Below are 57,671 nucleotides of genomic sequence, written 5' to 3' on the forward strand. Positions count from 1 at the left end.
TTTCATCCAGCATCTCCTTTAGCTCTTCAAAATGCTCTTTACGAGCTTCCTCTGTAAACCCCGATTCAAATAATTCCTGAAGAATACAGGCACAGCACACTTCAATCCCCATATCATCAACTGACTGCTGCGCTATTGTATACCCGGCCAGTTCTTCAACAGAGACAAAATCTATTCCATAATGCTCAAGTCTGGTCTCACCCACATCGTTCCAGATGGTTAAGTCTTTTTTTAACGCCTGCTTAGCCTCTTCATCATCGATTACATGACAGCCAAATATCGTTTTATAAGATTCTCTATATGATGATTCTTTCATTGCTAGGACAAAAATGGTATGCTCTTCACACGAATAATCGATATCAGAATCGCTTATTTTCTTGCAATACTCTTTAATATGACTTTTTATGCTGCGCAATATTTTGGCTTGCTCAGCTATGTTCTGCTCTCCATATTCTGAAAAAACCGGCCTGACAAGAGTGTATGCATAGAACACTATCTCTGGATCAGCCTTTGCAAACAATTCCCAGACATGCATAATTCAATGTTCTCCCTCTTTCTAATTAGAAATATACTTTTCAAGCACTTTCAAAAGTTCCTCAGACTTCCATTCGTTCCTACTAAATAGCCCATAGCCCTCCACCGGATCAGAAATGGCAAGCCACCTTTCAAGAGAATCCTCCCTATCCTTGATGGCCTCAAAATTGATTTCCTTCATCTCAGGAATAATTTTTTCAACTCTCTCCGCCAACGTAACTATTGAATCATTCTCGAGCGCAAATTCAGGTTCCTTGCCAATTGCTACCCAAACCTTAGCTTCATCATCCCAGCCAAATTCAACCTTGTTCTGAAGCTCATCTTTAGGCTCAGTTTTTACTCCCAGCCCATGCGAAAAACCCAGCGCAAGCACTTTGAAAGCTGCGTAAGCCTGCTCTACCGTGTCATATTTTCCATCAATCGCTATGCCTTGATTGAACACATCCCAGTATGATAACCTATACGTCAGATCATGATTGTTTTCCAGCATCCATAAAGCAAATTCCTTAAGTATATTCCTGACATAGTTCTTAGGACCATCATCTGCATCGCTGAATTCAATCAAAGTTTCAATGCTAAACGAATACTTTTTCTCAACATTGTCATACCAAAGTTCAAAATCGTACGGACCATCAACAGGATATCCATAAACCAGCTGCATTTTTTCAAAATCATTAGCCATAACTAATCCTCCAGCTCCATTACTCAATCATTTTCCCTAGTGTTCTCTCAAACACTATGTAGTTCCTATCATCATTTGGTCTGCAATACACCGCAAACTCAATATTCTTGAAAGAATGCAAATAATCCTTGATAACATTCTTAGCTGCCAGCGCCACAACCTCAGGTTTATTCTTAAATGCTCCACAGCCAAATGCTCCCAAAACTATTGATTCAACCCCATTAAGTACCGCAACATCCAATATCCTGTGCAACCTTTTTTCATGAATTGCAAGGAGCTCATTATCAGTGATCTTAACCTGTTTATCTCCGTCTCCTGGATTAAACTGATTAGTAGGATTAGATTTAAGATTAGGTGCCGCACAGGTAATTACATCAACCTGATACCAATCTTTCTCCTGCATCTTCAACGGATAGGCTGTATCTGTCTTAAACACAATAACGTCCGGCGTATAGATAATATCTGAATTGTGTATTGGATCCTTTGCAGCCCTGTGTGGAGTATAGAATTTAGACCATGCTTCTTTTGTATTCAGGTCAAAATACAACGTTGAACACCTACACAAACACTCTTCCTGCGCTCCAGAGCCTTTCTTAACCCCTCCACCAGGATTAGTCGCCGAAGCAAAATTATGCACGGCTGTCCTGGTTCCCTTATATGCTTTTGCAGACTCATAAGATCTCTTCATTGACACTACAAGCTTTGCCTTATCAGAGTAACAATCTCGTACAATTTCTCCCAATGTATCCTTTTCCAGAATAATCTGCTGATTCAGTAAAGACGTACTAACAGCTTCTGATAGTCTTCCGTTTTCCTTACAAAGCTTCTCGGTATCTTCAAATACTGCAACATTATCTTCTCTTGCCATCTTCTTTAACCTTCTTTCCTTTTGGCGTGGATATAACTCATCCAACAATCGCTGATTCTTACAATCGTATTTTTTTATTTCCTTGCGTACGTTCTTTTCAAAATGCTCATAAAAGAGTTTTAAATTCTCTAAGTCATCCCCATGGTAGTTCTGAATAATACTGTTATTTTTACCAACTGAAGCCTTATATATACCTTTGATTACCTCTTAATATTTTTATAAAGATTCTCAATCACATCGCTCGAACTTGCTTCAGGATGCTCAGCAATATACTTTATTATCGCCTCTCTCTTCTCCTTAGAGTTATGAGCTTCACTCAGCATTCCTACCACGAAATCAACATATGCCCCCTTAATGCCCATAAGCATATCCTTCAATTCCGGATCAGCAATTTCTCTCATTTTTTCCTGAAGCGAACCATCAAAATACTTCATTACCAAAGCAAACTCTTCCCAAGGAAGGTCCGAGATATATCCAATTGCATATGCCTTAAATACAGCAAATGCAGTTTCTATCGATTCAAAGCCTCGTCTTATCCATATATTCCCATCACGATAGTCCTTTAGATTTATATGCGTATCAATCTTGTACTCCATGAACGCCATCCATTTCACATATTCCTGAAGAACTATCTTGATAGTTGTCATTGATTCGTAATCGCTTTTATTTACCAAATGATCACCTAACTCCATATAGAACAACCCATCGCTATCATTGAAGTACAGACGAAAATGAAAATCTCCCCTTCCTTCGGACACAGCAAACAGATTATTTGTCCCATAGAAATTCGGTGTGTTAGGAAGTTTAGCCTTCACTTTCTCCACAGCATCTCTACGTCCTCTAATCCCCTTATCAAATTCATGAAATGCCTCAAGCATTGAATCCTCTTCAATATTCCATAGTCTGTTGCAATTTGGCATAACATCCATCACTAACTGGCCAAAGCGAAGGTCTGGATACTTCTCCCATATATTTGTAACTTCTGCTAAAAAAGGCTTGATTCTACTCTTGTCCCGCATAGTTTTAAATCCTCTTTTACATGAATTCATGCTCTCTGGCTTTAAAAAAATCATAGAAATATCGCACATTTTCCAGTTCGTTCCATCTTGCTATCCTGCAATCCGGTGTATCAAGATTGTAAATCTTAGCATCAGACAGAGTGCCCAACATAAAAGGAGAGTGCGTTGCAATAATAAACTGGCAGCCTAAAAGATGTGACATCCTATTTAATTCTTCCGCAAGCCTGACCTGGTTCGCTGGAGACAACGAAACCTCTGGCTCATCTAAAAGGTAAAGGCTATCCGGTACAAGATTATCCTCAAAATATTGGATTGCTGTCTCACCATTTGAATACTTTTCCTGTCCGAACATGATGTAGCCTATTTGTCTGCTTCCTTCTTTTGTTTGCAAGTACCTTTCAGCTTCATCCTTAGTCAATCCTTTTTGAACATAGTCATAAACCATTCCATCAGACAAAACACGTTTTTGCTCGATCTTTTTGATCTCGTAGAGAATATCCTCACTCTTGATATACCTGCTTGTGTCTGGTATTTTCTTATACGCTCTGCCGGTTCGCTCATCATCTGCAAGACTATATCTACACTCATACGAGAACTGCCCACAGTAATCTACAGTTCCATAGGAATTAGAATTTGCATATTCTTTACCCTTCAGCATCAACTTATTTGCAATAATATTCAGAATTGTGGACTTTCCGGAGCCGTTGTTACCATACAAAATTGTTATTGAAGAAAAGACAAATGGCTCCATGTCCTTATCCTTGAATACGTTGTAAGGATATATATTGGGATTCTTTAACTTCTTAGTACTCAACATAAAGCTTGAAAGATAAATCATAACTACTTATATCTCCCCAAAATCACATCTGACATCATACTTCTCACAGAGCCTTTCATAGAGCCATTCGATCCCAAGACTTCTCCTCATTGCTTTTCTGGCACATGTCAAACAAGTAACACATCCACATTTTCCATCAAGCGGTGAAAGCTCCTTAAATTCATATCTATACTCTGGTGCATTAGGAATATACTTAGTCATCTCTTGAGTGTCCGGCATAGGGTGCCAAGTTGACGCATGGATTGCTTCCCACGAACGTATGTGTTTCCACTTTACTTCCGATGGAAAAAAGCCTTCATTAACTCTATTCATAACCTCATTAGCCCAATCCTCAGCTTCTTCCTGCGCCCTTCTTGCCTCAAAAACCGCATCGTCTTCATTCCACTCTTCTACCTGCCTAAGTGCATCATCACGTTCTTTTTCAAGCTGGCGAATATACGCCATAATATCCATTACATTTCCCTCAAGGTCGCTATATAAAAGCTTTCTTCTTTTTTCCATACCTCAAAACTCCAATCATGTGAATGCTTACTAAAGTCCCTAATTCTATTATATTTTTTACTTGTCCTATAAAAAGGACATCATCATAAGTGTGAAAAAGGGCTGATACCACGCCATTTTTTATGTCAATAGTATCTGCCCTTAACCTAATTCTTTATTGTTTCATAATGGTATCTCTGTTTAACCCATTCCATGCGCAGCGGGCCAGTGCGCCTTAAACGCCTGCTCAGGTGTCATTATCACTGCCTTACCACACACTTCGCATATATGAATAAGTTTTTGCACCATAAGCAAGCCTCCTGTTCATCCTTGAATAATATTGTAACCTTAGTAATATACAAATACTATTCGTCGCATCGTTTAATGGCACGATAAAAGCTCCTGTTTATTTACACAAACAGGAGCTTTGTCATTAACTGATACGCATGCACAAGTGTTAGCTCATTACAGATATATAATCGGCATCTGGACAAAGTTTCAACATCTTCTTAAGTAGTTCCATCACTTTGATTACATTTCTAGCATCAAGCAACTCTATTTCGCTGTAATACCACCTATCAAAGTCTGCTAATAGCTTTTCATAATAGTCAATAACGCCTTTTATTTCTTCATAAGTAAAAAAGTTGGGTTCAAGAACCTCTATTTCAAAGCCTGTTAAATACCTTCCCCCATCACTAAAAGCCTTAGTATATCTTTTGGCATTAACTTCTAGCTTTGGATCAAAAAATTTCATAAAGCCTTCCTGAAGAATATTCATAAAGAAGAAAAAATCTATGGATAGCTTCATCCCCACTTCGTGAACGCATTTATTAGTGATTCTGTCCTTAATGTCGATATTAACTGGTTGTATCCACACTGCTGCTCCATAGTCATGTCCAATCATTACTTTATTCCGATCTGAAAGGCTATTACAATAGTTCCTGTCATCTCGAGTCAAATATATTGGCATTATAGCTTTTAAATCCCGGTACTGTAATTCAGGTCCCCATTCCAATACACAAATCCGCGCATCCTTGTAAACATTTTCTGATTTCTCACTGTCCGCTTCATCAATTAAAGCTTGCCATTCTGTCTGTGTTGATACTACAGCTCCCGCTACTTCATCATCCACCGCTGGTAATCCGATTATCCTAACATTCTCCCATTGCTTAAACGGATTGGGAAAGTCCACAAAAGAATATTCAAATCGCGAGTTCCTTTCATCATTAACAGCACATGCTCTCTCTCTAGACAACTCAGAAGAGTCAAAACTCAGCAAATCACCCTTCTCATCGAAAACCATCTCTCCAGCTTTCCATTCTGTAAGGTTCATTTCTACAACACGCCCTTTGTAACTACTGCCATTTTTGTCTATAGCAGGGAAGACTATCTTGCCTTGTAGTCTCTCCGAATCATCATTAAGAATCTGATGTTTCTTAATACAAAAGCCTTCCATATCATAGCCTGCATCGATACCATCTTTCCACGCAAGGTCAAAAGATCCATAATAACCATACAAATAACCTTCAGGTCCCATCTCGTATGAATAGAGCACATACACAAACCCTTTATTATTTTCCTTAAATAGCTTCATAGCATCCTGCTCATATATAATTCTCTCATCTATTTGCCTCATCAGAGCTTCATCTAAGGTATTATTTCTAAGGAGCTCCAACTCTCTGAGCTTTGCGCTATAATCAAGACTACTATTCCATATAATCGTCGCCTTCTCCCAATCAGAGAACACACGATTAGATTCATAAAGCGCTTCTTTAACTTCAGGTGATGGTATGTATTTTTCTATAAAAGCATTATCTTTATATTCAGTCATAATCTATTACCAAAATATGTAACTCGACAAATCACTATTTTCTCATTTGCGAGACAGCGTCCCGCATATTGAAAGATAGAAGAGACTGGGTGACAATCCAGTATCTCATTTTAAGACCTCTAGGGCGCGACGGCTGCCTGTTCCGTCCTCAGCTTCTATCTTATAGAACCCTTTGAATGCTAAAATATGTTAATTATTTGAAGAAAAGAGAGCTGAGATACCGCAGTACCACTAACTCTCTTCTCATAATGTCTAGTTTTTTTGTTGTCCGCCAACCCTCCGGCCCTATGTCCGGCATTGCTTCCTGTTTTTCCGTTGCAGGTCAACCCTCCGGCACTTACGTCCGTCATACCTTTCGGATTGAACTTATCTCCCAGTGTCTCCACCTGATAAGTTAGGTGCTAGACCACCCGACGTTGCACGCAACGCCCTTAATAAAACCGGCTAACGCTGACAAATGCATTTATGCCCCCAGCAAACGCCCGAAACGTATTAGCCTTGTAAAGCCATATTAACACAATCGCCTCTCTAATTCATTAAACGCGTCGTTTAATCAGCAATCTCTTTGCTCGCAGACTTTCTCAAGATAAATAGGGTTAATGTGATCATGAGTGTATTGATATCTTACTGTGATACTTGCATCAGAATAGTCTTCTATTGCACCTGGTTTAAGTGCCTTCTCAACATGTCTCCTCCACTCCTCTTGAGACACATCAACAATTCCAACCTTGCCATTATCGCCAGCAAACCTAACCCTATCTCCTTTTTCATACGGGTTAGGGATAGCTACAAATGGATACTCAAATCTCTCTGTGCTACAGCCTTCAATTCTTATATCCTCTTCATCAGACCTTTCACTTGAGTAATAATCAGTGATTACCCCCTTTTCATCGAAGCGAATTCCTGCCATTGGCGTACCTGGCATTATATGTCTATGTACTCTATTTGCAAGCTCAGGTTCAATCCATGCAGTTGCTATAGCTTTCATTGGCTTTATATTTTCGAGATTACTGATAATCTGGTGCTTTTCAATACTAAATTCCTTTTGCGAATCCTTTCCCTTTTCAATCGCAGTCTTCACATTATTAAAAAAGCCATCCCCGTAACTGTCCTTTCCGATAAATAGCTGATATATATAGCCACCTCTATCATCAGTAAACAGTTTCAATCCCTCAAGATCATACGCTATTCGTTCTTCAATCTGCTCTCTAAGGCTGCCATCAGCCGTATTATCTGCAATCTTTTTCAATTCCCTATGAAGTTCAAAAAGATTAAGACCGCTATTAAAGATAATTGTAGCCTTATCGGCATCAGAAAATTCTACGTTTTCTTTCTTGATCAGCTCCTTAACTTCCGGAGATGGAATATACCGCTCAACAAAATCCCTATCATCTTCCAACACGCAATCGGCTTCCATTAATGTCTGTAATCCTTGCTGCTGTCCGGCTTTTCGGTCAGTCGCCCTGTCTATCGTCATACGATGAATATTAGTGATATCCGCCAATATTCCACTCTTAATAAGCTTGCCAAGATTAACCGGAGTATAGTTGCATACGTTAGCCGCCAAGTTAATATGCTTGCACCCCTCAACATAAGGAGCTCGATTATTATGATCATGTCCATGAATATTCAGACACCAATTAAGTCCATGCACCGGTTCGTGCGATAGTAAAATCTGATCAGCTATAAATATTGGTCCCGAATAAATCTCATCAAAAAGCCCCACATAATCAGATCTTCTATCGTGATTACCAAGCAGTAGCACTTTATATCTGGCCCTTATCCTTTTTACATATTCAGCTTTCCCAACATCTCCCAAACAAATAAAGGTATCATTCTTTCCTACGATACTATTGATCTTGTCTACGAGCTCGTCTGCTTCAAGCCAGTCATCCACCATATCCTTGCCAATTGCATCATCAAAATGCATATCAGACAGTATATATACTGATCTACCATCTGACCAGTGACGGTAATTCTCATATAATGTCGGTATCATCTTTATCCCTCAAAATCTTTAGTCTATCAATCTGATTTATCCCTTGTCTTATCAAATCTGCGTTAGTATCTTCAAGATTTATCAAAACTACAAGTTCTTCTGCAGATGCAAAATCACGAATATTCGGGCTCATTCCCTTTGTCCCTGTCTCATTTCTCCATTGAGCAGCAGTTTTACCAAACAAAGCCATATTTAAAACATCTGCTTCAGATGCATACGTAAATGACATTTCCTGTGGTGTGAGTTCAGGTGTAATTAAAAACTCTTTAACAGCATCCGTGTGTATTCTATAGTTTATTTTAGATAACTCTCTTTTACGTCCCATCCGATGGACAAACGCTCAGATTCATCTTTTTTAAGCCGCTGATAGTCGGTAATAATGTAGAGCTTGAACTCTGGTGATATCCACGATGCAAACTCAAAGGCAATATCAGAATGTGCATAGGTTCCACCATTATTGCCTGCCTTTGATATTATTCCTATAGCATTTGTTGCTTCTACCCACTGTTTGGTGGTAAGCGTAAATGCAGCTTCTCCCGACTCGTATTTAAACCTACCGAATTCGGTAGGTTTAAAATTTGGATTATGCAACTGCTCCCATAATCCAAAAAAATCTATGTGCATCATAATTTATGCATCACTTCATATATTTTCTTCGCCTCTTTCAAGTACTTAAGGCGACCTATATTCACGCCAAACATTTTATTAATGACGTCAGCGATTATTCCTGATATTTCCTCAATGCTGGTGCCTGCCTTTATCTGCTCAGTAATCATTTCTGCCTCTGTGTCAAATTCATCATCAGGTGCACCATGCTCTATTAGACCGTACATGTCAATCTCCCTAAGTATACTCTTCACAGTGTCAAGAACATCTTTAGACACAATTCGTCGTATAATAATCTCTTCATCCATTTTCTCTTCCCAATTTGATGGTGATGCCCAGCTCATCCAAATCTTTTGCCTGTGTTCCTCGTCTCTAGCCAATCTTGCAATAGCCACGCACTCTGTGGGATCTAAATGCATTTTTCAAATAGTAGAAATACACCTTTACCGATACCATCACTGTTTTCTCTTTTTTTCACTTAATAAAAACTAGATTTCATAGGCAGAGATACAATGTCCCTACCAATGAAATATTTGTTTTATTGACATTCTTTTATTTTTGATATATACTCCAAACAAAGAAATGGGTTTTCACCACACTTATTGATGTGGCTTGCTCGTTTCTTTTTTTACTGCCAAAATATCATAAAGATATTTCTTACCATTTTCGGCATGATTGATAAGTAATCTGGCACCGAAGATGTTATAGCGTACCAAAATGTCTTCTTCGTAAACTGGAATGCCAAAACGTATATTGTATCTATACCATCCGTTTAATGCATCTTTACTATGTTTTTCTTTAGTATTCTCTTGAAACTCGCAATTAGTAGCAATTTGAATAAGTTCTGGAATTGCTGTTGCTGCATTAGCTTTTGCTTTTGCGTTAGCTCCAAGTAGACGTTTTCTACTTTCTGAACCCGTATATTCTTCAGGAAGTTCATTTCCAATGTATATTTTTTCAGCAGATTCACTGATTTCATAGCAATCTCCAACATATCCTTTGAGATATTCTTTGACTTCTTCCCAATTCACTTTGCGTTTACCTTTGAACCTTATATCATTGATAAAAACAATCTTCTTGTTATCTGCATCAGTAATGACACTAATGTTTCTATTTGTTATCATCATACTCCTATAATTATTTTTTCTCATGTACTATTTGATCTATAGAAGAGAGCAAAAAACCTTGCATTGCTGCAAGGCTTTTCGCAACTCGGCCGCTTAACTCGAGTAATAGAGGCGTTTCATATGATAAAATCCTTTTACTATTATGTGCCTACAACACAGCCATGCGGATAACTTCAGACCAACCGGTTTAGCGCCTTAACCTTGTTCATGGATTTCAACATATTTCTATGTCTAAAACACGTTCGCAGTTACCAATTGATGATTCAAGTAAATACAATTGACCAGTAATAATTCATAGTTAACCCAAAATGCAAAACGGTTGATATGTTGTTAGTCGTTTTTCAGGCGACTCTCTTTACCCCTTTCAATCGGGGATTCAGAAGCAGGATTCGAACCTGCGAATTCCGGGTTATCAGCCCAGCGCGATTTCCACTTCGCCATTCTGAACACTCATCCAATATTTGCGGTATTGGTAATTGTAACTTAACCCCGTTACAGGGAAACCGGGTTTGAAGTTTTCGTGTTGCAGGCAATTCTAATGATTTAATCAAACCTCGATAAAGGTCGTTGCATTTGATACCTTGATCTGTGTATCAAGCTCAGAGAGCAGCGTATTCCTCTTTTCCTGAAGTGCTGCCACTTTCTTTTGAACATCTAATGGATCCACAAGCTCTGTTGTGTTCTCCTTGACATAGGCCTCCACTACCTCTAAAGGCTTCTCATCCTTAACCTTGGTATCCTTTCCAAGAATAGAAAGCCTCATGCTTTCTGCAGTACTCTGAAGCTGTTTGTTTTTCATTTCAGCCACCGTCACTCTTGTCTGGAAATCTTTTTCCATCTTGAGCTGAAGTGCTGTCTCAAAATCAGCATCACCATCATATGATCCAGCCCCACGAAGTCTACTTCTCAGTGAAATTGCTCCGGCCACCGTGAATGAGCCGTATGATGTATTTATTGTAGTATTTGCATTTGATGCAACAATGGCTGCATCAATTTTCTGGAATCTCTCAATCAGATCCTGAATCTGTTGATAAGCACTCTCAGCATCCTTAGCAAATTCCTCCCTTGATACTCTTGCATCAAGAACTTTCTCCTCATTAGGCTTAATTGTATCTACAAAGTTCGCCTTCTTGATCTTGTCCTGAATCTTTTTAACAAGTAAATCTCTCTCATCGAGAGCCTGAGTTACAAGCATTTTGTCAGCCATTATCTAACCCTCCCTAAAAGCTTTTTGTTGTAACTCAAGTATAAAGCTGCATTTTACAGCTTGTCATTCCTCGCGTAGTTTAAAAAAGTAGTTACAGCCTCTTTTTGTGACTGGTTAAGTCCTTGTAATAATTCCACCCGTTTACAATCTCCTCTGGCGAATGTGCATCATAACCGAATATGACTAAGTCCTTTGGTACCTCTTCCCAAAATTCTTCCTTGAAATAGCCCGGTTCAATACGTGAAGCATAATTGTATTCAAGTCTTATGGGATAGTTACTTTTCTTTACAGCGGTAATCAGCTTATCTGCATACTCTCTTTCAATTGCTCCAAACTCAGGTCTCTTTCTATATGAACGATCCGGATGTGCAACCACATCAAATAGTCCACTCTCCACGCCCTCATCCATTGCATCAAGCTGTCCAATAAACTCATTTGATCTATCCTGATCATATATACTCAGACTCCCATCAGAATGTTCAAAAAGATGCTGACCAAGGAGCATCACATCCAAGCCTTTCATGTCTCTAAGCTCTTTATAGTATTCAATATAGCTCGGGAAGTATTCAACCTCTAATCCACACTGAATATCGATTCGGTCCTTATACTCTTCTCTTAGCTGATTTATTGCTCCAATATATTCCGTCAACTGCTCATATGGCATTCTATTGCCAAGAGGATTTCCCGGAAAAGGAGCATGATCAGTAAAAACAATTCTGGTAGCCCCTAAAGCTATCGCTATCTCAACATATTCCCTATCCTCATAATTCCCTGCATGCCCACATCTTTTTGTATGAACATGGAACACTTCATTTTCTATTGGTACATACATTATAATATCCTCTGTTTCTCAGCCTTTTGCAGATCATCAAACGAACATGTATAGACCTGATTATCATCTAATCTATAGATTATTCCGCCCCTAATCTTCTTATTTTTGCCATCATGACGAGCACATCCTCCATCAATATCTATAATATTTTCTGTAATGAATGGAGAAAGCTCTTTGAATTCTTTATTTGCATACCAAACCGGAACATAACAAGCCTTCCGCTTTCATTTCTAACCGTATGGAATTCCATACGGTTAAAAATTCATTATGCCAAGCTTTTCATTCTGTCACCCATCCAGACTCCGTCAGGCCCAGGTTCCGCGGACGCCAATAACTGATGCAATCGTTTGACAACATTGGCCGCTGTCGCATCCCGTTTCTTACTCCGCATCATATACTAACTTGACTTCATCCAGCTTTTCCCATTCAGTTGCCTGTATAAGCTTATCAATAACCTCTTTTTCTTTGATCCCGAAAATTGATATCTCATCACGAGCAAAATGACCTGCTATGGTATCTCCAAGATATAAAGGATTTATATCATCCACTACTGATAGATAATCTTTTTCCAGCAATCTATCAGTCAAAACCTGATAACCTTGCAGCTCTACCGCATAACCTTCCATTCTTAGTGCAAGAAAAGCTCTTATAATATCTGCGCTTCTTTCAGCAGAATCACCGCCAATAACAAACTTGCATTTATCAGAATGCAAATCAGGTTCAACGCATAATCTAAGAGAATAAGAACAGTTGTTAATGATATCCCAAGGATGTCCTCCAAGATATTTGCTCGAGAAATACGGTTCTTGGTGTCTTATCCATCCGGCAAAATATGTCGCATCATCAAGCGGGACAGCATACAGCCCATTATCACGACAATCCGCAGTGGCATAATACCATTCCTTCGGAGTTAATCCGCCATATCTGGCCTTTTCTTCTTCAGAATCTTCCCAACCACGAAATCCTGATCCATCACTCTGCTTCGGCTGCTTCACCCCTAATGCTTTATATATAACCGCACATGCTTCATAAAACCTTCTGGCAGTCATCTCTTCTTCATAAGCATCTACCGCCCCTTTACTATCAAGCAGTTCTTTAATCTCATTTTTGCTCAAACCACTTGCACACTTCTCACGTGCTCCCGGAACAATTGCATAGTAATCAGATCTGCTGATGACGCCTCTTCTTTTATAGTATGGAACTCCAGAGATATATGCCTCATATTCCCCTTTTTCAGCCATGGATAATACCATCTTTACGCTAACAATAAGCCAATCCAGTATTTCTGTTGCATCCTGAACATCTCCTTCGCTACGCTTAATGTCGTAAGATAGCACTTGGACACCATCTATCTGAATGTCATACCAGATATCATTTTCCGCATAACATCCTCCACGGAACACAATATTCAGCCAATCTCCGCCTTCAAATTCACTATCAACATGCACCCAAATGGACTTCATAGAGCTTCTTCCATTTTTCGCAATCCTGTTTGTCAAACTGATAAGTTCCAGCATTCTCTTATAGCTTGACTCATCCAGCCTATATTTAGTTTCACCAAAGTTATCCATCCAGCTGTAAATCACACCTAAATCCATTCTCACTTTTCTCCTCGTATTTGGTCATAATTCACTATTAGCCTCATCCAATTTTCGGAGCCATTCTGCCTCTTCATTCAATTCCTTCCACGCTTCGGATATTATTTCCGGCCTCGGTTCTTCCATTTTCAGAATAGGTTTTCCATCAACAACCTCATAAATAGCATCAAAACCTTCGCTAGGATTAGGAAATTCTATGAAATCCAACTGTTCTACCAGTCCTTCAATCTCAATCTCATCCTCATATCCACGCTTTTTACAATTTGAATAGAAAAGTTCTTTACTTGGGGATATCATGTAGACATCAATAGTCACGTCCGCGACTTTCCTAATCTCATCAATATACGCAATCCTGCGCTTGGCTTTGTAAAATGTCTGTTCTACAACAACATCCTTTCCAGCCTTTATTTCCTTGATAATATCATCAAGCAGCATCTGGTTGGCTTTCATGAGGCTTATGATAGTCCTATCAAAGCCCCTATACATATTCAGATTATTATCCTTATCCGCTGTCTTCTGATATTCATAGGCATCCAAAATGACTACATCTTTATCTGCATAATTCTCATCTATAAAATAACTCTTTCCTGATGCTGTAACCCCTATCACAAAAGTAACTCTACTCATAATCCACCTATATACACCGTTCATCTGTATCGATAATTGATGTCTCTCTATGCTTTTTAAAAGCATCGAAATCTACTATCTTTGAATAAATTGGCATTTGGCCCCTTCTAAATATCCAGCATGTTCCAACAGGCATATTAAGTACCTTCTTTACAGGAACATCGCATCTTTCAGCGACAGCCTTGGCTGTTTCAACGTCATTGCCACCCAAGTATACGTATGTATCACAATTTCCTATAATAGTTTTTCCGTCGAATTCATAGGCTTCTTGTAGCTGTGCTTCAGCTTGAATCATCAGCATGGTGGATATTCCACGAGATCGTATAGAAGAGATCATCCTTGGGAACTCATTGATACGAACATTTGTAGCAAAATCATCCAGTATAAATCTTGTAGGTACCGGAAGGCGATTGTCCTTGCACTCTTTGTCTGCATATCTGCATAGTTCATTCATTGCTTGTGTAAAGAAGATGTTGGCAAGCCCGTCCAAGGATCTATCTGTATCACTCACCACAACAAAAAGAGCTGTTTTTTTATCACCAATCGATTTTATATTTATAGTGTCAGTTTCGAGCATGGCATCTATCTCAGGTACATCGAAAAGCCCCAATCTTGCATTCACCGAAATAAGTATGGATTTCAAAGTTTTTCCTGCTGCCACCCTGAACTTTTTGTAGGTCTTTACCGCATAGCTCGAATTATTTGTCGAGTATAGATCGTCCATAAGCAGGTCCAACGGAGTTTTCCACCCCGGATCATTTTCATCAATCTCGCATGCATCGATAAGCCTCATCAAATTCTCAAAGTTCTTATCTTTTTCAGTTCCCACCTCAACAAGATACGCAATACATGCCTGAACAAGAAGCTGAGCTGCCTGATCCCAAAAGGGATCCACAGTTTTCACACCCTTTTCCTGATAAATCATCATATGCGCCATTTTTACAATATCCTGTGTAGTGTGAATATATCTGAAAAAATTGTAATGTGCAGAGTGTTCAGGGTCTGTAAAATCAAGCTTCCTCACCTTGTAACCTTTAGCATGCAGATAGTCTTTATATTTCTTGTATAAGTTCCCCTTTGGATCAGAAATAACATAGCTACCTGTCGCCATCATGAGATTTGGTTCAACAATGCTTCTTGTTTTTCCGGCTCCGCTTGTACCAACCACGAGAACGTTATTATTCAATTTTGTTTTGTAGCAATCCATGCTATAGTATTGATCCTGAGCAAGGATCAACATATTATCTTTCATGCTCCTCCTAACTATCTCACTATGATTGATGTTGTTATGCTGTCACATAATCCGAATTTAATCGCTTCCTCTGCATTCATCGTGTTATCAAAACTTGTAGCTTTTGCTATCTCCTCCGATGTCCTCCCGGTATGCTTAGAAAGAATTCCATTCAACGTCTCCCTTGTCTCCAAAATGGAATCTGAAATGTTCTTAATACTAGTAGCTGAACCGCCCACACCATTTGAAATAAGCGGTTCATGAATCATCACCTGACTATGAGGGAGAATAAATCTTCTGCCTTTCTGACCCCCTGCAAAGATCACAGCTGCCATGCTTGCAGCAATGCCTGTGCAGACCATATTTATAGTGAGACCACTCCCTTGAATAGCATCGTAAATCATAAGTCCGGCATTTACTTCTCCACCATGGCTATCAATATAGACAGTTATTGGTTCCTTGCTTTCTTCCAGATAAAGAAGCTCCGACAAAAAATCATTTGCCATATCTGAATCAATATCTCCATTAAGAAATACTGTTCTGTTCATAAGATGTCTCGTTGAAAGACTCACCTCTCGTGTTCCATGAGAAGACTCAACTTCTATTGATGGTATCCATTTTCTTGTTGCCATAATTCCTCTTTTACTCTGCATTTTCTTCTGTGACTTCTTTTCTATCCCCGGGATCCAAACGAATAATTCCAGCCGATGTCGATGCATAAAGAACTGCATTGCCAATGTTTTCTATATACAGCGGGCAATCATCTAGTTGCATATGATAGAATTCTATATTCTGAGAGCGCACAAAATACCTCAGTTCAATCCCACATCCATCTGCAACAATCCGATAGATATCCTTATTCATGCCCATGTCAAACACACCTATGCTAGCCCAATCACTGTAATCTACAGGTTCTCCACTTTCAGAATCTTCGGGCACATAATAAAGTGAATGGAAATAGAATTTGCAAAAATTCGCCAGCACAAGGAGTACTTTCCCCGGTTCAATGGTAGGATATTCTATAGCTCTGTTATATTTCTCTTTAAGCTGTTCATAATCAGGAATAGCATTCGGATATTCATCCTGTTCTTTAAAATCCCAGTATGACAAAGGACAATGGTATACACTATTCCCGGTAGTAATAACCATTTCCTCTTCTTCCTCATCAACATGGATTGCCTTCACCTCTGATGAATGAACATAAATAGAATCCTCAAGTTTCTTATGTCCTGTTACTATTCCATGTGCAATCTTACGCATCTTGCCAAAAAATTCATGCTCACTAATATACCAATTATGAAGTTGAGCCTTATGGCTATTACTCTTGTCTGCCATATTTACTCCTATTGCACAATTTACTTATTACGGTTATAATAACTTCCTATGTACGTGCTGTCATTCAACGCGTAGTTGAAGGACTCAGGCTGTCAATGACTGCTTCGGGGCAAAGAATACTTTTCCTAAAGCAATTGCACAATTGCCACAAATGTCTCTGTTTTTAGTTACATGCATAATGAACTTTGACTTCTTAGTGTTGCATCCGCATAATTCACATTTCTTACTCATACGTATTACCTACCTTTTTCTTTTTTGTAATATCAACAAATTATCAGCTGATATATATTATGGGCGAAAAATTTTATAGCTAAGTTTTCTGTATACGTCCTCTCGAACAATGAATATCACCATTACACTATCAGATTGATAGACCAATAAAATGGACAGCAAACAAAAAGGAGCTGCAAACAGCCCCTTTCGTATTCGTATTGCGTATTTCTTGAATATCATCTTCCATTAGCATCGCCTTCCATCTTTTCAAATAAATTAAAAAAGACGCCCTGAAGAAAGCCACCTACACCGGCGCAGAAAATAAGTACTTGATTCATGGAGAAAGACTTCTCAAGTAAAGTGGCCGCAAATGCAGCAAACAGAATAATCACGCACGTTAGACTCAGTGCAAGATCACACGCCTTTCCAATATGTCTTTGATGCATCTCACTCTCCTCTTCCTTTTTATGAAAGTTTGTCCAAAGTGATATGATTGACATAATAAGAGCAATGACACTTATCACAATCCTAAATGGTATATTTCCTATTGAGTAAGATACCGCCATCAACATTAGGGAAAGCCCCCATAGAATATTCTTGTATCCTACTGCCATCTTTAATGATAATGGTCTTCTAAGTAAACCACTTATTGTATTCATGATTTCAATCTCCTTTCCATTCGCCATCATGCTTGATTATTGCATCTTTATCCATCCCATACCTTGCGCATTGAGCCAATGCACTTTCCTCCAAATACTCATATTCTCTTCAACTCACAATCATCCTGTATAAAGTACCTATGTGGATGGCTTCCATCAAATCTAGCCTTTTTATCTAGCTGCTCAAAATTGTCCTCATAGACCTCATATCGCATAGCCCTATTAAACGAATTCAATCTGATAACAATAATGCGATACTCATCTCCATTTTTAGCACGATAAACATAACTTGTACGATAAAAGAGCGCCTTGATTATCGAATGCTCCCCTTTATCATTAAGCGAATCAATAAACTCTTCCTTGTACGCCTCAAGCACTTCCCAGTCTGCTTCTAATGCTCTGATTGTTTCGCCAACTTTATATGGAATAAACTCACCTTTTGTTTCCTTGATATTGGCACGGCCTAGCATAGCTCGGCACATGGCCTCATATTCTCTGTGACGCTGATAACCATCTTCAATATTCTCAAGCGTATTCGGATCTATCTTCCTCGCATCCTCAGTAAAATACACGCCTACATACTGTCCATGCCTTACCCCAATGCTAAGAGCAGTCTCTTTACCACAACACGGGCATTCATAAGTGAAATTATAAAAGTAATTTCTGTTCCCTCTATCGATATAATCGCCAAGCATAAAATCCTCAAGACTACGCTCATAATCCTTGGTTTGTTCTTCAAACAGAATTTCCTTTTTGCAACCGGGACAAAAATATTTGCCCCAAAATGTATCATACATTCCCATAGCAATTCTCCTTTGCTATCTATAATATTAAGAAATTCTTTTATCAATTTCATTCATCGCATCGTTTAATGAAACAAAAAGGCCTTGCATCTCTGCAAAGCCTTTCTCTATACTAAGCCGCAATTCCAGGATCTCCAAACTGCTTGTAAAACTCTTTAACCACAGCATCAGGCGCAATTCTGCAATTGAAAATATTTCCTTCAATATGTGTATTTGCCAATGACCTGCCTCTCGATAGTGCGACATAAAGTTGGCCATGCGCCCAAGCGCCTTTCCCTTCACTAATAATCACATTTACCTTGTCAAAGGTCTGCCCCTGACTCTTGTGGATAGATATTGCGTATGCAGGTCTTAAGGGCATAAATCTCACTTCTGTGTTCGCATACTGAGAATCGTCATCTGTTCTTTCAATCATTGTTGTGGCCCATGTAACCGTCGTCACTTCGTTATATCCATCAAACTTCACTTTGATATTTTCGTAGTTTTCAAATCCCACTACTGTACCCATCTTCCCATTGCAGAATTTTGACGTATTGATAGTTGCCATCACCCGTAATCCTATTTTTACAACAAGACATTCCTCGCCCGGCAAAGAGTTTAAATCAATTACGCCTTCATAACTCGCCATAAATGGATGCGACTCTTCTCCCTTAAGTGCTTCCAGCTTTTCTTTATTAATTCGCTTTGCATCATTATTATGGGTGCATATATAAATTGCATCCTCAATAATATATGGGCACATATTCTTTACAAAGTAGCTAAGTACAGATCTGTCACCTCTGCTTAATCTGTAAAGGTTATATATGTATCGAAAATCTCCCTGTCTTACTACCTCATTCAGGAAGCAAACCTCGAAATCATATGCCTGCCAGTAATATGACTGGAAAGCATACTTCCTATCTAAGTAATAACCTGTTCGCTTCTTGTCGTCATCAAAAGGCTCAATTTGATAAAAATCTCCAACTACTACCATCTGTACCGGATGGTCAAGAAAACTCAAGCAGTCACCTATCGTATCCATCATGTTTTCACTAACCATTCCAATTTCATCGATCACAATGACATCGACATTCCTTAAATGTGCAACATTATACGCACTAAGCTTCATTTTTCTGTAGTCATGTGACAGCTTGAAAGTGCTATGGATTGTTGAGCCGCCTATAATTTGAGCAGCCAATCCCTGATACGAAACCTTCTTTATTACTTTCCCCTGTCCCTCCAAAATCTCACATGCCTCTTTTATTACCTCACTTTTTCCTGTTCCTGCCATTCCAAGAAGGCAAACATTTGCACCGGACAAAATCTTTTCAAGTGCCTTTTTCTGAGCTTCCTTTAATACGAATTTTCTATTTATGCTCATTTAGTATTACCTTTCCAGTGTTTTAATGAAAATGATAAAATATATCAAACTGCCTTCGTTCTTTCTTCTCTATTACACAGAACAACTTCCGGAACTATCGGACATCCTCCCATGCAAGCATCTCTCTTATCACAATTCGGGCATGCACATCTAAAGCAGTTTCTGAAACTTTCAAACTCTGAACTATACCATGCCTCTTTTATTGTGTTCTTTCTTAAGTCCACAGCCCACTTCTGTTTCTGATTATCAAAGCTACAAGGCATCATTTTCATATCGGCCGAAATGTAAGCCGACCACCTTGCTCCTTCACATGTATCAAGAGAATCCACGTCAAAGCTGTTGGAAAGATTAAGCAATCCGGGGACAGTACAGGAATCAAAGCCAATCCTGTACGGATACTTCTTGTTAGCGATCAGGGCTACCAGTTTCTTGAAATCACTATCGTCAATGGAAATGTCTTTTTCTCTTCTACCAAGTCCAACCGGCTTGTGAAGAAGGAAAACAATGGCATTAACGCCATGAGGGAACCCATCATTCTCCATTCGATCAACCGCCTCAGAAACAGTATCTTTACTTAATACATAGTGAATATTCGTTTTTACTTCATGGTTAAGTAATGTATTTATTGCAGCCAACGTGTATTCACTTCTGTACCAACTGACTGCAACCGCTCCGCAATACTTCTTGCATAAATCTGCAATTTCATCGTTCATACCAAGGCCGGAGGTTGTGAAGTTGGGTACAATATCATATTTCCTGCATATCTCAAGGATGTTCTCAAAGCTCTCGTGTTGATCCGGATCGCCACAACCTCCAAGTGCAAACTGATAGGTATTGCCTTTACACTGCTCAGCTATTGTTTCAAAATCCTCCAATGCCATATTAGGAGCATTGGAGTTTAACCCGTTTTGATAGCATTCAACCCCGGCTTTGATACAAAGTCCTGATTTACCGTGAGCGCAATGACCCATTATCCCAATGTCGAGTAGTTCAGGGAAAGATGCCATAAAAGGATCCTTACCAGTATCCTTACCATTACAGATAATTCCACTACGTAGGTACTGTCCTGTTTTTTCATTAAACATTGAGAAAAAATCCTTCTCTTTTCTATACTTCATGTTCCACACTTCCTATCAGTATGACAAATCCGTGTCTATGCCTTCAAAACTATCTGCTCCTGTCTGTTCCATTATTTCCCAGACATTTTCATATATATCCGCCAAGCGATACTCGGTCTCTTCAAACACCACATCACCGATATAGACACTCATTCCTTTCTTAAGCGCCTCCCTTACTTCCTTCTGTCTATCCTCAGAATCACTTAAGTAGCAATTATCCTCGAATTCTTTTTTGATTTCTTCCTCTGTACTATCCGGTGTAAGAATCGGCTCCCCCAAAAACTGCCTTTCAACAAATTTGATCAAAGCATCTTTCTGAGCCTGTGTAAGTTCTCCCTTTCTGGCAATCACAAAGCTACTGCTGCTTGAATTTGTTACGAAATCTGTCCTTATCTTCATAGTCGAATCCCCTTTCGATTTGTGTTATTAACATCAATGGTAAAGCACGTGCTACGGGCTGTCATTCATCGCGTCGTTGAATACAACAAAAGGCCTTGCATTTCTGCAAGACCTTTCGCCGATACCCCATATGTTTTCAGAGGTTCATAATATGATAAATTCCTTTGAATATAAAATGCCTACAATACAACCATTAGGATAATTTCAAACCATCCACTTTAGTGCCACAACTATAAACATCAATAAAAAATGTTTTTAATACTTATCTTTCCAATTATACAGAAAAAGAGAAGAACAACTCCAAACTCATTTCCTCTTAATTATATTTTCAAAAAAAGAATCATTAAAGTAACAGCTGACACAGCGGAAAGAGAAAGTATCATTGTATCTACTAACTTAAGCCTTTTCAGAGTAGTCCACCATGTTTGAGAATACAACAATGGTTACACCCCTGATTGACATGCTTATCTTCAGATCTCATGTAGTCAACATAAACTCAGGGCACCCTTATCTAGCCAAACAGGCTACTAAGGTTAGCTCCTCAATGAGAGTAGGCAAGAAGCATTCAGAAACTTAAGTCCCCACCTATACGCAGCTAGATGAAATGATTTAGGAAACGTATAATCATATCCACAGCCATAATCAGGATATAAAGAATCTCTCTGATGAGAGGCAATACTTGAGTGGATCTATAAAATGAAAGTAACTTAAAGAAATTTTGGTAATAACAATCAACTAGATCTTATTCTCAACATTCGTGATACCCTCAGATTATTTAGCAAAGATCACACATAAAAAAAATTGAGCGTTGATATTGAGGAAATCATCCAATGAGTATGATAGTATTATGACATACTTGTGGTCCCAAACATACATACGACATTTGACATATTGTAATTGACTTAGATTCTTCAAATCAATTATTATAATTGTAGGAGGAAAACCTTACAATTATGGTAGAGAAATTTGTTGGTACTAGAATAAAAGAGCTTCGCAAAAAAGCTTCCTTAACGCAGGAAGAATTAGCCCTTAAGTCAGGAATTGATCGCACTTATATAGCCAGTGTTGAATCAGGTCATAGAAATATATCCATTAAAAATCTTCACAAAATAACCCACTCTTTGAATTATACTCTGTCTGATTTTTTTGAAAACTATGAGGCAAATGAAAAACATGAATAAATATACCCTAGGCACTATTGAAGCATCTGAACAACTAATCCGAGATTTGTACATCAATATTAGAACTGAAGTAAATAAATGGTCCACAATAACAAATCAAACTCCGCAAGCAAGAATGGGTTACATAGGCCAACATTTAGTTAGCGTCGTCACCGGTTATCCTGGCAGCAAATCTGGCGCACGCGGTTATGATTTAGTGATGGATAATGGTTCATACGGCGAAATTAAAACTTGCTACCGAGTTGATCAACTTGGAAAATGCAGAGATTGTGATGCCGTTGTTTCAAGTACAGAGAAAAAATGTTCAAATTGTGGTTCCATAAATATAATACGAAAAGAAGATTCAAAATGGCTAATTGGTATTCAACATGATCAAGCATTTTCAGAAATAGCAACCCCAAAGTGCTATTATTTTGTACTGTTTGAGCCCGAAAGCATCGATAATCCTGATAATATAATTATATCCATCTGGGAAGTAAATCCACAAAACAAAGGTTTTGTCTATTGTATGATAGATTATTACTGTAATATTCGTGCAAAATCAAAATCAAAGGCACCTTTCAACATGTGGCCATATGAGCTCAAATTTGCATTAACAAATCCCAAGTTAATATACCGTTCCCAAGTATATAGCGACGGAAGAATAGAAACACGTGTATTCCCTACCATGAACAATACATTTATTGATCAGTTAAAACCTTTACAAATTTATTCACAATCAAAAACTCTAAAAATTGATGCAATTAAGTCTGTAATCAAAAAAGTATCTTATTCTACATCCGTCAAGGGGACAAAAAAAGTATTATTGGAAAGGCTAGAACAGCTAAGAAAAGAAAATGATATCAGCAACAAAGAATTATGTGATTTGTTATCTGATGCAATTTATGGTCCACGCATATATATGTTCAAAAAAACAATTCCAAACAATTTGAAAAAGTACTGTCAAAAACTTTCTATAAAACATCCCTGATGATAACACTTTAATAATAAAATACATCCCAGCTGATCAAATCAGCAGGGATGTATTCATATATTGTAAGCGTTCTAACGATTTATTGTAATAATCGGTATCTATCTCAAACCCAATATAATTTCGTCTCTGTTCTCTACAAGCCTCAGCCGTAGTCCCGCTCCCCATAAATGGATCCAAAACTATATTACCTTCATTACTACTTGCGTAAATCAAACGTTCAATGAGCTTTAAAGGTTTTTGCGTTGGATGAATCCTATCCTTTTCTCCATAAAAGTTAATATCGTCCCAAACATCAGTAATTCCCAATTGAGCATGGTATGTTTGAGCCACTTCCTCATAAGGTATATTAAAATCTAATATTTTCTCCAGTTTTTGCCACAGTTCTTTAGTGGGTAACTGTTCGCAAATATTTTTTCCGGTATAAATACTCCACATCCCACCGCCATTAGCTTTCATGCCAAGTGCCTCATTGATTTGCTTAGCCGTTAAACCTAACTCCTTTTGACGGTTCTTTAAATACCGCTTCACAAAAGGTTTACTATCCTTATAAAGGAATAGTATACTTTCTGTTACATTTGGAAACATCTTATAGTTCTTTGTGGCGCGGCCTGATACTGCCTGTATTCCTTTATTAAGAATTATCTGTTGTCTTAATTCAAGACCAAAATCTTCTAAAATGGGAAGTAGTCTACTCAACATCCTGAAGTACCCAAAAAGATAGAAGCTCCCCCCTTTACGAAGGACTCGTGCAGCTTCAGCAATCCACTGTTTAGACCACTCAATATAATCCTCTTCTGTTCTCCACATATAATCCCATTTTTCACCTATAACCTTAAAATATGGTGGATCTGCTACAATCAAGTCAACACTTTCATCATCAATAAGATTTTTCATCCCCATTATGCAATCCATATTATAAATCGTATTTATTGCCATTTTTCCTCCCCTGTTGTAGATTATAAGTAACATTATATCTTCTCATAAAAACATGTCAAGCATATGCCCAGATTAGGCATAACTTCATATTTCTTCAAATCCTATACTTCTTAAATATCGATATGTTCCGTCATAGTATTCAGGCAACCGTGTTTCATCCTCCCAAAATCCTGTAATTGTTTTATGTGAATTACCTTCAGGCACACAGATAATCATCCCCGCTCTAGCTCTTGTAAGTAAAACTCTATAAGCATTCAACATATATTTTATCTGTTCTTGTTTACTCTCGGTATTCGCTTCAATTTCATTCCATTTATCTTTACCATTGAACTTGTAATAATGCCACTGCCCATTTTCATACCTTACATCTGCATCCCATAAAAGACATGAATAATCGAGTTCCAGTCCCTGAACTTGAATTTCTGTCGCCGCATCTTCTAAGTAATTAGACGCTCTTGTATCTGCTTTATCTTCAAGAAACCAGTGAACAGCATTCTCAACATCCGATTGAAGGACATGTATCCCTAGCGGTTTATACCTTGCAGCTTCCTTTGTAATTAACACCCCTGTTCTTTCAGTCCCCCTCACCTTTTCATGAAGCCATCTTTTTGCCGCTTCCATATCTCTTGTCAAAAATATAGGATATTTCTCTTTAATCTCAGAATATAATGAAGCAGCACTCGAATCCAAGGAAAGCAACGCATGCACCATTGCAGAAAGTTTCTCTGCTCTATACGAGCGCAATGATACCCCTAAATGCAAAGCTTCAGCGTACGTCACATTGGTATTATTCATGAGTAGCTCATTAACCTTGCCTTCAGCATATTCCTCTTCTGTTAGCTGTGGAGAAATATATATTTTCCAATGAGTAAAGGTTTCATTCAATGCCTTGATCCACTCTGAAATGCCTGCTTCTCCTGTATTAATCTCTTGTCCGCCTCCTACAAGACAAACTATAGTTGCCCAGTCTTCTCTTTGATCTAGTGACCATATCAAAAAAGATGCTTCAGACATAGGAAAATTGGGCACTTTTAGCTTATTTCCATAAGTACCTCCTCTTTTGAGATAAAGAGCTAGTCTTTCATGCGTCCATGATCGTTGTGCCTCATCAAAAATGGCCACATGCTCTACTTCACCATATCCAGATTCATGCATCTTTACAGCTTTCAATGGGTCAATTTCAAGGATCCCGTTTTCAACAGGATTCTTGATCTTAGCAAGCATATTGTCCCTATACCGGTGAATTATCTGAATGAATTTACCCACCTCACGTCTCGAATCAGACAGTTTCTTTGTTTCACCTCTATTCTTGCACTTCTGATAGTTATCCTTTGCAAGGGCTTCGTTCAGCACTGCTACTAAAGGTCCATTGCCAGATAAATAAACTGCCCCTTCATCTTCTATTGGATTTTCACATCCTTGATATGTTTGCTTTACTGCTACGTCTAAACCCACAAGAGTTTTTCCAGCACCAGGCACCCCTGTAACAAAGCAAATGCTCTTTTCTTTGTTCTTTTTACTCTTATTTATAACATCTAGTATGTATGAAATCGTTCGATCTGTTGTTACATTGTCTGCCTCATGCCTAGTAATATCTTCAACTGAATGACTCTCATATAAAGCTTTGGCAGCTTCAATTATTGTAGGTGTGGGTGCATACGGACTAATGATCCAATTGGGGTCTATATCCTTTTCTTCAGGAAATTTACGAATCACTTCGCTTATAACCATAGATATTCTCTCTGCCCCAGTGACAAGAGGATTTACAACTCGATCATCATAAACCGACGACTGTACAATTGAAGAAGCCTTCTTATACTTTGTCGCTATCAATATTGGCACTATAAGACTATCATGACTGTATTTATGGAAATTCTTCAGATCCAAGGCATAGTCCAATACTTGATCAATGTCAGTTTCAATTATCCTGGATTCTCCAACCTTGAACTCTAGGCAAAACACGATTCCTTTAAGTAATAGAACTACATCTATTCTTTTTCCTAAACGCGGAATATCATATTCAAAAACAATATGCCCCCTGCTATCTTTCCATGTCACAAGTGCATTTTGTAAAATCTCTAATTCTCCCATCCACGCTTCTCTAGTTGAGCTAAGAGTATCACCATGATAATTGTTATTTAACAATGCAAAAATCTTATCTTTATCAGCACAAAGAAATTCACTAATTTCGCTATCAAACAAGCATCGGTTACTATTTTTCACAATAGCACCTCCTATACAATCTCAAAGTTACCAATACAATTATCCCATATTTTATTTTTTAATTGTAGTTTTTATTACTTTCAAAATTCACTGTGCAACAGACTTTTGCTGTTGCACAGTGACTTCTTGACTCCGAAATTTCAATCCCCTGTTCTAACTTATCTCATACAACCTCTTTAATCATTCGATATAATTCAAGCCCCTCCTTCATTCCATATTCATGAAGATAATTAGAATATATAGTTTTCTTTGAAGGTCTACTATCGGTCCCAATAAAATCAATGATTTTATCTGAATCCGATTCAAATTTCGTCCCTTTAAGGATTCTTTCAATATTCTTCAAAAAATCTGCTTTTGCTTGTATATACGCTTGAGCCTCTGCTATATCTTTCAGAGCAATACCATCTGCAATTAGCCTCCTTCTTTGGCTATTACCCGAATCGTTTAGTGCCACGAGACCTCTTTCAATATTACAACTTCTTATTATTTTTCTATCTAAAGTAGTGGGAATCGAATTTATGAAATCCACAACAGCATCAAATCCCTTATCACCCGTCACAATTACAATTTGTCTCTCACCTTTCTGATACTCTATTCCGATTTTTGTGGCAATATAAAAATCTAGTGCATTCTTACCAGAATTGACAAGCTTATGAATCTTAAAATCGCATTGCGACCTTTCTATTTTTATTAGATCATCGTTATGAATCTTGTCACAAACATTGCTGTAAAAGACGAATAGTTTATCTCCTTTGTTTAAATACTCAGCGCCACGCAAGCCATATGATCTATGTACATTTTCATAGTCAACAAATATAGTTGCCATAATTTTGACCTCCTTTTATAATTCATGTGCTTTTTCATCAGCTTTGTTCATCCTATTGACACACGAATTTGCTTTATTAGGCTGCCAAAATCGTCCTGTATATATTTTTTATTTATCCTCTTTTCAACGTCACTTATACTTCTCTCATAGGCGTGGGTTATAAGCCTGTAGTCAATCATATCTTTATCATGTGGCATAAAGAGAATATCTTGCTTTAACCTGCTTATATACGCATACTCATTTGATTTGGCTCTATTTACATACTCTTTTATTGTATTGATATAATTATCCTGAGTTCTGTTTATTATAGATGAATAACAATTTGTATACTGCAAAAGTAATCCACAGCAAACATCAATTCCATATTTATCAATAACGGGTTGCGGCACATTAAATGATGCCATCTCTTCTGTAGAACAGTTATATAGGCGATTATTCTCTAACGTCTTTATTACTTTTTCATCCCATAGATTACAATCACAATCAATAAGCACCTCTATATCTTCATCCCTAAGTGCAATTGCATCGTGATAGACAAAAACACCTTCGTCCTGACCAAGAAGACTGGATTTTTCCCAAATATAAATGGAATACTCTCCTGTTTCCTGAACATCCAGTTTCGAAATCCTTTCAATTTCGTTGCAAAAATAAGTGATTAGCTTTCGTGTCTCTTCAGCCTTAGTACGCAAAGTAGTTATGCACTTACCTTCATTGAAAGGTCTGGATACCATAAACGCATAGGCAGCAAGCATAGGATCTGCTTGTTTAAATACTTCTTGAACCCTCGTTCCTTTCTTAGCTTTTTCGATTAACATCCTCCTAAGTTCTGTTTGATTCATTTTTGATACCTCCGTATTTTTATGATCCATCTAATTCAAAGATGGTCCGTTTAATACGGTTATTTTCCATTGAATTTATTTCTACAAATCTTGTCATTGTTCTTGTCCTCCGGAAATCTGTTGATATTTACATTTTGTGTTGTTTTCTGACGTTCATTTAGTTCCTATCATTTCCTATTATACTCTTTTGCTGTCCTATTTATAGGACTCATTTGTTGTTTCCCAATTGAAATAGTATTGAAGCTCCAATTAGGATCTTGCTGACTCCTGCCTCGCTTCTAGGCATACCCACATGCTCCTTCGCTTATTAATCTAATAGTCCGGCCTTCTTCCAAACCCATATAAGAAAAGTTGGAATGAATATCACACCCGAGATCAAAAAGCAAAAATAGGACAAAACTCCATGATTGGTAAATAGGCCAATAATACCGGCTGCAAATATTATTATTGATATAACCATACTCTTCCTTTCTATCAACCTACTCATATTTCGCGAGAGCTTTGAACAGTTTTTCATCGTCAATATCCCACAGTTTCTGATCCATTAAAGAGTACTGAATCAGTTGTCCGAATCTAAGATCATAGTGTTTACTCCACACTCTTGAGATTGTATCAATAAATCCCTGAATTCTGTCTCTGTCTGTATTTTCATGAGTTTCATATACCGAATCCTTTATGCCTTGGAACAAATCTTCTATTGTTCTAACTCTACCCTGTCTTACATCTTCTTCAGATTTTTCCAAAGCCTTCAGTAAGCACTCCTTTTTAAAATCCAGTAACGTATCCTCGCAGTAAAAATCCTTTTCCTCAAACAAACTAACAGGGTAACCGTTTGCACTTGGAAGTTCTTCTATATGGATAAACTCACCATCATTAGCTCCCGTTTGAGGCAATACAGTATATTCCTTACCAACCTCCAGTCCATCCTCGATCTGGCAATTACCATCACCTGTTTGGTCAAAAGTGTTTCCAATGCATATTACCGTTCTTCGTAACGGATTATAAATATCGATACGCTTTGTTATTACAAATCTATTATAAATACTATCGTCCAGCTTTTTCACAAATAGCCACTTGGCAAATTATAACTATGATTGGTTGCTTTATCACCACTTGATATACTGTCAGCGTGGTCAAAACCATCCACATATACGTCGCAATGTAACATAAGTGTATTTGGATTCAAACAAATCCTAATTATTCTATATACATCTGTTGACTTCACCCTATAAACAAACGCAGGTCTGTGTAAAACTCTTATCCAACGAAGCTCCCTCTCATTCTTGGGGTGTATTGCACACTCTTCTTTATAAGATTCAAGCACTTCCCATTCTGTCCCAAGTGCTCTTATTTTTTCGCCCGACTTCAAGGCAATAACATCACTTGTCATATGTCCAAAATCTTCATTTCCAAGCCTTTTTCTGCACATTTCTTCATAGTCACGCTTTCTCTGATAACCTTCTTCTATATTGACAAGATCATCAACGCTCATCTTCTGTGCATCTTCAGTGTAATATACTCCTACATACTGACCATTTTTAATTCCAATGCTAAGATCTGTCTGAGCTTTGCAGAACGGACACTCATACTGAAAGCCATAGAAATAACTAGCATCTTCCCGATCTACAAGGTCTCCTAACTTAAAGTCAATAAGACAACAATCATAATCTTTGCTCTGTTCTTCGAAATCTACTGCCTTCCCACATTTAGGGCAAGTGTATGTTCCATAAAAAAGTATCAAACAATCCCATACCAAAAGCCTCCTCTTTGTCGCCAACCCTCAGCAATACATCAATTTCTGCCAGCCGTCTTCAATGTTTATATTAATGATAAAACAGTCTGACTCAGACTTCATTCAACGCTCCGTTGAAAATCCTTTCAAGCTTTTACATATCATCCATCTCATCCTCGAAGTCCAGCCACGCATCTAGCCTGTCCTCTTCTCTTTCCTTTCGAAGTTCGTCCTGGCGGCGTTCAAATTCTCTGCGTTCCTTCTTACTCATTCCGTTTGTAAGATCCTTGTATTGCCTGGCTGTTAACCTGACATCTTTATCTTTCTTTCCAAATAGCATAATTCATACCTCACTTTCATTTATCTACATAAAGGGCACATGGGCAGAAAATGATATATAATCATCCCCTGCCCCAACTTATGTTATAAGCTTTTCAATCATACAGATCAGTTTCTCCAAACATTCCACATTACCACTGCATTCGTATTAGCGTTTGTAATCAAGAATGCTTCTCTTTTCATCTGTTTGTACAGTTCAGGATTAGAGCGTTTGATTGAAGCAAGCCTAATATCAAAACTAATAAACTTCGCCATTATTACTATAGTTTTTACTGTGACCCATAATATAAAAAGCACAGGCGTCAAGCCGATAGCGACAATAATCAAAGTCAACATATCTATTTACCTCCAATAGTTTCGTTGTTTTCAAATAAATCTTGTAGTTTCCTTGTTGTTTACATGATAAAAAAATAAGAGTCCAAAAATCCTCCCAGTGTAGGTTGTGATTTTCGAGCTCTTTTTTAATAACGAAATACAATATATAGTTTTTTGAACTTTTCTTCGAAATACATCAAAACAATACAGAAATGCTTGCCCCCTCTAACCCTATCTGATATATATAGAGAGATGTAATTTGCGCAAATTGAGAGTCAATCTGCAGATTAAAGAGATCAAAGTTTTTGGGGAAAGAGGAATCGATAAAATGGATGGAAACTTCAACAATGGTCAGTATCAGGGCCAGCCACAGTATCAGAACGGATACTACAACACATACCCGAATCCGGGAGTAGCTTATACTCAACCTGTTATTCCGGGTGTGAGAGAGACGGTTAGAGAGGCTCTTAAGTCAAAGCCATTTCTTATTATGGCAATAACTTTTTCTGCAAGCCTTCTTACATCCGTCATCAACATGATCTACTATATGGTAATAGTAAACTCTGAGCTTAGTGCAATCTCAGACAATTCTTTTGCGAAAATATTTGCCTCCGGGTTCAGTAGCTTTATTATGTTATTACTGCTTATTCCTATGGTCATCATTACAATAGGCCTGTGGCAGATTTATACGGGAGCCGACAAGGATGCCCCCATCATCAAGGGCTTTAGCATGTTAAGAGGCATTTGTATATTATGCATGATCCTTTTCATCCTCTTAGCTGTAATTACCGGTATTGCAACAGCTATAATCGCAGCAGGCGCCGGCCTTGTAGGCGCCCTCAGTTCATCGGAATTTGCCGATCTCGGTAAAATAGCAGCTATCGGAATCGGCATTATTATCGCACTTTTCGCACTGTATCTTGTGCTCGTTATACTGGCAACCGTTTACTATTACAAGCTGAATGTTTCAATAAAACGCATTGAAGATGGTGCCAACCTCGGTTATATGACAGGTAATATTTCAACATACGTTTTCGTATTCACTGTAATTGGATGCGTAACCAGCATATTGACCGCGATAACTACTATAATTACTGCATCAGCCGGCAAGGCAATAAACTCAGCCATATCATCAGGACTGATGCTTAGTCAATTCGGTCTTGGTGATCTGGAAGTTGTTTCATCCACAGTGTTTAATGCAATTTCCGGTGTTGTATCAGCCGTATTTATCATTTCCATGGCTATGTTCATTGGGGGTCTTCGCACGAAGCTTTCAGCGCTGGGAGTAAGATGATTTATTAGAAAAAGAGGCTGGAGTGTGTATCTCCCGCCTCTCTCACTTGTTATTCAATTATCGTTTCAATGAAGTTCTCCGGTCACTGTATATCTGTTGATGCGCTCTACAAATTTCTCAACCTTATCCATGTCAGGATTATCAGGCAAATTGGTCTTCGATGCAGCCTCGTCAAGTCTCTTTTCATACTCATCAAGCATCTCAAAGAAAGCTGCAGAAAAAGTTCCATCTGCCTCCATGAAGTCTCCCCTACGAATTGCAAGAAGAGTGTCGAGGTCGCCGGTTCTATGGGTTATGATCTCGCCCTTTTCCAGGATATCGATTGCCATCATAAAGAGCCTGATCAGATGCATTGCATGTTTATTGAGGTGATTGTCGTCTTTCTTTTTATTGCGTTTACCGATCTTGTCGTAGTCACGGACAACGCTTCTCATAACACTCCAGACATCTTCATAATCACGAAGCGGGAAGTGTTTGTAATTGGCATCCACAAATATCTCAGTATCAAGTTCAGGATTCTCAGCCTTATCAATGTATAGTTTAAGGCCACCATCAGTTTTTCCGTAGTATCTTCTGTTCACATCATCAAGAGCATGCATTACTGATTTCAGGATGTGCTGCTCTCTTTCGCTCTGGGCAAGGGTATCTCTTGCTATTGCATTCTGAAGTCTTCGAAGCTGTGAATCAGCATAACCTCCAAAGGACTTGATAGCTCTTTTGGATAAAAAGAGATGCGTATTGTCTATCAGTTCCTGGCCAAGTTCAGACTTGATAAGATATTGGTCCTCGTCAAGGCCAAGCATTTCGCAGGTGTTCGGATTGCACTCCAAAAGAAGCTTCACCAATTTGTTGAAGCCATAAATCACAGTGTCAGTCTTGTCATCTTCATACTGTTCAAACTCCGTCAGTCCCAAAAGGTCTGATGGCATCTGAAGAGTAACACCTCTGAAATCAATATCGCTGTTATCATTATTGGTTCCATAGGCGTAGCTCCCACCAAGACCAAGGAGCATGATTCTGTTTCCAAGTCTTTCATTGGTTCTGAGAAAGTCGTATTCCTCGGAATTCATTAGCTGTTTAAAATCCATTATCGTCGGTTATCCTCTGTATGATATAATCTCAGTGCTTCCATTTTGTATTGTTCCATGTGACTGTATATAGAATAAGCTCTTTCATTATAGCAAATGGCAAACCCACATGCTCTTCCGCTTTTAATCTGATAATCCAGCCTTCTTCCATACCCATATAAGAAAGTTGGAATGAATATCACAACCGAGATTAAAAATCAAAAATAGGATAAGACACCATGGTTGGTAAATAGGCCAATAATACCAATTATAAATATTATTATCGATATACCCATTATTAAGTACTCCTTTCTATTGCCATACCTCACTTTCATTTATCTACATAAAGGGCACAGGTGCCAAGCCGATAGCGATAATACTCAAAGTCAACATATCTATTTACCTCCAATTGTTTCTTTGGTTTTCAACTAAATGGTTATTCTCAGTTCATCTCTGTTTCTGTTGTTTACATGATAAAAAAATAAGAGTCCAAAAATCCTCCCTGTATAGGTTGTGATTTTCGAACAATTTTCTTAAATCAAAATACAATATATAGTTTTTCACTGCATTTCTTCGAAATACATCAAAATGAATGGTCGTTCGTTTTGGTACTGTTTTTGGGAGGAGAATAGAGCTTTGGGACGCACTTATTTAACATAATTTAGCAGATATTCAATTTAATGCTTACACTTGATAATATAGCAAGGTACGAAGTTATTGCTGAGGATGACTATTACCAATGGTAATAACTAAAACTGAATAATATTAGTGTAGGCCATCATCCAGACAATATCATTAGGATAAGATGACAATCAAAAAAAGAAATGAGAACTGGACCCTTATCAAAGGCAGTTCTCATTTTTGTTGTTATTATGCTTTTATGGCATTGGTTCTTCAGATACCTATCCTTTCAGATTTTCAATAAATCAAGAACCACAGTCCAAGGATTTCTCCCCAAAGTTGCAGCTCTTTATGCTATTTTCTCACGTAATTTTGCATGAATACGCTTATTGTGCTGACTTCATGTACGCATCTGTTATCTTTCCAGATTCATCCATATATACTTGCATGAGCTTGCCTGACCAATCCTCATAATCCGAATAGCTTCCATTACCATTCTTGAGCATAAAATCAGCCATTTCAGAAACTCCTTCATTGCTAATCTCTGCCAGCTTACTAATCTTGTTATTACATATTTCAGCTAATCCTTCCAACCCTGCATTATTAGAAGACGCTTCGTTGTTATATTCTTCTATAAGTCCCGGAGTTGCATCTATTATTTTCTGTTTATACTCATCATAAATATCCTCATAACTAGAATAATTACCAATCGAAGCTACTTCTTCAGATTTTATCTCTGTTGTTTCTTCAGTTGTAGATTTGTTTTCAGCCTTTTCGCTTGCATTAGTATCAGTTTTTACTTCGCTTTGTGTCTCTGTTTGTTCAATGGTTGTAGATGTCGTTGCATTTTCTGAAGACTTATTAGCTGATCCAATCGCAAAGAAAACAATCCAGAACACAACAGTAACTGCTATTTTAACTTTTATATCCCATGTGTTCTTTTTTCTCCATATCAAAACCATGACAGGCGCTGGGAAGAAGAAAATCCACCCCAAAACCCACCAAATCATATTGTTCTTCTTGGGGACTTCATTAGCAGCTGATTCAGGATACCAGGTATGACCGCAATCCTGACAAAAGCCGACTGTCCTATGAATAATCCGCTTTGCATTCTTCCCATGCACTTCGCCCTGATTTTCTCGGTTAAACTTAATATTTGAGCTACCGCATTTCGGACACCCCTGCTTATTTAATTGTTCCTGTTCCTTTTTCATTTCAAGTGAGATCTGGGCTCCACAGAACTCGCAAAATTTGCTATTTCCCACCTCTGCGCCACAACTCGGACACTTCATGATATTCTTTCCTCCTATTTTTATTATTCACAACTTGTAAATGATGCCATTAGAATAAAGGTTCCCTAAATTCTTATATGCTATATCTAAATCACAGAATAGCTCGCTGTAACTCACGTCGATCTATGGATTACATTTTTTACAAGGTTGATATCCTTGCGCTAAAATGTCATCCCTATTTGTTGCCGTAGCATAATTCTCAGGGCTGATTTTGGGAACAGAAGAACAACTAGCATAATGAAATTTCTTTGAACTTGTATTCAGTACATATTCAGTGGTATTCTGCTGTGAAGTATTATTGTAGGTATTAAAATTATCAGCATTTCCGCCACCAGATTCTACTCCAGAACCAGTACTTGTTGAAGGCTCCTGATTATTTACGGGTGCCACCTCCACCTGCGTGCTAGATGCGACATCGGTCGCCTTCATTTCCGCGTCTTTTTTAGCAGATTCTTCAGCAGTCTCCTTTTCCTTTGCCAGTTTTTCCTCATTGGCTTTTCTCTCAGCTTCTTCTACTGCTTTTTTCTCTGCCTCCGCCTTTTCAGCAGCCTCTTTTTCCTTTGCGATTCTCGCTTCGTCAGCCTTCACAGTTACCTTTTTGTGTTCAGATTCCACTGACCCATCATTTGTTACAGCATAAACCTCTGTTTCACCCGGGTTTATCCCCTTAACATTTATAGATAAGTTTCCTTCTTCAGTAATTCCTGCAAAACCTATGGTTGCAATCTTGGAATTCGAACTAATAAACTTGATTTCTTTCACAGAGAATAAGCTCATATCTCTTACTTCTGCTTTTACAGAATATGTTGTAACCTCGTTTCCCTCGACAATATCTATATCATTGTCATCCGAAAAAGATAAAGCAATTATGTTGTTTCCATCCTGCGAAACAGATACCACTTCGTCTGCTTTTTCTTCAAGATCAACAAATCGTTCTTCCACAACTTCCTCTGTGTCATCCTCAATTACTTCTGTTTGAGTTGATGGAAATGTTGCGAAACTGGCAATGGCTAAAACAACACCTGTTGCAATAGCAATTAGTCTTCCCTGAAATTTCTCAGGTAATAATGCAAAAATCTTTTTTCTAAGTGGTGAAATCACCACTGCTAGCGCCAGAAAAAGCAATCCACTAAGAATACCTCCGCTAGTAGCAAATGCCACTATTGCAAACAAAGCTATAAATCCTGCCAATGCCCACTGAACAATGCTCCAAGCTTTCATCTTAGTCCAATTCCTCCTATATGTTTTATTGAATGTATTTCTTACAAGGAATATATCCCTGATTTATCAACTCATCTCCGTTAATTTACATTTTTTTGCACATTAAATTCTATCTTAGTTTCTGTTTAATCCATACTCCTCATTTCTTGTACATAGTTTGTTTTTATATAGACTTTCAACCTGCGTTGCTTCATTTACAGATATCGGTTTGGGTAAAACTCGCAGTATAGTGTACTGAAAATCATAATGTGCTCCCGGATATTCCTTCAGATGTTCTTTTATTCCTACGTCTCCGCCATCAAGCGTTTTTACATACTCACCCCATCTGCCAAGTATACCTATATCATTGTATGTTGATCCAATATATTGCTTGTTTCTTTTTGTATCACAAATCAAATAAATTCCATTTACATTAGATAGTGCATCTCGCCATTTTTGATATCGGATATCGCCATTCACTATATCTGATAGCTCAGTATACGTAAGAATCACCTCCTCATATCCAGGAAATGGTATTTCATTCCTGCTGGCGATTGATAGCACTTCTTTGTCGTTTTCAGCCCACTGAAACCATGCCAAGGCCCCTTTTCCCCAGTCTATAACCAATTTATTTACCAAGTCAGCCATCACATCCATTTTTCTCATATCATAGTATCTATGGTTATTGTCAAAATGATCAGGATAAGGATAGTCTTGAGGCATGTGCTGTGCTACTGCTTCGCCGTATTCAACACCTATAATTTCATACATACCAATAAACAAAGCTTCTGTTCCGGCCATTCCTACAAAAGCCGCAATATATTTACAGTTATCAAAGATATTTTTTGACTGGCTATTTTGATAGGCCTCAATCATTCCTCTCTCATAAACCTCTCTAATGTCTGTTTTGTTTAGAGGATGCCTGACAAGCTTCGTATTCTTGATATCTACTCCATATTCTGTAAATATAGACGATAAATGCACTTTATTCCTCCTGTACTATCATTTCAGATCCATCATTTCACTTTCACATTATTTACTTGCTAACGTAACAGCCATAAATAACGTATGCATTCATGACACTATTAAATGCATTTTTGTAACTGCCAATACCAATAGGTAATCCGTACACCTTCACCTTATCATTTTTATTTACTTCAGGAAGCTTCCCATCACAAACAACGAATATTCTGTTGTAGTTTTTATCATCAGTTATGAACCAAGTTATAGTCTTGTCAAAAAGATCCTCTTGACGTATTTGCGTAATATTTTTTGTACTAACAGTAAATATCTCATCCGAATATTCATGCGGAGTCTTGTAAAGCTCATTTAATGTTATTTCTGTATTTATGAATGGTTCAAGAGATTCTGGATTATCAGCCATAAAGAGCTTTTCGTGAGTATCTATAAATTTTACTGAATCATCAATAACATCATATTCTATAAAACTCTTTATCGTACCCAAATAAACAATCAATTCCGATTTTGTTGGGGTATTCATTCCTTTGGCAAAATGTCCAGTATAGTCTGTTATATCCTCGTTCTCAAAATCAATTGTTCCAATCCCTTCAAATGTTCCTTCTTTAAACTCACCGGTATATGTATATTTATCGCCATTAGTATTTGTAGCTGTAAAAATTCCATCTCCATCAGCTCTGCCATCAAAAGTAGTCCCTTCATACTCTCCAGTTCTTTCCGCTCCATCAGCAAACGGGACTGTATATGAAGAAGATTTAAGACTTCCTTCTCCGGATAAAGCGCCATCTGTCCATTCACCTTCATATCTAATCTTTGTACTCTCTACTTCGCCCTCAAAGTTCCCTTTTCCATTAGGTATACCATCAATAACAGCGCCTTCATAATTCCCTTCAACTGTCTTATTTTCATATGACAGTTTAAATGGAAATGCTTTTACCTCTCCTTCCCCTTTTATTGCTCCATCTTTAAAATCGCCCACATAGGACCAGCCCAACGCAGAGCTGTATGTCCCTTTGCCATTTATGATGCCTCCATTAACCTCTCCACTATAAATGCCTTCGTCGTTCTGCACTCCTATTTTAACTTTGCAAGGATACATCTCTACTGTTCCTTCTCCAGAGAACACCCCATCAGAAAATCCCCCACTATAGACCCAGTTACTTGTATCATCTATTTTCACTACAAATTTGGCCTGTCCCGATGGCTTACCATCACTAAGCATTCCTGTATACAATCCATCATATGTATTTGTATCAATCGTAATAGAAATATTATGATCAGTCACTTCTTGAGAACACCCAGACAAAACCACCATACCAAGAATCATATTCCCTGCTAAAAAGATAGTTCTGATTGAATTCTTTGACATCACCTTTTCTCCTTTATGTTGTCTATTACAAATTGATTAAACTACTAAATAATCATCAACAAATCAGAAATGCATACGTATTACTGACATTGACTCCCCATCTTGACTACAGTTCTATTACTACAGACACCATTGTATCATCGATATGTAAACTATTTATAAACGCAATATAATGATGCAATAAATTATGCCAATCACACTCCCAACCTCAGATATCGTAAGTCAATATCCCTTCAACATCATGTTTAGATACCTTAAACCATCGATAGTAAACGTCTTCTTTTATCTTCAATTTATTGTTCAAAATATCAAGACACGATTATGAAATAACGAATCAAAAATCATTCACAAATTATGAAAAGCCGTTTCAAAATGTGCATTATTTTTAACATTCTCTATAGCAATTTTCATTCAACAAACATATACTAATCAATGCTGGAAATTTAAGTTAATGATCATTATTTCTATGAAAGGTGTTTGTCATGCGAAAAGCGATTTCTTTTATACTGTCATTAGTTGTTTTTGCGAGTACAGTGAGCCTGCCATTCACAAAAATTAATTCATATGCTGTAGATATAGATAAAATCAAGGAAGCAGCCTCAGATGCAGGCTCAGCAACAAAGGATGCTTTAAACAATGCAGGAAATGCCGCCAAAGAAAAGGCCAATTCTGCAGGAAAAGCTGCTCAAGATATTGCAGAGAAAGCAGAAAAGGCCACACAGGAAGCAGTTGGTAACGCAGGAAAAGTTTCAAAGGAAGCTGCTGATAAGGCAAAAGAAAAGGCAACTGAAACCGGTGGATATATTTCTGAAAATGCTTCAAAAGCATATAATTCAGCTTCAACAGCAGCGCAATCAGCAGGAAACTCAATAAAGGAGTATGTCTCAAATATTGATACTACCAAATTCAAGTCTGGATGGGACTATGCATCAAAATACACCGGTGTAGCAATCGCATCACTGAAAGGTCAAAACTATGTAAACACTGTACAAAAAACTATCTCTGAGCACTCTGCCCTTATGCAAAAAGAATTAAACGACAAAGTTATAAGCGCAAGAACTATTCAGCAGGATGCCGGATTTGCTGCTGAGATATGGCACACTAACACTTTCAATATTGAAGCCGCATTAGACGGTTCAGAATACAAGGCCGTACGTCCCGATTCTAATGCCAAAGCTTCGGTCGATGTGCAGATCCAGGGAAAAGACTACACTCAAGATTACAGTTCAAAATATTATAAAGATGCTAGTTCCTCAGCAAACGCTCAAGCAAAGACTTTTATTGAAGATTATCATGAATATGCCTCACACGAGCTACGACACGGTAAAGAGCCAATGACAGAATCCGAATATTTAGCCCAATACGACAAGCCCTTGGATTCTTTATATGATTCGCTTTACTCCGGACAAAATAGGTTAATCCCTGCTGATCAGCTTGATGATGCAAGAGAATATCTAACAAAAAGGAAAGCCAAAATGAGCACCAGCGAGAGTGTAGAACGTCAAAAATTCTCTCCTGAGCTACAGGAAACCCTTGATAGTTTAGCAGATAGAATAGAAGCACCTGATGGGACTCAGTCAAAACCACTTACCGAGGCAGAAGCAAAACAGTTGGTTGAGCTAACCCGTGAAGGAGATCTTGATCTTGCCGACTTTGGCATAACACCTTCACAGCTTATAACAACTAAATATATTTTGAAGCAGTCTCTTAATGCAGGGCTACAGTCTGCAGCTGTCAGTACAGCATTCGCTATAGGACCAGACCTTTATTCCATAATTATTTCAGCTGCAAAAGAAGGGAAAATTGACGAAAAAGCTTTAAAAGAAGTCGGTATAGAAGGTGTTTTGGCCGGATCAGAAGGATTTGTTGAAGGATCTATCAGCAGTGCACTTGTTATTGCATTCCAATCCGGAAAATTCGGAGCAGCATACACGAATATTTCTCCGGAAACCATAGGAACATTGACAGTACTAATTATTGATGCAACGAGATTTGGCTATCAGTTGTCTCAGGGGCAGATTACAGAAGCAGAATACGCAGACTTTATGGCACAGGACATTTTTATTGCAATCGCATCCCAGGCATCAGGTGCATTACTGCAAGCCTTGTTTCCATTTATTCCTTTTGCCTATGTTGCAGGTAGCATGGCTGGCGCTATGGTTGCATCAGTCGGATATGAGGTCGGAAAAGAGGTGATCTTGGAAATCCGCGGAGAAAACGGCTTTGAAACCATAGTACCAGAAACAATTTCAACAGGTAAATCGCTAGCTGAAAGCGCCATTAGCAAAATCAAACTCCAAGACAAGCTTTCTGAATTTCAAGGAATGGCGGTTTCAGCTTTAGGAAACGGAAAAATAAGGATAGCAGGAGGCTGATAATAACTTGTCAATATGTCATTGTTATTACCGGAGAATCAATGTCATTATAATGTTCATCCTTTATCTCTATGGTACATTCGGCTGACTCAACATCTGTAACATCAGTTATGCTCGTTTTGTCCAATGCAGAGTCACTAATCTCTATATTAAGAATTCCCTTCTGAGTTGGGGATACTGTAACATCGTACGAAATGAATGAACTTATCATTTCGTCATTTAATGATAGTGAATCATATTTCACATCAAAATTTGCCTCTCCAGAAGAATTATTCTCTACCTGAAGAATTATATGATAATTATCGTACTCATCCGCTATAATTTTCTGTGAGAGAATTCTAAAGCTGTTTGCATTATATACTTCTGTTCCTGAATTTTCCAAAGTCGCATCTTCATCAGAAAGAGGTATATCTATTCTCTTTTCAAGCAATGTATTCATGTTTAGATCAATTACCTCTGCCTCAAATGACAACAACGCAAGATTAGTTATTCCTAAATCTTCAAATGTTCCTCCTGTATGATCTGCAACATCTGAAATATCAAAGAGATACACAAGTTTTTTTCCAGGATTAACTAATGAAGTTTGCCATCTTCCAGATGAAAGCATAAGTCCATTTACCTCGATATCAGATGAAGAAAAGTATAGCTGCTTATCTGATACATTTTCCATCTCAACAAAAACAGTAGATTCATCTTCACTATTTGTAACCATTCCCTCAGCAAGAACTTTTATACTATCATATCCTATAGGATCTTCTACTCTTACAAAATCAAGCGCATACTCTGTTATATTCTCAAACGAGCCATGATTCACACCATCCAAAAACGTGTTATTAGACGAGTCTGGTATATCTGCATCTGAAGTAGATATATTAAGTGGTCCAGTCTTTGCATATTCGTTATATTCCTTGTCTTGAATATCAAAAGCAATACCAATCTCTTTAATGTGAGAGATTCCAAAAAGCATGAGTTCCTCAGGACTCAATCTTACATTTTCAACTGTAGTTTTTCCGGGATCAACACTGACATTACAATAAATAGATTCTGTCATGTAATCATTTATTGAATTGCAGTTATATCCTAAAGAGCCGCTTATGAATTCAAGTGTTTTGTCCCCGTCATTTGAAAACTCTATGCTCAACACCGGAGCGTTGTATTCAAACTCTAAACTTTTTGCTGTTATCTTAACTGTTCCGTCATCAAGCAGAACAGTTTCCTCAATGGTTGTATCATAAGAAAGCTTCGGCTCTTCATAAGATTCCTCTATAGAATCTTCTGTGGCTTCAACAAAAGCTGCTGTTGATGTTGAAGTCTTGAGATCAGCTTTCGCATCGTCATCTATTGGTCTAGAATCAACACCCTGATTATTGCTTCCACAGGCTACCATTATTAGTGAAGCTATACCAATCGCCAAAAAGTAACATTTTCTCTTCATAATACTATTTCTCCCTTTGATTTCTTTTATTACTTGTATGCTAGCAATCCACATTGCTTTAGCAACATAACTAAATAGCTAAATTCTTACGAAACATTGTGTCACAAATTACCAGATAGTCATGACACTACATCACGCTAATTTAATTAACAAAATCTATTCTTTTCCATCTCTTATCTCAGAAATAATTTGTCGCACTCGTCTTTCTGACAAACTGACTCTTTTAGCTATCTCATGTGGGGTCAATGAGTTCATGTTTTCCGAGATGAACCGCCTGGTGTATTCCTTAGAATATAGTTTTTGAGGGAAAGTGATATTTAAACCAGAAAAACGCTTCCAGACCTTTATTGCTGCAGCATCTCCCAATAATTCTGCGATTTCTTTATATACACCACTATAACGTTCTGGATTACTATTTATAGCCATCACCACCTCCTCACAGAATTCTACAGATTTTTTTTTGAAACTATCAGTTGTTGTTTTCCCTGTTTTTCTCATATGAAATTTGCAGGCAATTATTTCATTTTTGCGCACTGCTCTCCTTTCATACTGGAGCGATAATTTTACGCGAACAAAAAACAGGCTTAGCATTAACCAAGCCTGTTTTTCATGATAAATTGTCATTATGATTCTTCTCAATCGATACAATTCATCTTTTTACTATTTCATAAGAGATAACCAATGCTGATTTGTTCTGGATCATAGTCCGCGCCACGAACCTCAAAAATCAATTTGGCAACTTCTTCTTCGTACTTATTTCCTTTGTACAGATGACCATACCCACCAAATTTTCTATATCGATTACCTATAATCCATTTGGGCAAGTACTCTTTTTGCACATTCTCAATTGATTCTGCTATCCCCCAATTCTGCACATCCCATAAAAATGCTCCTTCAACACTTATCTTAAATTGCTCTAATAGTTTCCATAACCGCTTGGCTTCACATGTAAGCATAAGAATATGGCATACTTTGCTGGCTATCACCAGCTTACAATAGTACCCCTCTACCGATTCTTCAATGTCATAGTTAATTCTCGAAAAAGACATCATTTCCTCTACGTTCTTATACGAACTATAGCCATCCTTATATAATCCACTCTCCTCACAGATTTCTAGCAACTGCTCTATTCGTATATTCTTTTTTCCGCACAGATTCGTAATATATTTACTGTACAAATAATTATTCTGAACACTTTCATCAGTAGTAAAAGAAGGATCGCAAAATAAGTATAAAACTGATTTATCCTTGTAATTTGGGATTTTCAGCTTCTCATTGTCGACTTTCTCTATAATCGCACACGGATAGATATCCGCCCCCGCCCCCGGATAACAGATAACGGTATCAAATTCCTCTTTCATAAGTTCCAAACGAATACTATCCTGTCTGATAGAATGTATCAAATCGTTTATCATATCTAATAAGCTCCTTTGAAAATTTCATTTTTTCGTCCCAGCACCATAATGGCTGAGTTGTCATTGTTATCAAGTTCCAAGCATGATACCTGTTTGTTTTATCCCTGATCCATCACCTTCGCCGGATCTACTCCCCACCTCTTACAGTCTTTCTTGAAGTCTTCAAAAGCACTTCGTGCGTAGCCCAATGGTTCGTCTTTTGTGATCTCTATGGCACAGTCGAGCTTACCTTCGTTTTCGTCCATCCACCAGATAGCTTCCTCCGAAGATCCTCCTCCGAAAACTGTATTGGAATCAAGAACGAGGATATCCCTGTAGCCCAGTATGTACATCATATCTTCGTATGCCTTTTTATCAATAGGACTCATGGGTTCGCGCAGATAGATCAGCACCTTCTTTGAGCGTCTGAACAATCTCTTTTTACCACCAACATAATCGACATATTTATTCTTCATCCTCTATCAGGCAGTTTTCTCTCTTCAGTCCAATCAGTAGCAATCCCAGTTGTAAACTGCTTTATCGAAATCCAGGTTCCTGAGATTCTCTTCGCTTATGAAGAAACCGCCCACTCCGGAGTCTCCCCACATGATGTCTTCGCCATCTGTATCCATCTGGAAGAGAAGAATATCGTTTTCTCCATTCTCTCGAGGATCTTCCTGAGTAAAGAACGGATAGCCGAAAATCTTATGACCCGTGCCATCGTTTAAAGCATCTGTAAGATACTCATAATCCTCTTTATTCATGAAATTGTAGAGCTTGTAGTAACCGTCGATTTCTATCTCATCCATATCGATGTCATAGAGCTCTTTTAACCTGTCAGAAAATGCCTTCTCAAAGGTATTACATCTATGATTGATGTACTCTGTATCTTCAGAAAATGTCAGTGCGTAGCTCTTAGAAAGTGGCATGTACTCATCGTTTTCTACATCCAAATCACTTGAAGCTTTTATACCGAGCTCTTTTACACTTGCCTCTGTAACGGACGGGTCAATGTCCTTATGATAAACAACCTTGTAGCCCTTATCATCATCTAAGCCGTTTATATCATCACAGCTGATTAAGAACTGCAAAAGACCTGCATCCGGAAGGAGCGGATCGTTAACATCTGAGAGGTTGATCTGCGCAAGAAGAACAAGCTTATCACCTGCTGAGTTTACCGGATACTCCATGCCTGAAGGCCAGTAAGGATAGCCTCCAAACTTACTCTCTGTAAGCTTTAGATCTGCCTTTTCATCTGTTTTGATATTTATGACTTTTCTTACTGTATCCTTCTTGATGCTCTCTATAATCACATCCAGCTTCTCGCGCGGAATAACAAGCTTGTTCTCTTCCACGTAGACATCTGCCTTGATTTTGTCTGTAGCCGTTTTCTTAAAAATGTCAAAAATCCCCATTGTTTCTCCCAAGTCTCATTTTTATTGTTTTAAAGATTCTGGACCATATCGATCCTGTGGCCTATACTTTTTGCCAGTGCAACCAGTTTCTCGTAGTCGCTCTTTGTGCATACGAAAGTATCAAATTCGTCGCCGTCTATCTCAAGCGCAGCAAATACATACCCGGATTCTTGCCAGGCATCATTGATGGCCTTGGCCCAGACAGTAATATCGTCATCTTCATTAAGAGGTATTCCGTCTAAAGACAACTCTTCCGGCATTATCGCCTCAACGCAATCCGTGAAATCTTCCAGGTAAAAGCTAAAGTCAAAGCCCCAGCCTTTTTGCTCATCCAACATTTCATCAATGATGCCATACCACCTGATCACGTCATCGTCAACATCATCGCCTTCAATACTTCTTTCTTCATATCTCTCGGCGTTATCGGCATAGTACTGCCTTGGATTGTCTATCATCCCCTGCTTATCTTCCGGGATTCCAAGAATATCTGCAATCTCCTTGTATACTTCTGTAACCACTATTTCTCCTCCTGTAATTCAGCTTTTCTTATTTTTTGACCCTGTACTCTTCGGTTCGATTATACTTTAAATAGCCCGATATTCCTAAGAGCCGTAGAAATGCTCTCCTCATCGTTACTTCCGATCACACATGAGAATTCCTTCTTCATCTCCTCCGGAGCATTTCCCATCAGGAAAGGAATACCTACGGATCTTAGCATTTCAGCATCATTGAAATGGTCACCAAAAGCAACTGCCTTCTCTGGCGGAATATTCATATCCGAGCACACACGCCTGACTCCGCCTGCCTTTGTGATCCCCTTACCCATGATTTCAAGAAGAACATCTGAAGACTTAACTATAGAGAGATTTGGAAATCTCTTTTTCAATTCATATTCTATCGCACATATTGCTTCCGGCTCACACATACAAAGAAGCTTTCCTATTATTGCATCCTGTGGCAGAAGTTCTATGCTGCCCTCCGTGGCACAGACCTCAACGATATCCTCCTCTGTACGAACGCGGCTGTCGTTCCTGTCATTAACAATCCACAATTCTTCTGAATAGATGTTCCATGTGCAGTAAAATTCTTCCGTCTCTATATAAGAAATGATAGCTCTTGCGTCATCAGCACCAAATCCCTCAGAGTAAATTATTTTATCATTTTCATCAATGATAAGCGCTCCGCTATAGCAGATCATCGGACAGGTAAACCCATATCTTTTAAAGATCGGGCGCACTCCCGAAGGGCCTCTGGCTGTCACAATGACAAAGGGGATGTTCGCTTTCCTGAGGGCAAACACTGCATCAAGTGTTCCCTTGAGCATTCTGTGATTACTGTTTAAAAGTGTTCCGTCTATGTCTGAAAAAACTATTTTAAAATCCATTGGTGTCAATATCTCCCTGATGATAATAATCCACTCACCACTGTCCCGACAACTGACCTTGTCTGTGGCCTGTACTCTTCGCCTGCCAGAATGAGCTTTTCAACCTTCAGCTCTTTTAACCTGTCAGAAGGCATCTCATAGGGGTTCTCTGAGAGAATGACCATGTCTGCCACTTTGTCTTTTTCCAGAGAACCTCTTTCCTTCTCGTCAAAGGTTGTGTAGTAGCCGTTGTAGGTGCACATCCTGAGCGCATCCTGAACTGTTACTGCTTCTGACGGATTGCTGTGGTTTACTGCCTTGTGAAGCCACACGATCGGATCCGGATCCGTGCATGGTCCGTCACTGCCGAATGATACTATACATCCAGCATCCATAAAGCTCTTTACAGGATTGAGTCTTGAGTTTCTCTCCTTGCCGAGGATGCTCTCTGTATACTCAGCCGGCTCCTGCCTCCAGTTATCAAATGCGATCTGCATCGGAAGCTGGATGTTGTAATCCCTGCATATCTTGAGGCCTTCCGCTGTCGGGAGGCAGTCATGAATAATCCCGTGTCTGTGGTCTGCTCTCGGATAATCATCAAGCGCTGCCTTGATAGCCCTTGTAGCCTGATCGAATGCCCTGTCACCTATGGCATGCATCTCTATCTGAAGCCCCGCTCTGTTGGCAGCCTTACAGAAATCGATTACCTTCTCATCAGAATAGTAGAGTACTCCGTTTCCGCCGATCTCATCCACATATGGTTCGTTCATGGACGCATCATGCGAGCCAAAGCATCCATCCAGTGCGCACTCAAAACATCCGCCTATTCTGGGCAGTTTTCTGCTTGTTGCAACTTTGATGTTGAGAGACTGTGGGAACACCCTGATCTGGAAACCGTGCTGGACGCTCTTTGCCACAAGCTTCTCCATGGTGATATCCATGTTGAGAGGGAAGCCGACACCACTGACGGTATGGATCATTCCGATGCCCTTGGATGCCTGATAGTCCACGGCGCTCTGCATATTTTTAATAAGAGTGGGAATCTGTATCGAATTGGTGATATAGTCAGATACTGCAAAGAAGGCTTCCTGATTCATCTCACCGGTATCAGGATGGTAGCCCCTGAGGTTCCTGACCTTATCGTCGACAAGCTTTAGAAGTGCGGTGTTTACAACACACGCATGGCCGTCGTATTTGACCATGAAGACGGGCTTCTCAGCGCAGACCGAGTCGATCTCCTCGCGGCTTACAAGTCTCTTTTCCTCAACGGAATAAGGTGATGCTCCAAAGGTGATCATGATCTTTTCCTTACATCTGCCCTTGAATTCCTTGATATTCTGCAGGATTTCCTCATTGGTATTGCATTCCATGACATTGAGTCCCGCATGGAATGTCGAAAAAGATGCGAAGTGCTGATGAGTATCGCAAAACGACGGGATCAGGGCTCTCTTTCCAAGCTCCACTTTTGGAGCGCCTGTGTATTCCTCCGGGAGCTCTTTTCCCACATAGACGATCCTGCCCCGGTCCTCCACAAGGTACCGTGCAACGTCGTTGTTCCTGTTGACTGTTAAAATGTTCCCCACATATACTTTCATGCTATCCCCCCGGACTGTTTAATTGTCTTTTCCATTATATCGCACAACCTATGCTCGTGTGACAATCAGGAGGGAAATTATGTCAATTCCGAGAATGCCGATAGAGATCAACAAGAGCTTATGGCTCAGATTGCCAAGGCTGATCCCAAGCAGGGAGTTGAGGTCTTAAAGAAAGCCAACATCGACGTTTCCGAAGATGATATCAAGAAGGTTCAGGCTGCAGTTGCAGACGACAAGCTTGATCTTGGAGATATCAAGGATCTGGCCGGTGGACTGTTCAAGCAGTAAGCGGTTTCGATGATCAAAAAAGTGGCAAAAGGTTTAACTTTTGCCACTTTTATTTTGCGGAAAATTTAATATTATTCCAGGAAAGACTCTTCTTCGGGTAGCAGATTGTAAAGTATTTCTCGTAGACGCCTGAGATTCTCTTCCTGTATCCAGTCTGTTGCGTCGCCGTTTTCAATCAAGCTGTCAATAGACTCGACGATTTCCTTGATACACTTGACATCTTCCTCTACCGGCTCGTAAGAACCGGTGTATAGTTTTAGGATGTATTGGTTAAATTCATAAAGCTGCTCCGAACTTGAATTGATGAGGCGATTGACCCAGTCAATTGGTTCCACCATGTCAAAAATGATCTCACCCCTCCAATGACCATGTCTGTCATTCAGGCGCTTTTTCAGGCTGTTGACCCAGTCGTTGTCCGACAATACCGAACTAAGGGTGTTATCCATGTTTGCATTGGCCTTTTTGATAAGGCTGTTTAATTCGGCAACAGAGTCTTCATACTGCTCTTGCTTTGTAGGGTCGATCCGATATCTGGAAAGCGGGATAAATAACGATGGTTCAAACATTTTATCAATATTTCTTTTCATCAGCGAAAGAGCTTTTGCATAAGCATTTGGGTTCTGATCCAGATGATCCTTAAAGAGCATGATTGTTTCCAGGATATCTCCGTATCTCTGCGGAGGATATTTATTCTTTTTCAGGTTCTTTATTATCTGTTCCACCTGTTCGTTGACCCATTCGGGATCGTGCTTTAAATACTCGTTCTCAAGCAGTTTGGCCGCATCATCATCGGGTATTGCATTCCTGTAATAATCGTCAAAGTAGTCTGACAGCTTTGTTTTGGCACGCTCTTCGTTATAGATTCCGGAAACTACATATGTTTCTACAAATTTAAGTGTGATCCTGCCCTTTACTTTGTCGTCCGGTATGTTCGCTTTATATTTAAGCGCGGATAAAAAACACTGCATGACCATATCCTGTGCTATGGAATCCGGCATGTCTTTTTCAAAAGACATCTTGGAGTAGCTGTCATATAAGAACTTGATCTTGCTTATGAAAAACTGAAATGTCCTGAAATTATAATGGTTGTATACCTGCATGTACTGCTTATACCGGGCTACCTGGCTTTTCAGTATTTCCTTCAGGCCGGCGTCATTAACTCTTTTTATGATGTGGTGCATGACATCTACGAGATCAGGGGTGTAATCGATTGTGATACCTATCAGCTTCTCCCTGATCTTTTGGTATCTTTCTGACAATCTGGCATTGTCAGCGTTGTAACTTCCGATTTCAGCTTCATTAGCGACAATGAGCATCTTGGTCTTGTCGTGTTCAACAAGATCGTTCAGTGCGCCCATGATCTCGTCCGGGGAACAGTAGCATCTCTCGACATCATCCAGGATAAGGAAAGTATTTTCCAGGCTGGTGTTGTCTTTGATGGCTCCCTGGACCATCTCTAAGATATCACCGTCTATTATTTCTTTTGAGATAAGGACTTTCATGGCTCTTTTCAAAAGACCGCTACCCGCATGAAGGGTTTTAATCCTCTTTTCTTTGACGTCGCCGTGGACGTTTTCGGTAGCTTTGCTTTCAAGCTTCTCGGATATCAGGTCTCCAAGGATCTTCTCGACTATGGTATCTCTTACGCTCTCTCTGGAGTTGCAACCGTAGAGAGATATATACTTGATTGCATATTTGGTGTCATTCAGAGCAGGGATGAGCTTATTCTCAATAAAATAAGTCTTGCCGATTCCCCAGCCTCCGTTTATGAGAATTGCATATTGATATGTGGTATCGTCCAGATACCTTTTTATCTCCGTGATTATCCCCTTTTCATAATCCATACTTTTTTCCTCCACTAATGTATTGTACACCATACAAAGAGGTATTGTGTTGAAAAATGCTGTGTTTGCTACAAGAAGTCACGGGGACGGTTCTTTTGACTTATTTTGCAATATAAAACGCAGCCTCAAATTGAAGCTGCGCCTTGAAGTGCTAAATGTTATTCAATTAGTATTTTTCAGTTTGGCAAGTTCTGCCTGAAGCGCAGCAATTGTCTTGTCTTTCTCTGATATTGTCTTGTCTTTCTCCAATATTGAGTCATTAGCTGCATTTAACTGATCTTTGGCCTCATCTAACTGATCTTTGGCCTCATTCAGTTCATCCTGAAGCTCATCAATCATGTATTTAACTGTGTTTCGGTCGAGGATTTGAAGTTCTTTTGAAAACATATTAATCATCCTTTCCGTGTTCAGACACATGTTGTAAAGATCATCGTATAGTGGCTTGAAATATGGATAATCATCTAAAAGCTTGATTATATACTCCGGCTCGTCACAACCAAGGAACGTAAGCCACGCATCAAGTTCACTCTCTATACCCTTATTATGGAGTTTCGCCAGGAAAATATCAACCGGAATGAATATGAAATTCTGCAACATATTCAACGAAAGTCCGCTGTCTGAGACTGTAAAAAATGTATGCAAATAATTGTCTTTGAATTCCTTAAAGACTTTTGGACTGGTTTCAAGAAAGACAATGGTATAGACAGGGTGGACATCCTTGTAGGTGAAGTTTTCTTTCATGGCGTCTCTAACACGCTTGTACTGGCGCAACAGAAGATCGGCCGAGTAGCAGGAAGCTCTTTCGCCGGTAAAAGCATAGCCAAGTTTCTGAACTTCTACATTAGCGATGGTGCCATCTTCAAGCTCCACAACAATATCTGTGATAACTAGCGACATCTCATCGCCGAGGCGTGAGTTGTCATTTGGGAGCTGGTATTTAACGGTTACCTCCCGTCCGATCAGGACGCTCAGCAGTTTCGATAATCTCTCCGGAGTAGCCTCAGGATTAAGTATTTCCTTAAAAAAGCTGTCATAGAGCATTTTCACTCCTTTTGCCCCGGAGCAGATAGACAGAAAATCCTCCTGCTGATCTTTGCGCCAGCTGTCAAAGATTGCACTAAGCTCCGGGTTTTCCTCAATCTCCTTTCTTATTTGTGCTTCCTCCCTGATGATAGGAAAATACTGTGCCAGGTTTTGATACCTTGTGTTCATAAAATACCTCTTTTCTAAAAATAGTTGAAATCTCTCAGCGAAGCGCTGATCCCGCCACAGAATGTGACAAGCGGCCCGGAACGGGCACAAAACCTATCCTATCATCAAATTCTTAAGATTTACCATCGAAATTTCTTAAGATTTCTTAAGAATTAAAAAATCCCACCACAAACGTGGCGGGAAATATTGTGTGTCAATCTGTACCGAGACTTCGTGACTCCCGTTTTTACATCCAGCTCTTTACTGTAGCGATTTCCTGTAAATATCCTTCATCGTCATTCGGGGTTTCCAGAATGAATGGCAGCCCGTCGAAAGCCGGGTGTTGCGCTATGCGCTTCATAGCTTCCATTCCGATGAAGCCCTGCCCAAGCTTCTCGTGGCGGTCTTTTGCGGCGCCACAGGGGTTCTTGCTGTCGTTGAAATGAACTGCCTTCAGTCTGTCCAGGCCGATGATCTTATCAAACTTGTCCAGAACGCCATCGAGGTCATTTACGATGTCATAGCCCGAATCCCAGGTATGGCATGTATCAAAGCACACTCCAAGCTTGTCCTTAAGCTCTACTCTGTCAATGATCTCTTTTAACTCCTCAAAGTTTCTTCCGACTTCGGAGCCCTTTCCGGCCATCGTCTCCAGTAGCACCGTTGTCTGCATTTCCGGGAAAAGAGCTTTATTCAGGCCGTCAGCAATCTGCTCTATTCCTGCTTCCGCTCCCTGTCCGGTATGTGAACCGGGATGGAAATTGTAGTACTGCCCTGGAAGATACTCCATCTTCTCAAGGTCTTTTTTGAGCATATCAAGTCCGTTTGCTCTTGTCTCAGGATTGGCCGAGCACAGATTCATGGTATAACTGCCGTGCGCTACAAGCTTTCCAAAGCTCTTTTTTGCAAGGACCGCTGAAAGCGCCCTAACGTCCTCGGGAACAATGTCTTTTGACTTACCGCCTCTGGGGTTTCGGGTGAACCACGCAAAGGTGTTCCCGCCAAAGTCCACCATCTGGCGGCCCATTGCTTCATATCCGTTTGTAACCGTTAAATGACATCCTATGTAGATCATGATTTTCTCTTACTTATTCAATAATTTGTTCTTCTGAGCCTCAAACTCCTCCTGAGTTATGACGCCGTCATCAAGGAGTTTCTTGAGCTTGGCGAGTTCGTCAGCGACCAGGTCTGTTGGCTGTGGCTGCTGATATGCCTGATATGTTGGCTGTTGTGGTGCCGGATTCTGCTGGAATCCGGGTACGCTGTTATACTGGCCCTGCTGCTGGTAATCATTCACAGGCTGGTAATAGCCGGCTGCCTGCATCTGCTCGGCCTTTCTCTTTTTTGATGTCAGCACTATCGCAAGGATGATTCCAATAACGATAAGAAACGCCAAAGCGCACAGGCCAATGATGAGCCAGATATTGATGAGCATAAATTCCAGATGAATGCTCTGATCGGGTCCCAGGTTCAAAAGGTCCCACTCAAGGGTTTTGCCGTCACTTGAAACCGATGTTGCGTTACTTGCTGTCGGTTTCACAGGAAGAACGACTGTCATCTTCATGTATCCGCCGCTCATGCTAAAGTAGTTCTTGAACGAGCTTAACTGCTCAGCTTCTGCACTGTCAAACACCTGCCAGTCGAGAACATACTTAAGCCCCTGCCTGGTATAACTCAGATTGCCCAGTTCACCGGAAAACTCAGACTGAGAATCTTGCACGGATTCATTCAGTTCATTTGCAGTCACATTTTTCCTGCTTATAAGAAGTCCCACAAACCCGTCCTGGTTGTAATCTTCCACTTCCCAGCCTTCATCGATAAGGTCCTGCCTTTCGCTCTCAGTGAATGCTTCCTCTTCATAGCCATATTCTGACATATCCATCATGGCGTAAAGCATGGATACATCAAGCTTTCCGTTACCCTTAACGGTAATGGTGGTGTTGAATCTCATGCATCCGGTAAGGCATATGGCACATACCAAAAAAGCCAGTGTCGCTCTAAGTTTTTTCAATTGTTCTATCCTCCTGATGTGCTTAGATGGGTTCCGGTATGCAGCCTTATACAGTCCTACACTTGTGGCCGGATGCGATTTCAAAATTGTATCTGACTATGCCAAGATCAATTTTGGTCATTGGTCCAAAGCCGGGCTTGATAACTGCATCTTCTCCGTCGATGCCTATGGAGAACTTCTGCTGGTTGAGGGCTGTTGGCGCCAGAAGTGCTGCTTCTATGCCCTCCTTGAACCAGTCAGGCATGTCTTTTTCCGAAACACTGCAGAGCTTCGAAAGCTCTTTTGACTTATGAGCGGAGCCCTTATTGAGGCCATAACCTATGGCAATTACGCAAAGGATCTTCTCCCCTGAATCGATGTCGGCTTTGCACTTGCCCTTGCCGTAAGTTCCTGCAACCCAGCAGGTATTAAGGCCAAGCATCTGAGCCTCAAGGACTATCTTTTGTCCGTAATATCCGCCGAGCTCGTCGAGATTATCAAGCTTCTTGGAGCCGACTATGGCTATGTAATTATTGACTCCCGTAAATTTCCCGTAGTGGGCCATGAATGTGTCAAAGCACTCCGGATCCCCTGTGATCAGCTGAATGTGAAGACCGCTCTCCTCGTTGCACTGCTGAATAAGGGTTTCGAGCGTAGTCCTTGCCTCCCCAACAATGTGATCAGCTGAGTACTGCCTTACACTGTGTCTTTCCCTAATTGCTTCCTTGATGTCCATACCTTCCTCCATATGATGTCTTATTTTCTTGCGTCTATCCTTACGAATGGCTTAAGGTCTTTTACCGCCTCTTTCTGAGTGATCTCGGTGTCGCCGTTATCGGTGTCGATGAGTTTGTAGCGGTCGTTGCCCATACCCAGTTCCTTCATGTAAGAGAGCTGTCTGTGGCCGTGTCTTGTTTCGATTCGCTCAACCAGGGCCTTGTGCTCTTCCTCGGTCATGGCGTAAACCAGATCGATGCACGCCTGATCGATTGCCAGGATGTCGGTTGAAGCCAGGATTCCTACGTTCGGAGTAACAACAGGCTCTGCGTCTACGCCTTCGCAGTCGCAGGAAACGCTCATGTTTCTCATGACATTCACATAAGTGATGTTCTTGCCGAAGTGGTCGATGGTGGCCTTGGTGGACTCAGTGATCTTCTCCATGAGTTCTTCCTCGTTTACGCCCCAGTCGTTGCCGTTCTTGGCGTGGATCCACATCTTGCCGACATGTCCGTCAGCACATCCGATACCTATATTCTTGTTGCTTCCGCCAAAGCCGCCCATGGTGTGGCCTTTGAAGTGGGTCAGCACAAACATTGAATCGTAGTCAAGCATATGTGAGCCGTGACTCATCTCTTTAAACCACTTGCCGCCGTTTACGGGAAGGGTTATTGTCCCGTCAGCGTCCATGATATCTACTTCCGTGAAGTCCCAGCCGTTGATAGCCAGTGTCTTTCTGTGATCTTCCGTGGTGTACCTGTCGCCTTTATAGAAGGTGTTGGTCTCCACTATTCTGGCGTCTTTAAGGCACGCCTCTTTTTCCATTACCTCTTTTACCCAGGACGGAGGTGTGATATTGGGACCTTTGGGCTCACCGGTGTGAAGCTTGATCGCAACTTTTCCGGTGATGTTTTGGTTCACCTTCTCAAACACTTTCATGATACCGGCTGCTGACAAATCTCTTGTAAAATATACAACAGATTCTGCACCTGTTCTCTCATCGTAGGGTACATATCTTGATCCGTCAGTCATCGCTTTGTTACCTCCTTTTTTGGTATGAATTCATTATAACAAAAAATGGTCATTATTCGTCATAGTAGTGGAATGCTGTGGCAAGTTCATCATAGCACTCCCCTCGGTTGCCGTAAGACAGATGATCGCCTGCGCTGAACAAGTAGCAGAAAGGCTTCTCCTCGCTGAAACGATATGGCAGAAATCCCCATAGCTTGTACATACTGTCAGCAAAAGACGAAAGATCACTGCCTTTGAAGTATTCTGCAAGGACGCCCATGAGTCTTTTGCCAAATTCCGCCTTATCAAAGTCGCGCTCTTCCATCAGCCTGAAAGTATGCATGACTGCATTCTTGGTTGTTTGGTACTTAAGCTCGGTGGCATCTTCATCCTCCGGATCAGCCATCAGAATTTCATCAAGAGCTTCCTTATAAAGCTCATCGTCTTGCAATCCCACACCGTACAGAAGAGCGAAGACATACAGATCAATGTATGTATATCTGCTTCTTGATGATTCGTTGCGCTCTTTGAACCACTCATGCTCCTGGTTGTGCTCTGTCAGCCACTCTTTTACCGTTTCCGCAGCTGATTTGTAGCATTCAAGGTCCTTGTAGCCGCCTCTTGCCCACTCCCTGACACGGTATTTCTCGGAGACTAAGGTGTAGCCATCAACCGGAAGGATTTTTCCAAACTCCTCTTTTCCGATTGTCACAGTACAAGGAGCGATAGGACCAAAGCCATAATCTGATTCAGATCCTACATACTCCATGCAAAAAGGGCATATAACAAGATAGTTCGGTCCGCTCTTAAGGTTGTAAAATCTGTCGCAGGTTTTGCAGTAAAACTTAGTCATCTAAAAATTCCTCGTTTTTGGTCCCTGGGGTCCATTTTATTCGTAGAGCAGGTATGGCTCTCGTTGAGCCTTGAAGGCCTCGATGTCGTCCTGCCATGAGGCTTTGATCTCGTCGGCGGACTTGCCGGCAATGATCTGCTTGCGGAGGTCATCGGAGCCGCTAAGGTAATCAATCCAATACTTGGCACCGTTTGGCTCGTTATCAAAAAAGTCCATGTCCGGATTGGCTTCGTGGAAATCGTTGTAGGCATCGATGAGGTAATTAAGATTGATGCCTGCTGCCCAGATGTCTTCTAAGGGTATGTCCGAAAGGTCTTTTCCATAGCAGAGTTCTCCCTCGAAGGGCGGGTTGTTTGCCCCCTCCATGTCCTGTGGCGTGAAGGTGTAGGGATTGGCCTCCTGCGGCAGGTACGGGCTTCCGTAGATCTCAAAAGGCATGTCTGTGCCTCTCCCCACGGAGACGTAGGTGTTCTCGAAAAAGCAGGTGGAAGCATAAAGGTAGACCGCACGCATGTCCTTCAGGTTTGGTGAAGGCCTGCGGATCAGGGTAGTCTTCATGTCGTGAGTGTAGTTCAGGCATGGGATAACAGTGAGGTTGCAGGCGTCTTTGCCTGCGGCAAGCCACCCTTCGCCGTTGATCATCTGTGCCAGCTCGCCCCAGGTCATTCCATAAACGATAGGAATCGGGAGCTGCCCCACTCTTGATTTATATTTCTCCTGAAGGATTGGGCCGTCAACGTAGAATCCGTTGGGATTGGGCCTGTCCAGGATGATAACTCCTTTTCCCGCCGACGCGCAGGCGTCCATCAGGTAGTACATTGAAATGTAATAGGTATAGTAGCGAAGCCCCACGTCCTGCATGTCTACGACGAGGACATCGAAGGTGTCCATATCCTCAGCAGATGGGTAGTGTGAATTTCCGCGATAGAGCGAGAGGATCGGGACTCCTGTCTTTTCATCTATTGAATCATTCACTGATTCTCCGGCATCTTCTGTTCCGCGGAAGCCATGCTCCGGAGAGAAGACAGCAGTGACATTGACGTCATGCTCTATCAGGGCATCGAGGATATGCTGGTCCTTGTCACCCACTATTCCTGTATGGTTGGAGAAAAGAGCTACTCTCTTACCCGCAAGTAGTGGGATGTAAACATCAAACTGCTCATCGCCGAGAGTTAAGGGTTGTTCGGCTTCAACAGCAGGATCCGTGATTTCCGGCTCAGGCTCTTCAGGCGCTTCAGGCGCTTCTGCTGTAGCTGCCGCAGATACCGGCTCCGAAGCAAACTCTTTTTCCGAATTATCTATGTCTCCGCATGCCACACAGCTGAGGGCAAGCGCGACTGTCATTATGATAGATAGCGGTTTTCTAAGCATTAATGTTGCTCCATGAAGATCATTGGGTGGGCGGTGCAGAACGGTGTCTGCGCCATGTATCTGCCTAAAGTGTCGTCGTTGTCATCCATGAGGACTACCGATTCAGGTGAAATGCCAGGAAAAAGCTCTTTTACCTTGTTAATGACAATCTGTGGCTTCTCGGCAGCTTCCAGGGTGTAGAAGCAGTGGTCGGCAGGGATTCCGTATAGACGCTCAACCATCTCCGATTTCCACTCCTCATGGCCATGGGGTTCTCTTGATATGCAAAAGAGCCTGTT

Annotated in this window: 57 protein-coding genes, 1 tRNA gene and 1 pseudogene (2 of these 59 running past the window's edge); 5 read left to right on the forward strand and 54 right to left on the reverse strand. The window is 39.8% G+C overall.

The features are described 5' to 3' along the window. The 24 genes and pseudogenes from G590_RS0108680 to G590_RS0108805 all read right to left on the reverse strand — a co-directional run. Positions 1-535: the 5' portion of a hypothetical protein gene (locus tag G590_RS0108680; RefSeq protein ID WP_022765278.1), read on the reverse strand. Its footprint begins 239 nt before the window's first position; 535 of the gene's 774 nt are visible here — the first part of the coding sequence; its start codon is at positions 533-535; its stop codon lies beyond the left edge, outside the window. Positions 536-556: 21 nt separating this feature from the next. Then, positions 557-1,216: a DUF1902 domain-containing protein gene (locus G590_RS18890; RefSeq protein WP_022765279.1), complete on the reverse strand. Its 660-nt coding sequence runs from the start codon at positions 1,214-1,216 to the stop codon at positions 557-559. A 19-nt stretch (positions 1,217-1,235) separates the two neighbouring features. Beyond that, positions 1,236-2,084 (reverse strand): TIGR02452 family protein, encoded by an 849-nt coding sequence (locus tag G590_RS0108690; protein ID WP_022765280.1) that lies wholly within the window; start codon positions 2,082-2,084, stop codon positions 1,236-1,238. A 200-nt stretch (positions 2,085-2,284) separates the two neighbouring features. Next, entirely contained in the window at positions 2,285-3,157 is an 873-nt protein-coding gene (locus G590_RS18895) for a hypothetical protein (RefSeq protein WP_196802476.1), read from the reverse strand. After that, complete coding sequence (locus G590_RS0108700; RefSeq protein WP_022765282.1) at positions 3,120-3,941, reverse strand: AAA family ATPase; 822 nt, start codon at positions 3,939-3,941, stop codon at positions 3,120-3,122. The genes G590_RS18895 and G590_RS0108700 overlap by 38 nt, the downstream gene beginning before the upstream one ends. Before the next feature lie 6 nt (positions 3,942-3,947). Then, positions 3,948-4,442 (reverse strand): hypothetical protein, encoded by a 495-nt coding sequence (locus tag G590_RS0108705; RefSeq protein WP_022765283.1) that lies wholly within the window; start codon positions 4,440-4,442, stop codon positions 3,948-3,950. Between the two features lie 436 nt (positions 4,443-4,878). Then, positions 4,879-6,252: a hypothetical protein gene (locus G590_RS0108715; RefSeq protein WP_022765285.1), complete on the reverse strand. Its 1,374-nt coding sequence runs from the start codon at positions 6,250-6,252 to the stop codon at positions 4,879-4,881. Positions 6,253-6,805: 553 nt separating this feature from the next. Then, positions 6,806-8,251, reverse strand: a complete 1,446-nt coding sequence (locus G590_RS0108725; protein WP_022765287.1) for a metallophosphoesterase — start codon at positions 8,249-8,251, stop codon at positions 6,806-6,808. Then, positions 8,232-8,869 (reverse strand): annotated as a pseudogene (locus G590_RS21905) (KilA-N domain-containing protein); the annotation flags it as partial. The pseudogene G590_RS21905 and the gene G590_RS0108725, both read right to left, overlap by 20 nt. 5 nt (positions 8,870-8,874) lie before the next feature. After that, complete coding sequence (locus tag G590_RS21040) at positions 8,875-9,165, reverse strand: hypothetical protein (RefSeq protein ID WP_026494042.1); 291 nt, start codon at positions 9,163-9,165, stop codon at positions 8,875-8,877. A gap of 291 nt (positions 9,166-9,456) precedes the next feature. After that, on the reverse strand, positions 9,457-9,981 hold the full coding sequence (locus G590_RS0108740; protein WP_022765288.1) for a hypothetical protein: 525 nt from the start codon (positions 9,979-9,981) through the stop codon (positions 9,457-9,459). 377 nt (positions 9,982-10,358) lie between these two features. Beyond that, a tRNA-Ile gene (locus G590_RS0108745) sits at positions 10,359-10,431 on the reverse strand. Positions 10,432-10,531: 100 nt separating this feature from the next. Further along, entirely contained in the window at positions 10,532-11,191 is a 660-nt protein-coding gene (locus G590_RS0108750; protein ID WP_022765289.1) for a hypothetical protein, read from the reverse strand. Positions 11,192-11,282: 91 nt separating this feature from the next. Next, positions 11,283-12,023: a PHP domain-containing protein gene (locus G590_RS18905; protein ID WP_022765290.1), complete on the reverse strand. Its 741-nt coding sequence runs from the start codon at positions 12,021-12,023 to the stop codon at positions 11,283-11,285. A gap of 380 nt (positions 12,024-12,403) precedes the next feature. Beyond that, on the reverse strand, positions 12,404-13,621 hold the full coding sequence (locus G590_RS0108760) for a hypothetical protein (RefSeq protein WP_022765291.1): 1,218 nt from the start codon (positions 13,619-13,621) through the stop codon (positions 12,404-12,406). A 24-nt stretch (positions 13,622-13,645) separates the two neighbouring features. After that, complete coding sequence (locus tag G590_RS0108765) at positions 13,646-14,248, reverse strand: AAA family ATPase (protein ID WP_022765292.1); 603 nt, start codon at positions 14,246-14,248, stop codon at positions 13,646-13,648. Positions 14,249-14,255: 7 nt separating this feature from the next. After that, the gene (locus G590_RS18910; protein ID WP_022765293.1) at positions 14,256-15,500 is read right to left on the reverse strand and encodes a VirD4-like conjugal transfer protein, CD1115 family; all 1,245 of its coding nucleotides are present in this window, start codon (positions 15,498-15,500) and stop codon (positions 14,256-14,258) included. 11 nt (positions 15,501-15,511) lie between these two features. After that, the gene (locus G590_RS0108775) at positions 15,512-16,111 is read right to left on the reverse strand and encodes a ClpP family protease (RefSeq protein ID WP_022765294.1); all 600 of its coding nucleotides are present in this window, start codon (positions 16,109-16,111) and stop codon (positions 15,512-15,514) included. A 10-nt stretch (positions 16,112-16,121) separates the two neighbouring features. After that, complete coding sequence (locus G590_RS0108780; protein WP_022765295.1) at positions 16,122-16,814, reverse strand: hypothetical protein; 693 nt, start codon at positions 16,812-16,814, stop codon at positions 16,122-16,124. Positions 16,815-17,263: 449 nt separating this feature from the next. Continuing rightward, on the reverse strand, positions 17,264-17,686 hold the full coding sequence (locus G590_RS0108785; RefSeq protein WP_022765296.1) for a hypothetical protein: 423 nt from the start codon (positions 17,684-17,686) through the stop codon (positions 17,264-17,266). A 98-nt stretch (positions 17,687-17,784) separates the two neighbouring features. After that, positions 17,785-18,489 (reverse strand): hypothetical protein, encoded by a 705-nt coding sequence (locus G590_RS0108790; protein ID WP_022765297.1) that lies wholly within the window; start codon positions 18,487-18,489, stop codon positions 17,785-17,787. 112 nt (positions 18,490-18,601) lie between these two features. Next, on the reverse strand, positions 18,602-19,849 hold the full coding sequence (locus G590_RS0108795) for an ATP-dependent DNA helicase (RefSeq protein ID WP_022765298.1): 1,248 nt from the start codon (positions 19,847-19,849) through the stop codon (positions 18,602-18,604). Between the two features lie 44 nt (positions 19,850-19,893). Continuing rightward, on the reverse strand, positions 19,894-20,967 hold the full coding sequence (locus G590_RS0108800) for a radical SAM protein (protein ID WP_022765299.1): 1,074 nt from the start codon (positions 20,965-20,967) through the stop codon (positions 19,894-19,896). Positions 20,968-20,982: 15 nt separating this feature from the next. Further along, positions 20,983-21,366 carry a hypothetical protein gene (locus G590_RS0108805; protein ID WP_022765300.1) on the reverse strand — a complete coding sequence of 128 codons (384 nt, stop codon included), beginning with the start codon at positions 21,364-21,366 and terminating at the stop codon, positions 20,983-20,985. Positions 21,367-22,319: 953 nt separating this feature from the next. Here G590_RS0108805 and G590_RS0108810 point away from each other — a divergent pair. Together G590_RS0108810 and G590_RS18915 are read left to right on the forward strand one after the other, a co-directional pair. After that, positions 22,320-22,547, forward strand: a complete 228-nt coding sequence (locus tag G590_RS0108810) for a helix-turn-helix domain-containing protein (protein WP_022765301.1) — start codon at positions 22,320-22,322, stop codon at positions 22,545-22,547. Beyond that, positions 22,540-23,517, forward strand: a complete 978-nt coding sequence (locus G590_RS18915) for a MamI family restriction endonuclease (protein WP_196802477.1) — start codon at positions 22,540-22,542, stop codon at positions 23,515-23,517. Before G590_RS0108810 ends, G590_RS18915 begins: the two co-directional genes overlap by 8 nt. Positions 23,518-23,553: 36 nt before the next feature. On the opposite strand, the gene G590_RS0108820 is transcribed toward G590_RS18915, so the two are convergent. The 8 genes from G590_RS0108820 to G590_RS0108855 form a co-directional block, all read right to left on the reverse strand. Further along, positions 23,554-24,456: a DNA-methyltransferase gene (locus G590_RS0108820; RefSeq protein ID WP_026494044.1), complete on the reverse strand. Its 903-nt coding sequence runs from the start codon at positions 24,454-24,456 to the stop codon at positions 23,554-23,556. Between the two features lie 84 nt (positions 24,457-24,540). After that, complete coding sequence (locus tag G590_RS0108825; protein WP_022765304.1) at positions 24,541-26,679, reverse strand: DNA/RNA helicase domain-containing protein; 2,139 nt, start codon at positions 26,677-26,679, stop codon at positions 24,541-24,543. Between the two features lie 163 nt (positions 26,680-26,842). Further along, the gene (locus G590_RS0108830) at positions 26,843-27,505 is read right to left on the reverse strand and encodes a PIN domain-containing protein (RefSeq protein WP_022765305.1); all 663 of its coding nucleotides are present in this window, start codon (positions 27,503-27,505) and stop codon (positions 26,843-26,845) included. Positions 27,506-27,552: 47 nt separating this feature from the next. Further along, positions 27,553-28,344, reverse strand: a complete 792-nt coding sequence (locus G590_RS0108835) for a hypothetical protein (protein ID WP_022765306.1) — start codon at positions 28,342-28,344, stop codon at positions 27,553-27,555. A gap of 479 nt (positions 28,345-28,823) precedes the next feature. Next, positions 28,824-29,408 carry a hypothetical protein gene (locus G590_RS0108840; RefSeq protein WP_022765307.1) on the reverse strand — a complete coding sequence of 195 codons (585 nt, stop codon included), beginning with the start codon at positions 29,406-29,408 and terminating at the stop codon, positions 28,824-28,826. Further along, on the reverse strand, positions 29,405-30,100 hold the full coding sequence (locus G590_RS0108845; RefSeq protein WP_022765308.1) for a hypothetical protein: 696 nt from the start codon (positions 30,098-30,100) through the stop codon (positions 29,405-29,407). The genes G590_RS0108840 and G590_RS0108845 overlap by 4 nt, the downstream gene beginning before the upstream one ends. A 130-nt stretch (positions 30,101-30,230) precedes the next feature. Further along, positions 30,231-30,416 carry a hypothetical protein gene (locus tag G590_RS0108850; protein WP_022765309.1) on the reverse strand — a complete coding sequence of 62 codons (186 nt, stop codon included), beginning with the start codon at positions 30,414-30,416 and terminating at the stop codon, positions 30,231-30,233. Between the two features lie 107 nt (positions 30,417-30,523). Then, the gene (locus G590_RS0108855; RefSeq protein WP_022765310.1) at positions 30,524-30,751 is read right to left on the reverse strand and encodes a hypothetical protein; all 228 of its coding nucleotides are present in this window, start codon (positions 30,749-30,751) and stop codon (positions 30,524-30,526) included. A 238-nt stretch (positions 30,752-30,989) separates the two neighbouring features. Here G590_RS0108855 and G590_RS0108860 point away from each other — a divergent pair, with 238 nt between their 5' ends. After that, positions 30,990-32,024, forward strand: a complete 1,035-nt coding sequence (locus G590_RS0108860; RefSeq protein ID WP_155828741.1) for a hypothetical protein — start codon at positions 30,990-30,992, stop codon at positions 32,022-32,024. Between the two features lie 65 nt (positions 32,025-32,089). Here G590_RS0108860 and G590_RS0108865 read toward each other — a convergent pair whose 3' ends face one another. The 5 genes from G590_RS0108865 to G590_RS0108885 all read right to left on the reverse strand — a co-directional run bounded on the left by G590_RS0108865 (position 32,090) and on the right by G590_RS0108885 (position 38,551). Beyond that, positions 32,090-33,112, reverse strand: a complete 1,023-nt coding sequence (locus G590_RS0108865) for a nucleotidyltransferase domain-containing protein (RefSeq protein ID WP_022765312.1) — start codon at positions 33,110-33,112, stop codon at positions 32,090-32,092. A 986-nt stretch (positions 33,113-34,098) separates the two neighbouring features. Then, positions 34,099-35,004, reverse strand: coding sequence for a zinc ribbon domain-containing protein (locus G590_RS21305; protein ID WP_022765313.1), 906 nt, complete (start codon positions 35,002-35,004; stop codon positions 34,099-34,101). Between the two features lie 123 nt (positions 35,005-35,127). Further along, on the reverse strand, positions 35,128-36,225 hold the full coding sequence (locus G590_RS0108875) for a nuclease (protein WP_022765314.1): 1,098 nt from the start codon (positions 36,223-36,225) through the stop codon (positions 35,128-35,130). 114 nt (positions 36,226-36,339) lie between these two features. Further along, the gene (locus tag G590_RS18920; RefSeq protein ID WP_022765315.1) at positions 36,340-37,188 is read right to left on the reverse strand and encodes a GIY-YIG nuclease family protein; all 849 of its coding nucleotides are present in this window, start codon (positions 37,186-37,188) and stop codon (positions 36,340-36,342) included. A gap of 52 nt (positions 37,189-37,240) precedes the next feature. Beyond that, positions 37,241-38,551: a hypothetical protein gene (locus tag G590_RS0108885; protein WP_022765316.1), complete on the reverse strand. Its 1,311-nt coding sequence runs from the start codon at positions 38,549-38,551 to the stop codon at positions 37,241-37,243. Positions 38,552-39,033: 482 nt separating this feature from the next. Here G590_RS0108885 and G590_RS0108890 point away from each other — a divergent pair, with 482 nt between their 5' ends. Continuing rightward, on the forward strand, positions 39,034-40,926 hold the full coding sequence (locus G590_RS0108890) for a hypothetical protein (protein WP_022765317.1): 1,893 nt from the start codon (positions 39,034-39,036) through the stop codon (positions 40,924-40,926). Positions 40,927-40,936: 10 nt separating this feature from the next. Here the strand turns inward: G590_RS0108890 and G590_RS0108895 are convergent, their stop codons facing one another. From G590_RS0108895 to G590_RS0108930, 8 genes are all read right to left on the reverse strand, one after another. After that, positions 40,937-42,361 (reverse strand): hypothetical protein, encoded by a 1,425-nt coding sequence (locus G590_RS0108895; RefSeq protein WP_022765318.1) that lies wholly within the window; start codon positions 42,359-42,361, stop codon positions 40,937-40,939. Between the two features lie 156 nt (positions 42,362-42,517). Continuing rightward, a complete protein-coding gene (locus G590_RS20560; RefSeq protein ID WP_022765319.1) occupies positions 42,518-42,985 on the reverse strand; it encodes a Mor transcription activator family protein in 468 nt (155 codons plus the stop codon). A 41-nt stretch (positions 42,986-43,026) separates the two neighbouring features. Then, positions 43,027-43,776 (reverse strand): hypothetical protein, encoded by a 750-nt coding sequence (locus tag G590_RS0108905; RefSeq protein WP_022765320.1) that lies wholly within the window; start codon positions 43,774-43,776, stop codon positions 43,027-43,029. Between the two features lie 98 nt (positions 43,777-43,874). Next, positions 43,875-44,231 carry a hypothetical protein gene (locus G590_RS0108910; protein WP_022765321.1) on the reverse strand — a complete coding sequence of 119 codons (357 nt, stop codon included), beginning with the start codon at positions 44,229-44,231 and terminating at the stop codon, positions 43,875-43,877. Between the two features lie 33 nt (positions 44,232-44,264). Then, positions 44,265-45,170: a YwqG family protein gene (locus G590_RS0108915; protein ID WP_022765322.1), complete on the reverse strand. Its 906-nt coding sequence runs from the start codon at positions 45,168-45,170 to the stop codon at positions 44,265-44,267. 29 nt (positions 45,171-45,199) lie between these two features. Next, positions 45,200-45,688, reverse strand: a complete 489-nt coding sequence (locus tag G590_RS0108920) for a DUF6630 family protein (RefSeq protein WP_022765323.1) — start codon at positions 45,686-45,688, stop codon at positions 45,200-45,202. 59 nt (positions 45,689-45,747) lie between these two features. Continuing rightward, positions 45,748-46,554 carry a Cof-type HAD-IIB family hydrolase gene (locus tag G590_RS0108925; protein WP_022765324.1) on the reverse strand — a complete coding sequence of 269 codons (807 nt, stop codon included), beginning with the start codon at positions 46,552-46,554 and terminating at the stop codon, positions 45,748-45,750. A gap of 5 nt (positions 46,555-46,559) precedes the next feature. Next, positions 46,560-48,128, reverse strand: a complete 1,569-nt coding sequence (locus G590_RS0108930; RefSeq protein WP_022765325.1) for an amidohydrolase — start codon at positions 48,126-48,128, stop codon at positions 46,560-46,562. A gap of 120 nt (positions 48,129-48,248) precedes the next feature. On the opposite strand from G590_RS0108930, the gene G590_RS21310 reads away from it, so the two are divergent. Continuing rightward, a complete protein-coding gene (locus G590_RS21310) occupies positions 48,249-48,416 on the forward strand; it encodes a hypothetical protein (protein WP_022765326.1) in 168 nt (55 codons plus the stop codon). A gap of 71 nt (positions 48,417-48,487) precedes the next feature. On the opposite strand, the gene G590_RS0108940 is transcribed toward G590_RS21310, so the two are convergent. The 9 genes from G590_RS0108940 to G590_RS0108980 all read right to left on the reverse strand — a co-directional run. Then, complete coding sequence (locus tag G590_RS0108940) at positions 48,488-50,260, reverse strand: P-loop NTPase fold protein (protein ID WP_022765327.1); 1,773 nt, start codon at positions 50,258-50,260, stop codon at positions 48,488-48,490. 162 nt (positions 50,261-50,422) lie between these two features. Then, complete coding sequence (locus tag G590_RS18925; RefSeq protein ID WP_022765328.1) at positions 50,423-51,472, reverse strand: PD-(D/E)XK nuclease family transposase; 1,050 nt, start codon at positions 51,470-51,472, stop codon at positions 50,423-50,425. A gap of 226 nt (positions 51,473-51,698) precedes the next feature. After that, positions 51,699-52,526: a deoxyribonuclease IV gene (locus G590_RS0108950; RefSeq protein ID WP_022765329.1), complete on the reverse strand. Its 828-nt coding sequence runs from the start codon at positions 52,524-52,526 to the stop codon at positions 51,699-51,701. Positions 52,527-52,535: 9 nt separating this feature from the next. Beyond that, positions 52,536-53,462: an LppM family (lipo)protein gene (locus tag G590_RS21645; RefSeq protein WP_022765330.1), complete on the reverse strand. Its 927-nt coding sequence runs from the start codon at positions 53,460-53,462 to the stop codon at positions 52,536-52,538. Positions 53,463-53,508: 46 nt separating this feature from the next. Continuing rightward, positions 53,509-54,177 carry a nitroreductase family protein gene (locus G590_RS0108960; protein ID WP_022765331.1) on the reverse strand — a complete coding sequence of 223 codons (669 nt, stop codon included), beginning with the start codon at positions 54,175-54,177 and terminating at the stop codon, positions 53,509-53,511. Between the two features lie 20 nt (positions 54,178-54,197). Next, entirely contained in the window at positions 54,198-55,190 is a 993-nt protein-coding gene (locus tag G590_RS0108965) for a DUF362 domain-containing protein (protein ID WP_022765332.1), read from the reverse strand. A 52-nt stretch (positions 55,191-55,242) separates the two neighbouring features. Then, positions 55,243-56,022: a hypothetical protein gene (locus tag G590_RS0108970; protein WP_022765333.1), complete on the reverse strand. Its 780-nt coding sequence runs from the start codon at positions 56,020-56,022 to the stop codon at positions 55,243-55,245. A 36-nt stretch (positions 56,023-56,058) separates the two neighbouring features. Beyond that, positions 56,059-57,393, reverse strand: a complete 1,335-nt coding sequence (locus G590_RS0108975) for an exo-beta-N-acetylmuramidase NamZ family protein (RefSeq protein WP_022765334.1) — start codon at positions 57,391-57,393, stop codon at positions 56,059-56,061. After that, positions 57,393-57,671: the 3' portion of a hypothetical protein gene (locus G590_RS0108980; RefSeq protein WP_022765335.1), read on the reverse strand. 201 nt of this gene lie beyond the right edge of the window; only the last 279 of its 480 coding nucleotides appear in the window; its start codon lies off the right edge, out of view; its stop codon occupies positions 57,393-57,395. Before G590_RS0108980 ends, G590_RS0108975 begins: the two co-directional genes overlap by 1 nt.

The organism is Butyrivibrio sp. XPD2006 (genome assembly GCF_000420865.1).
In the GTDB taxonomy this organism is placed as follows: domain Bacteria; phylum Bacillota; class Clostridia; order Lachnospirales; family Lachnospiraceae; genus Butyrivibrio.

Coding starts and splice junctions, on each gene's coding strand:
- G590_RS18890 (WP_022765279.1), bottom strand. CDS start 1,216: ATGGCTAATGATTTTGAAAAAATGCAGCTGGTTTATGGATATCCTGTT.
- G590_RS0108690 (WP_022765280.1), bottom strand. CDS start 2,084: ATGGCAAGAGAAGATAATGTTGCAGTATTTGAAGATACCGAGAAGCTT.
- G590_RS18895 (WP_196802476.1), bottom strand. CDS start 3,157: ATGATTTTTTTAAAGCCAGAGAGCATGAATTCATGTAAAAGAGGATTT.
- G590_RS0108700 (WP_022765282.1), bottom strand. CDS start 3,941: ATGATTTATCTTTCAAGCTTTATGTTGAGTACTAAGAAGTTAAAGAAT.
- G590_RS0108705 (WP_022765283.1), bottom strand. CDS start 4,442: ATGGAAAAAAGAAGAAAGCTTTTATATAGCGACCTTGAGGGAAATGTA.
- G590_RS0108715 (WP_022765285.1), bottom strand. CDS start 6,252: ATGACTGAATATAAAGATAATGCTTTTATAGAAAAATACATACCATCA.
- G590_RS0108725 (WP_022765287.1), bottom strand. CDS start 8,251: ATGATACCGACATTATATGAGAATTACCGTCACTGGTCAGATGGTAGA.
- G590_RS21040 (WP_026494042.1), bottom strand. CDS start 9,165: ATGGATGAAGAGATTATTATACGACGAATTGTGTCTAAAGATGTTCTT.
- G590_RS0108740 (WP_022765288.1), bottom strand. CDS start 9,981: ATGATAACAAATAGAAACATTAGTGTCATTACTGATGCAGATAACAAG.
- G590_RS0108750 (WP_022765289.1), bottom strand. CDS start 11,191: ATGGCTGACAAAATGCTTGTAACTCAGGCTCTCGATGAGAGAGATTTA.
- G590_RS18905 (WP_022765290.1), bottom strand. CDS start 12,023: ATGTATGTACCAATAGAAAATGAAGTGTTCCATGTTCATACAAAAAGA.
- G590_RS0108760 (WP_022765291.1), bottom strand. CDS start 13,621: ATGGATTTAGGTGTGATTTACAGCTGGATGGATAACTTTGGTGAAACT.
- G590_RS0108765 (WP_022765292.1), bottom strand. CDS start 14,248: ATGAGTAGAGTTACTTTTGTGATAGGGGTTACAGCATCAGGAAAGAGT.
- G590_RS18910 (WP_022765293.1), bottom strand. CDS start 15,500: ATGAAAGATAATATGTTGATCCTTGCTCAGGATCAATACTATAGCATG.
- G590_RS0108775 (WP_022765294.1), bottom strand. CDS start 16,111: ATGGCAACAAGAAAATGGATACCATCAATAGAAGTTGAGTCTTCTCAT.
- G590_RS0108780 (WP_022765295.1), bottom strand. CDS start 16,814: ATGGCAGACAAGAGTAATAGCCATAAGGCTCAACTTCATAATTGGTAT.
- G590_RS0108785 (WP_022765296.1), bottom strand. CDS start 17,686: ATGAATACAATAAGTGGTTTACTTAGAAGACCATTATCATTAAAGATG.
- G590_RS0108790 (WP_022765297.1), bottom strand. CDS start 18,489: ATGGGAATGTATGATACATTTTGGGGCAAATATTTTTGTCCCGGTTGC.
- G590_RS0108795 (WP_022765298.1), bottom strand. CDS start 19,849: ATGAGCATAAATAGAAAATTCGTATTAAAGGAAGCTCAGAAAAAGGCA.
- G590_RS0108800 (WP_022765299.1), bottom strand. CDS start 20,967: ATGAAGTATAGAAAAGAGAAGGATTTTTTCTCAATGTTTAATGAAAAA.
- G590_RS0108805 (WP_022765300.1), bottom strand. CDS start 21,366: ATGAAGATAAGGACAGATTTCGTAACAAATTCAAGCAGCAGTAGCTTT.
- G590_RS0108810 (WP_022765301.1), top strand. CDS start 22,320: ATGGTAGAGAAATTTGTTGGTACTAGAATAAAAGAGCTTCGCAAAAAA.
- G590_RS18915 (WP_196802477.1), top strand. CDS start 22,540: ATGAATAAATATACCCTAGGCACTATTGAAGCATCTGAACAACTAATC.
- G590_RS0108820 (WP_026494044.1), bottom strand. CDS start 24,456: ATGGCAATAAATACGATTTATAATATGGATTGCATAATGGGGATGAAA.
- G590_RS0108830 (WP_022765305.1), bottom strand. CDS start 27,505: ATGGCAACTATATTTGTTGACTATGAAAATGTACATAGATCATATGGC.
- G590_RS0108835 (WP_022765306.1), bottom strand. CDS start 28,344: ATGAATCAAACAGAACTTAGGAGGATGTTAATCGAAAAAGCTAAGAAA.
- G590_RS0108850 (WP_022765309.1), bottom strand. CDS start 30,416: ATGCTATTTGGAAAGAAAGATAAAGATGTCAGGTTAACAGCCAGGCAA.
- G590_RS0108855 (WP_022765310.1), bottom strand. CDS start 30,751: ATGTTGACTTTGATTATTGTCGCTATCGGCTTGACGCCTGTGCTTTTT.
- G590_RS0108865 (WP_022765312.1), bottom strand. CDS start 33,112: ATGGATTTTAAACAGCTAATGAATTCCGAGGAATACGACTTTCTCAGA.
- G590_RS21305 (WP_022765313.1), bottom strand. CDS start 35,004: ATGAAGTGTCCGAGTTGTGGCGCAGAGGTGGGAAATAGCAAATTTTGC.
- G590_RS0108875 (WP_022765314.1), bottom strand. CDS start 36,225: ATGAAAGCTTGGAGCATTGTTCAGTGGGCATTGGCAGGATTTATAGCT.
- G590_RS0108885 (WP_022765316.1), bottom strand. CDS start 38,551: ATGTCAAAGAATTCAATCAGAACTATCTTTTTAGCAGGGAATATGATT.
- G590_RS0108890 (WP_022765317.1), top strand. CDS start 39,034: ATGCGAAAAGCGATTTCTTTTATACTGTCATTAGTTGTTTTTGCGAGT.
- G590_RS0108895 (WP_022765318.1), bottom strand. CDS start 42,361: ATGAAGAGAAAATGTTACTTTTTGGCGATTGGTATAGCTTCACTAATA.
- G590_RS20560 (WP_022765319.1), bottom strand. CDS start 42,985: ATGACAATTTATCATGAAAAACAGGCTTGGTTAATGCTAAGCCTGTTT.
- G590_RS0108905 (WP_022765320.1), bottom strand. CDS start 43,776: ATGATAAACGATTTGATACATTCTATCAGACAGGATAGTATTCGTTTG.
- G590_RS0108910 (WP_022765321.1), bottom strand. CDS start 44,231: ATGAAGAATAAATATGTCGATTATGTTGGTGGTAAAAAGAGATTGTTC.
- G590_RS0108915 (WP_022765322.1), bottom strand. CDS start 45,170: ATGGGGATTTTTGACATTTTTAAGAAAACGGCTACAGACAAAATCAAG.
- G590_RS0108925 (WP_022765324.1), bottom strand. CDS start 46,554: ATGGATTTTAAAATAGTTTTTTCAGACATAGACGGAACACTTTTAAAC.
- G590_RS0108930 (WP_022765325.1), bottom strand. CDS start 48,128: ATGAAAGTATATGTGGGGAACATTTTAACAGTCAACAGGAACAACGAC.
- G590_RS21310 (WP_022765326.1), top strand. CDS start 48,249: ATGGCTCAGATTGCCAAGGCTGATCCCAAGCAGGGAGTTGAGGTCTTA.
- G590_RS0108940 (WP_022765327.1), bottom strand. CDS start 50,260: ATGGATTATGAAAAGGGGATAATCACGGAGATAAAAAGGTATCTGGAC.
- G590_RS18925 (WP_022765328.1), bottom strand. CDS start 51,472: ATGAACACAAGGTATCAAAACCTGGCACAGTATTTTCCTATCATCAGG.
- G590_RS0108950 (WP_022765329.1), bottom strand. CDS start 52,526: ATGATCTACATAGGATGTCATTTAACGGTTACAAACGGATATGAAGCA.
- G590_RS0108960 (WP_022765331.1), bottom strand. CDS start 54,177: ATGGACATCAAGGAAGCAATTAGGGAAAGACACAGTGTAAGGCAGTAC.
- G590_RS0108965 (WP_022765332.1), bottom strand. CDS start 55,190: ATGACTGACGGATCAAGATATGTACCCTACGATGAGAGAACAGGTGCA.
- G590_RS0108970 (WP_022765333.1), bottom strand. CDS start 56,022: ATGACTAAGTTTTACTGCAAAACCTGCGACAGATTTTACAACCTTAAG.
- G590_RS0108975 (WP_022765334.1), bottom strand. CDS start 57,393: ATGCTTAGAAAACCGCTATCTATCATAATGACAGTCGCGCTTGCCCTC.